53 protein-coding genes, 4 tRNA genes, 2 pseudogenes and 1 riboswitch (1 of these 60 cut by a window edge) are annotated in these 54,744 nt (G+C 72.7%); of the genes and pseudogenes, 19 read left to right on the top strand and 40 right to left on the bottom strand.

Annotated features, from left to right (window positions below; translation table 11 throughout):
- The 6 genes and pseudogenes from ACFYZS_RS13305 to ACFYZS_RS13280 all read left to right on the top strand — a co-directional run.
- A protein-coding gene (locus ACFYZS_RS13305; protein WP_389010647.1) for a hypothetical protein crosses the window boundary here: on the top strand, positions 1-1,285 show its 3' portion. It extends 281 nt beyond the left edge of the window; 1,285 of the gene's 1,566 nt are visible here — the last part of the coding sequence; the start codon falls outside the window, past its left edge; it ends in the stop codon at positions 1,283-1,285.
- Complete coding sequence (locus ACFYZS_RS13300) at positions 1,282-2,628, top strand: AAA domain-containing protein (protein WP_389010644.1); 1,347 nt, start codon at positions 1,282-1,284, stop codon at positions 2,626-2,628. The genes ACFYZS_RS13305 and ACFYZS_RS13300 overlap by 4 nt, the downstream gene beginning before the upstream one ends.
- 218 nt (positions 2,629-2,846) lie before the next feature.
- Complete coding sequence (locus tag ACFYZS_RS13295) at positions 2,847-3,230, top strand: hypothetical protein (protein ID WP_389010641.1); 384 nt, start codon at positions 2,847-2,849, stop codon at positions 3,228-3,230.
- Positions 3,231-3,379: 149 nt separating this feature from the next.
- Entirely contained in the window at positions 3,380-3,730 is a 351-nt protein-coding gene (locus tag ACFYZS_RS13290; RefSeq protein ID WP_389010638.1) for a hypothetical protein, read from the top strand.
- Positions 3,731-3,872: 142 nt separating this feature from the next.
- A pseudogene (locus ACFYZS_RS13285) lies at positions 3,873-4,452 on the top strand (hypothetical protein).
- Positions 4,443-4,516, top strand: a tRNA-Lys gene (locus ACFYZS_RS13280). Before ACFYZS_RS13285 ends, ACFYZS_RS13280 begins: the two are co-directional and overlap by 10 nt.
- Positions 4,517-4,575: 59 nt before the next feature.
- Here the strand turns inward: ACFYZS_RS13280 and ACFYZS_RS13275 are convergent.
- Entirely contained in the window at positions 4,576-5,811 is a 1,236-nt protein-coding gene (locus ACFYZS_RS13275; protein WP_389010635.1) for a M6 family metalloprotease domain-containing protein, read from the bottom strand.
- A gap of 347 nt (positions 5,812-6,158) precedes the next feature.
- Between ACFYZS_RS13275 and ACFYZS_RS13270 the strand changes: the two genes are divergently transcribed.
- The gene (locus tag ACFYZS_RS13270; protein WP_389010632.1) at positions 6,159-7,988 is read left to right on the top strand and encodes a putative bifunctional diguanylate cyclase/phosphodiesterase; all 1,830 of its coding nucleotides are present in this window, start codon (positions 6,159-6,161) and stop codon (positions 7,986-7,988) included.
- Positions 7,989-8,076: 88 nt separating this feature from the next.
- On the opposite strand, the gene ACFYZS_RS13265 is transcribed toward ACFYZS_RS13270, so the two are convergent.
- From ACFYZS_RS13265 to ACFYZS_RS13250, 4 genes are all read right to left on the bottom strand, one after another.
- Positions 8,077-8,337 carry a DUF397 domain-containing protein gene (locus ACFYZS_RS13265; protein ID WP_389010629.1) on the bottom strand — a complete coding sequence of 87 codons (261 nt, stop codon included), beginning with the start codon at positions 8,335-8,337 and terminating at the stop codon, positions 8,077-8,079.
- Positions 8,297-9,145, bottom strand: coding sequence for a helix-turn-helix transcriptional regulator (locus ACFYZS_RS13260; protein ID WP_389010626.1), 849 nt, complete (start codon positions 9,143-9,145; stop codon positions 8,297-8,299). The genes ACFYZS_RS13265 and ACFYZS_RS13260 overlap by 41 nt, the downstream gene beginning before the upstream one ends.
- Positions 9,146-9,304: 159 nt before the next feature.
- The gene (locus ACFYZS_RS13255) at positions 9,305-11,005 is read right to left on the bottom strand and encodes a glycosyl hydrolase family 18 protein (RefSeq protein WP_389010623.1); all 1,701 of its coding nucleotides are present in this window, start codon (positions 11,003-11,005) and stop codon (positions 9,305-9,307) included.
- Positions 11,006-11,259: 254 nt separating this feature from the next.
- Positions 11,260-12,402 carry an LLM class flavin-dependent oxidoreductase gene (locus ACFYZS_RS13250; RefSeq protein ID WP_389010620.1) on the bottom strand — a complete coding sequence of 381 codons (1,143 nt, stop codon included), beginning with the start codon at positions 12,400-12,402 and terminating at the stop codon, positions 11,260-11,262.
- Between the two features lie 229 nt (positions 12,403-12,631).
- Between ACFYZS_RS13250 and ACFYZS_RS13245 the strand changes: the two genes are divergently transcribed.
- On the top strand, positions 12,632-13,390 hold the full coding sequence (locus ACFYZS_RS13245) for an IclR family transcriptional regulator (protein WP_389010618.1): 759 nt from the start codon (positions 12,632-12,634) through the stop codon (positions 13,388-13,390).
- A 103-nt stretch (positions 13,391-13,493) separates the two neighbouring features.
- Here the strand turns inward: ACFYZS_RS13245 and ACFYZS_RS13240 are convergent.
- The 5 genes from ACFYZS_RS13240 to ACFYZS_RS13220 form a co-directional block, all read right to left on the bottom strand.
- A tRNA-Lys gene (locus tag ACFYZS_RS13240) sits at positions 13,494-13,567 on the bottom strand.
- A gap of 71 nt (positions 13,568-13,638) precedes the next feature.
- Positions 13,639-15,324 carry an AMP-binding protein gene (locus ACFYZS_RS13235; RefSeq protein WP_389010615.1) on the bottom strand — a complete coding sequence of 562 codons (1,686 nt, stop codon included), beginning with the start codon at positions 15,322-15,324 and terminating at the stop codon, positions 13,639-13,641.
- Positions 15,325-15,373: 49 nt separating this feature from the next.
- Entirely contained in the window at positions 15,374-15,979 is a 606-nt protein-coding gene (locus tag ACFYZS_RS13230; protein WP_389011645.1) for a lytic polysaccharide monooxygenase, read from the bottom strand.
- A 180-nt stretch (positions 15,980-16,159) separates the two neighbouring features.
- Complete coding sequence (locus ACFYZS_RS13225) at positions 16,160-18,436, bottom strand: SPFH domain-containing protein (RefSeq protein ID WP_389010612.1); 2,277 nt, start codon at positions 18,434-18,436, stop codon at positions 16,160-16,162.
- Between the two features lie 11 nt (positions 18,437-18,447).
- A complete protein-coding gene (locus ACFYZS_RS13220) occupies positions 18,448-19,890 on the bottom strand; it encodes a peptidoglycan-binding protein (RefSeq protein WP_389011642.1) in 1,443 nt (480 codons plus the stop codon).
- Between the two features lie 249 nt (positions 19,891-20,139).
- On the opposite strand from ACFYZS_RS13220, the gene ACFYZS_RS13215 reads away from it, so the two are divergent.
- Positions 20,140-20,213 (top strand) — tRNA-Lys (locus ACFYZS_RS13215).
- Between the two features lie 57 nt (positions 20,214-20,270).
- On the opposite strand, the gene ACFYZS_RS13210 is transcribed toward ACFYZS_RS13215, so the two are convergent.
- The 14 genes from ACFYZS_RS13210 to ACFYZS_RS13145 form a co-directional block, all read right to left on the bottom strand.
- Positions 20,271-20,945, bottom strand: a complete 675-nt coding sequence (locus ACFYZS_RS13210) for a class F sortase (RefSeq protein WP_389010609.1) — start codon at positions 20,943-20,945, stop codon at positions 20,271-20,273.
- Between the two features lie 10 nt (positions 20,946-20,955).
- Positions 20,956-21,618 carry a hypothetical protein gene (locus tag ACFYZS_RS13205; RefSeq protein ID WP_389010606.1) on the bottom strand — a complete coding sequence of 221 codons (663 nt, stop codon included), beginning with the start codon at positions 21,616-21,618 and terminating at the stop codon, positions 20,956-20,958.
- A 79-nt stretch (positions 21,619-21,697) separates the two neighbouring features.
- On the bottom strand, positions 21,698-22,477 hold the full coding sequence (locus ACFYZS_RS13200; RefSeq protein WP_389010603.1) for an HAD-IIA family hydrolase: 780 nt from the start codon (positions 22,475-22,477) through the stop codon (positions 21,698-21,700).
- A 141-nt stretch (positions 22,478-22,618) separates the two neighbouring features.
- A complete protein-coding gene (locus ACFYZS_RS13195; RefSeq protein WP_389010600.1) occupies positions 22,619-24,154 on the bottom strand; it encodes an alkaline phosphatase family protein in 1,536 nt (511 codons plus the stop codon).
- A gap of 144 nt (positions 24,155-24,298) precedes the next feature.
- Positions 24,299-25,381: a 2-aminoethylphosphonate ABC transporter substrate-binding protein gene (locus tag ACFYZS_RS13190; protein WP_389010598.1), complete on the bottom strand. Its 1,083-nt coding sequence runs from the start codon at positions 25,379-25,381 to the stop codon at positions 24,299-24,301.
- Between the two features lie 30 nt (positions 25,382-25,411).
- Entirely contained in the window at positions 25,412-26,209 is a 798-nt protein-coding gene (locus ACFYZS_RS13185; protein ID WP_389010595.1) for an ABC transporter permease, read from the bottom strand.
- Complete coding sequence (locus tag ACFYZS_RS13180; protein ID WP_389010592.1) at positions 26,196-27,167, bottom strand: 2-aminoethylphosphonate ABC transporter permease subunit; 972 nt, start codon at positions 27,165-27,167, stop codon at positions 26,196-26,198. Before ACFYZS_RS13180 ends, ACFYZS_RS13185 begins: the two co-directional genes overlap by 14 nt.
- Complete coding sequence (locus ACFYZS_RS13175; protein WP_389010589.1) at positions 27,160-28,209, bottom strand: ABC transporter ATP-binding protein; 1,050 nt, start codon at positions 28,207-28,209, stop codon at positions 27,160-27,162. The genes ACFYZS_RS13180 and ACFYZS_RS13175 overlap by 8 nt, the downstream gene beginning before the upstream one ends.
- On the bottom strand, positions 28,206-28,907 hold the full coding sequence (locus tag ACFYZS_RS13170) for a phosphonatase-like hydrolase (protein WP_389010586.1): 702 nt from the start codon (positions 28,905-28,907) through the stop codon (positions 28,206-28,208). Before ACFYZS_RS13170 ends, ACFYZS_RS13175 begins: the two co-directional genes overlap by 4 nt.
- Before the next feature lie 5 nt (positions 28,908-28,912).
- The gene (locus ACFYZS_RS13165) at positions 28,913-30,034 is read right to left on the bottom strand and encodes a TIGR03364 family FAD-dependent oxidoreductase (RefSeq protein WP_389010583.1); all 1,122 of its coding nucleotides are present in this window, start codon (positions 30,032-30,034) and stop codon (positions 28,913-28,915) included.
- Positions 30,035-30,181: 147 nt separating this feature from the next.
- A complete protein-coding gene (locus ACFYZS_RS13160) occupies positions 30,182-30,946 on the bottom strand; it encodes a GntR family transcriptional regulator (protein WP_389010580.1) in 765 nt (254 codons plus the stop codon).
- Between the two features lie 33 nt (positions 30,947-30,979).
- Complete coding sequence (locus ACFYZS_RS13155) at positions 30,980-31,774, bottom strand: hypothetical protein (protein WP_389010577.1); 795 nt, start codon at positions 31,772-31,774, stop codon at positions 30,980-30,982.
- Between the two features lie 164 nt (positions 31,775-31,938).
- Positions 31,939-32,598, bottom strand: coding sequence for a maleylpyruvate isomerase N-terminal domain-containing protein (locus ACFYZS_RS13150; RefSeq protein ID WP_389010574.1), 660 nt, complete (start codon positions 32,596-32,598; stop codon positions 31,939-31,941).
- A 43-nt stretch (positions 32,599-32,641) separates the two neighbouring features.
- The gene (locus ACFYZS_RS13145) at positions 32,642-33,787 is read right to left on the bottom strand and encodes an ROK family protein (RefSeq protein WP_389010572.1); all 1,146 of its coding nucleotides are present in this window, start codon (positions 33,785-33,787) and stop codon (positions 32,642-32,644) included.
- Here ACFYZS_RS13145 and ACFYZS_RS13140 point away from each other — a divergent pair.
- Positions 33,786-34,907, top strand: a complete 1,122-nt coding sequence (locus ACFYZS_RS13140; protein WP_389010569.1) for a Gfo/Idh/MocA family oxidoreductase — start codon at positions 33,786-33,788, stop codon at positions 34,905-34,907. The two genes, ACFYZS_RS13145 and ACFYZS_RS13140, sit on opposite strands and share 2 nt — an antisense overlap.
- Before the next feature lie 81 nt (positions 34,908-34,988).
- On the top strand, positions 34,989-36,251 hold the full coding sequence (locus ACFYZS_RS13135; RefSeq protein ID WP_389010567.1) for a hypothetical protein: 1,263 nt from the start codon (positions 34,989-34,991) through the stop codon (positions 36,249-36,251).
- 85 nt (positions 36,252-36,336) lie between these two features.
- Here ACFYZS_RS13135 and ACFYZS_RS13130 read toward each other — a convergent pair whose 3' ends face one another.
- The 4 genes from ACFYZS_RS13130 to ACFYZS_RS13115 form a co-directional block, all read right to left on the bottom strand.
- Positions 36,337-37,194: a fumarylacetoacetate hydrolase family protein gene (locus ACFYZS_RS13130; protein ID WP_389010565.1), complete on the bottom strand. Its 858-nt coding sequence runs from the start codon at positions 37,192-37,194 to the stop codon at positions 36,337-36,339.
- 122 nt (positions 37,195-37,316) lie between these two features.
- Positions 37,317-37,928 carry a YidC/Oxa1 family membrane protein insertase gene (locus tag ACFYZS_RS13125; RefSeq protein ID WP_389010563.1) on the bottom strand — a complete coding sequence of 204 codons (612 nt, stop codon included), beginning with the start codon at positions 37,926-37,928 and terminating at the stop codon, positions 37,317-37,319.
- Positions 37,929-38,034: 106 nt separating this feature from the next.
- Positions 38,035-38,349 carry a DUF6412 domain-containing protein gene (locus ACFYZS_RS13120; protein ID WP_389010561.1) on the bottom strand — a complete coding sequence of 105 codons (315 nt, stop codon included), beginning with the start codon at positions 38,347-38,349 and terminating at the stop codon, positions 38,035-38,037.
- A 54-nt stretch (positions 38,350-38,403) separates the two neighbouring features.
- Entirely contained in the window at positions 38,404-39,207 is an 804-nt protein-coding gene (locus tag ACFYZS_RS13115) for a class E sortase (protein WP_389010559.1), read from the bottom strand.
- Positions 39,208-39,262: 55 nt separating this feature from the next.
- Between ACFYZS_RS13115 and ACFYZS_RS13110 the strand changes: the two genes are divergently transcribed.
- Complete coding sequence (locus tag ACFYZS_RS13110; RefSeq protein WP_389010556.1) at positions 39,263-40,270, top strand: SEC-C domain-containing protein; 1,008 nt, start codon at positions 39,263-39,265, stop codon at positions 40,268-40,270.
- An 18-nt stretch (positions 40,271-40,288) separates the two neighbouring features.
- On the opposite strand, the gene ACFYZS_RS13105 is transcribed toward ACFYZS_RS13110, so the two are convergent.
- Genes ACFYZS_RS13105 through ACFYZS_RS13095 form a run of 3 tightly spaced genes read right to left on the bottom strand, consistent with a single transcriptional unit; the run spans position 40,289 to position 42,405 of the window.
- A complete protein-coding gene (locus ACFYZS_RS13105; protein ID WP_389010553.1) occupies positions 40,289-40,741 on the bottom strand; it encodes a very short patch repair endonuclease in 453 nt (150 codons plus the stop codon).
- A 10-nt stretch (positions 40,742-40,751) separates the two neighbouring features.
- Positions 40,752-41,831, bottom strand: a complete 1,080-nt coding sequence (locus ACFYZS_RS13100; protein WP_389010550.1) for a hypothetical protein — start codon at positions 41,829-41,831, stop codon at positions 40,752-40,754.
- Positions 41,832-41,868: 37 nt separating this feature from the next.
- Entirely contained in the window at positions 41,869-42,405 is a 537-nt protein-coding gene (locus tag ACFYZS_RS13095; protein ID WP_389010547.1) for a GNAT family N-acetyltransferase, read from the bottom strand.
- A gap of 164 nt (positions 42,406-42,569) precedes the next feature.
- On the opposite strand from ACFYZS_RS13095, the gene ACFYZS_RS13090 reads away from it, so the two are divergent.
- Both ACFYZS_RS13090 and ACFYZS_RS13085 read left to right on the top strand, forming a co-directional pair.
- On the top strand, positions 42,570-42,746 hold the full coding sequence (locus ACFYZS_RS13090) for a hypothetical protein (RefSeq protein ID WP_165937233.1): 177 nt from the start codon (positions 42,570-42,572) through the stop codon (positions 42,744-42,746).
- Positions 42,747-42,796: 50 nt separating this feature from the next.
- The gene (locus ACFYZS_RS13085) at positions 42,797-43,096 is read left to right on the top strand and encodes a hypothetical protein (protein WP_389010544.1); all 300 of its coding nucleotides are present in this window, start codon (positions 42,797-42,799) and stop codon (positions 43,094-43,096) included.
- A gap of 78 nt (positions 43,097-43,174) precedes the next feature.
- Here ACFYZS_RS13085 and ACFYZS_RS13080 read toward each other — a convergent pair whose 3' ends face one another.
- The 5 genes from ACFYZS_RS13080 to ACFYZS_RS13060 all read right to left on the bottom strand — a co-directional run bounded on the left by ACFYZS_RS13080 (position 43,175) and on the right by ACFYZS_RS13060 (position 48,210).
- Positions 43,175-44,599, bottom strand: a complete 1,425-nt coding sequence (locus ACFYZS_RS13080) for a DUF445 domain-containing protein (RefSeq protein WP_389010541.1) — start codon at positions 44,597-44,599, stop codon at positions 43,175-43,177.
- 75 nt (positions 44,600-44,674) lie between these two features.
- Positions 44,675-45,361 carry a DUF1707 domain-containing protein gene (locus ACFYZS_RS13075; protein WP_389010538.1) on the bottom strand — a complete coding sequence of 229 codons (687 nt, stop codon included), beginning with the start codon at positions 45,359-45,361 and terminating at the stop codon, positions 44,675-44,677.
- 74 nt (positions 45,362-45,435) lie between these two features.
- Positions 45,436-46,425 (bottom strand): ATP-binding cassette domain-containing protein, encoded by a 990-nt coding sequence (locus tag ACFYZS_RS13070; RefSeq protein ID WP_389010535.1) that lies wholly within the window; start codon positions 46,423-46,425, stop codon positions 45,436-45,438.
- Between the two features lie 2 nt (positions 46,426-46,427).
- On the bottom strand, positions 46,428-47,366 hold the full coding sequence (locus ACFYZS_RS13065) for an ABC transporter permease (protein WP_389010532.1): 939 nt from the start codon (positions 47,364-47,366) through the stop codon (positions 46,428-46,430).
- Positions 47,359-48,210, bottom strand: coding sequence for an ABC transporter permease (locus ACFYZS_RS13060; RefSeq protein WP_389010529.1), 852 nt, complete (start codon positions 48,208-48,210; stop codon positions 47,359-47,361). Before ACFYZS_RS13060 ends, ACFYZS_RS13065 begins: the two co-directional genes overlap by 8 nt.
- A gap of 176 nt (positions 48,211-48,386) precedes the next feature.
- On the opposite strand from ACFYZS_RS13060, the gene ACFYZS_RS13055 reads away from it, so the two are divergent.
- On the top strand, positions 48,387-50,825 hold the full coding sequence (locus ACFYZS_RS13055; protein ID WP_389010526.1) for a transglycosylase domain-containing protein: 2,439 nt from the start codon (positions 48,387-48,389) through the stop codon (positions 50,823-50,825).
- A 42-nt stretch (positions 50,826-50,867) separates the two neighbouring features.
- Here the strand turns inward: ACFYZS_RS13055 and ACFYZS_RS13050 are convergent, their stop codons facing one another.
- From ACFYZS_RS13050 to ACFYZS_RS13040, 3 genes are all read right to left on the bottom strand, one after another.
- Positions 50,868-51,188, bottom strand: coding sequence for a multidrug efflux SMR transporter (locus ACFYZS_RS13050; protein WP_048475570.1), 321 nt, complete (start codon positions 51,186-51,188; stop codon positions 50,868-50,870).
- A 31-nt stretch (positions 51,189-51,219) separates the two neighbouring features.
- Positions 51,220-51,298, bottom strand: a riboswitch (guanidine-III (ykkC-III) riboswitch).
- Positions 51,299-51,373: 75 nt separating this feature from the next.
- The gene (locus ACFYZS_RS13045; RefSeq protein ID WP_048475576.1) at positions 51,374-51,676 is read right to left on the bottom strand and encodes a co-chaperone GroES; all 303 of its coding nucleotides are present in this window, start codon (positions 51,674-51,676) and stop codon (positions 51,374-51,376) included.
- Between the two features lie 94 nt (positions 51,677-51,770).
- Complete coding sequence (locus ACFYZS_RS13040) at positions 51,771-52,088, bottom strand: DUF3618 domain-containing protein (protein ID WP_389010523.1); 318 nt, start codon at positions 52,086-52,088, stop codon at positions 51,771-51,773.
- A gap of 108 nt (positions 52,089-52,196) precedes the next feature.
- Here ACFYZS_RS13040 and bcp point away from each other — a divergent pair, with 108 nt between their 5' ends.
- From bcp to ACFYZS_RS13020, 4 genes and pseudogenes are all read left to right on the top strand, one after another.
- Positions 52,197-52,664: a thioredoxin-dependent thiol peroxidase gene (gene bcp / locus ACFYZS_RS13035; protein ID WP_389010520.1), complete on the top strand. Its 468-nt coding sequence runs from the start codon at positions 52,197-52,199 to the stop codon at positions 52,662-52,664.
- A 147-nt stretch (positions 52,665-52,811) separates the two neighbouring features.
- Positions 52,812-53,458 (top strand): annotated as a pseudogene (locus tag ACFYZS_RS13030) (HNH endonuclease signature motif containing protein).
- A gap of 53 nt (positions 53,459-53,511) precedes the next feature.
- A complete protein-coding gene (locus ACFYZS_RS13025; RefSeq protein WP_389010517.1) occupies positions 53,512-53,949 on the top strand; it encodes an HNH endonuclease in 438 nt (145 codons plus the stop codon).
- A gap of 49 nt (positions 53,950-53,998) precedes the next feature.
- Positions 53,999-54,082: transfer RNA gene (locus ACFYZS_RS13020), tRNA-Leu, on the top strand.
- A 55-nt stretch (positions 54,083-54,137) separates the two neighbouring features.
- Here the strand turns inward: ACFYZS_RS13020 and rdgB are convergent.
- A complete protein-coding gene (gene rdgB, locus ACFYZS_RS13015; RefSeq protein ID WP_389010514.1) occupies positions 54,138-54,743 on the bottom strand; it encodes an RdgB/HAM1 family non-canonical purine NTP pyrophosphatase in 606 nt (201 codons plus the stop codon).
- Between the last annotated feature and the right edge of the window lies 1 nt (position 54,744).

Here is a 54,744-nt window from a genome sequence, read left to right as displayed (position 1 = left end):
CGACGTCGAGTACGTGGAGCGGACCGAGACCGACCCGGACACCGGCGCGAAGAGCAAGGTCGCCGCCGAGCTCTGCCTGGACGCGCCGCAGCTGATCGTGCCGAGCCGGGCCGCCGTCGAGTACGTACGGCTGCTGGGGCGGTCGATGCGGTTCCGGCGGACGGCCGAGGAGGATCCGGAGAATCCGTATCCGGCGCCCACCCGGGTGCCGCTGCTGGGCCGCTGGTTCACGCACCTCGGCGAGCGCTCGCGGGTCCCGGGGGCCTCGATGCTGCTGTCGGCGACGGACCTGCTGGGGCGGCACTGGGCCACCGGCCAGAGCAATCTGGAGGACCAGCACCTGGGCGCGCTGCTGTCGTGGATAGCACCGCCGGAGGGGGAATCGGGCGCGGAGGCGGCCCTGCGGGCCGAACTGGGCCGCGACCGGGACGGGCAGCTGCTGGTGCCGCCTGCCGGACCGGCCACCGATCCGGCCTTCGACAACAAGCTGCTGGCCCCGGCGATGGCCCGCTACGACGCGGCGCGCGCCGGGGACGACCCGAAGGCGCTCGCCCGCGCCGAGGCGGCCGTCCGGGAGCTCGTCGCGGAGCAGATGCGGCCCACCTGGCGGGCCGTGTGGCAGTCGCTGGAGCTGCTGCGGGCGCTGCCGGCCGGGGAGCGGGCCGAGGAGCGCTGGACCCGCGACCGCTGGTCGTACACCGGCCACCGGGACCGGGTCCGGGCGGGCGAGCCCCCTCAGCCGCGCCGCGACGACGCGGTGACGGCCGCGCAGAAGCTGGCGACGCGGGAGACCGAGCAGGTGCGGCTCGACGCGCAGGAGGCGCTGGACGACCCCCTGGTGATGGCGGGCCGGCGGCTGTCGGGCGAGGCCTTCGCGGGCGAGGTCACCGAGGTCGTGATGGAGTGGACGGAGTCGAAGCGGCCGAGTCCGCGCCCGCTGGTGACGGTGGCCACCGAGGACCGTCCGCAGCTCGCGGAGGGCGGCGGCGGCAAGGTGTTCCGCTCGCTGGAGGGCCGCCCGCAGGCGGCGCAGTTCGTCCGCTTCGAGGAGGACGGGCGGCTCGTGCTGCGGCTGCTGGACAAGATGGGCCGGGGCAGGGAGCCGGAGCCGGGCTCGGTGCCGGAGAAGGGCGACCGGGTCTGCTGGACGCTGTTCGAGCACGACGCGCGCGGCGGCCCGAAGCTGCCGGACCCGGAGAACACCCCGTGGACGCACGGCGGCCCGCCGGGATCGGCGACCGCCGCTCCCCTGCCCGACGCCGTGACGGACGAGGACATCCTGTGAGCACCGCATCCGAGCAGCGATTCGACCCGGGGGCCGCGGCCGCCGAGGCGACCGCGGCCATCCTGCGCGACACCCTGCACGGGAGCGAGCGCGGCGTGGTCGTCGACTCCCCGCCCGGGGCCGGCAAGTCCACGCTGGTGGTGCGGGCCGCCCGGGAGCTGGCCGCCGCCGGGCGCCGGCTGATGGTGGTCGCGCAGACCAACGCACAGGTCGACGACCTGGTGCTGCGGCTCGCCGACAAGGACCCGGAGCTGAAGGTCGGCCGGCTGCACAGCAGCGAGGGCGACGCCTACGATCCGGCGCTGCGCGAGCTGCCCTCGGTCACCCTCTCGGCGAAGCCGAAGGACCTGGCGGAGCTGCCGATCACCATCTCGACGGCGGCGAAGTGGGCGTACGTGAAGGACGCCGAGCCCTGGGAGCACGCCATCGTCGACGAGGCGTACCAGATGCGCTCGGACGCGCTGCTGGCCGTGGCCGGGCTGTTCGACCGGGCGCTGTTCGTGGGCGATCCGGGGCAGCTGGACCCGTTCAGCGTGGTCGGCGCCGAGCAGTGGGCCGGACTGTCGTACGACCCTTCGGCGAGCGCCGTCAGCACCCTGCTCGCCCACAACCCGCAGCTGCCGCAGCACCGGCTGCCGGTGTCCTGGCGGCTCCCGGCGTCGGCCGCGCCGCTGGTCTCGCGGGCCTTCTACCCGTACACGCAGTTCCGCAGCGGTACGGGCCCGGGCGAGCGGCGGCTGTCGTACGGGGTGGCCGGCGACGGCTCGGGCCCGGACCGGGTGCTGGACGAGGCGGCCGAGTCGGGCTGGGGCCTGCTGGAGCTGCCCGCGCGGCACACGCCGCGGACCGACCCGGAAGCCGTACGGGCGGTGGCCCTGGTGGTCCGGCGGGCGCTGGACCGGGGCGCGGTGACGGCGGACGAGCAGTCCGAGGCCCCGGCCCCGCTGACCGCCGACCGGATCGCGGTCGGCACGGCGCACCGGGACCAGGCGGCGGCGGTCCGGGCCGCCCTGGCGGAGCTGGGCGTCGCCGGGGTCACGGTGGACACCGCGAACCGGCTCCAGGGGCGGGAGTACGACCTCACGGTGATCCTGCACCCGCTGTCGGGGCGCCCCGACGCGACGGCGTTCCACCTGGAGACGGGCCGCCTGTGCGTCCTGGCCTCGCGGCACCGGCACGCCTGCGTGGTGGTGGCCCGGGCGGGGATAGCGGAGCTGCTGGACGACCACCCCTCCACGGAGCCGGTCCAGTTGGGCGTGACCGTGAAGTTCCCGGACGGCTGGGAGGCCAACCACTCGGTCCTGGCCCACCTCGCCGAACACCGAGTGGCCTGGCGGCCCTGAGGCCCGCAGCGGCGACACGACCGCCGGACGGAGTCCGGCACGCCGCCGGAGGCGGCCGATGAACACAGCCCGGACGGCTGGGAGGCCAACCACCCGGTCCTGGCCCACCTCGCCGAACACCGAGTGGCCTGGCGGCCCTAGCCGTCCGGGAGCGGGGGCTCCGCGCGTACCCGCGCGCCGCCCGGGGGCGGCCGCCCGGCCCCGGCTAGCGTCAGGCCATGGCCTTCCTGGACGAGATCTACTACGTCGACCGCTCCGACGTCCTGCCCGATCGGCTCGACGACGCGAAGGCCGCGATGCGCGATCTGGCGGCCTTCGTCAACGTGGTCGAACCGCAGCTGCTCGCCTACCACTTCTACGTCGACGAGCCGACCGCCACCATGACCCTGGTGGCGGTCCACCCCGACGCGGCGTCGCTGGAGCTCCACATGGAGCTGGGCGGCCCGAAGTTCCGCGCCTTCGTGCCCCTGATCCGCATGCGCTCCATCGACGTGTACGGAAGCGTCGGGCCTTCCCTCCGGGACCGCCTGCGCGCCAAGGCCGCCCTCCTCGGCGGCGCCACCGTCACGGTCCACTCCCGGGTCGCCGGCTTCACGCGCTGACCGGCCTGCGCGCAGGGCCGCCCAGGACCGCGAACGACGGCGACGGGCCGCCGAAGAGCCCGCCACGACCGGGGAGCGGCGCTCTTGCGCGGCGTTGGACAATGGAGGGTGGCCCGGAAGGATCCCGAACGCGCAGCAGGAGGACACGCATGGCAGAGCCCGAGCGGACGACCGAGCGGAAGCTGCGGCCCGCGCCGCTGCTCTTCGAGCCCTCGGAAGCCGCCACGGACCCGGAGCACTTCTTCGACCTCGAGTCCATCGAGGACCCGCGGGAGCTGCTGGCCCGCGCCACCGAGCTGACGCTCGCCTTCCGGGCGGCGCAGGAGCGGGCGGTGGAGTTCCAGGCGCTGGCCGCCGCGCAGCTCGCCGATCCGCGCCGGTTCGACCGGCTGCCGCCGGCCGAGATCGCCGCGCAGGCGGACTGGACCGAGGACTACGCGCGCAAGATGATCGAGTTCGGCGAGTCCCTCCAGCGCGAAGCGGGCCCGGACACCCCGTGACCCGGCGCCGGGTGCGGCGGACATCACCTCGGGCGTCGCACCTGGCATATGCGGGGCGCAACATAGCCCACCATCCGCCGTCCTGTCCCGGTTTTCCGTAACTCCCGGATACCGGATCGCTACGCCCGGTAGACCGGTCCGCATGACGACGCTGACCCCGGCACCCGCCTGCCCCGCCCCGCACGCACGCACCGCCACCCACGTCACCCCCCAGGGCGCCGCCTGGCTCGCCTCCGCGTCGGCACATCCGCACAGCACCCTCGCGCGCTGGGAGGCCCGGGCCACCGCCCCCGCCGTGCTGCCCTGCGGGACCGCCTTCGACGTCGTCAACGTCCCCCTCGTCCTCGGCCGCCGCATGCTCGACCTGCTCTGGGCCGAGGGTCCCGGCTCCGGGCCCGTCGCCGTGCACCGCGGGCGGATGCTGCTGTTCACCGCCACCGGCACCGCGCACCGCCTCCCCGCGCTGCTCGCCTGGGAGGAGTGGGGCAGCTGCGTGCCGGCGCCGCTGTGCCACGGCCGCGGCGACGCCGTCACCGTGCCCCCGCTCGACGCCACGCCGGGCCCGTCCCGCTGGGTCGTCGCCCCCGACACCCGCTCCCCGTGGCTCCCCGGACCCGAGGCACTCCTGTGGGCGTACCTCCGCGCCGCCCGAGCTGCGGATATCGATTTTTCCTTCCGGCCATCTCCCTGCTAATGTCTTCCTCGTCAGCAAGCGCCGCTAGCTCAGTTGGTTAGAGCAGCTGACTCTTAATCAGCGGGTCCGGGGTTCGAGTCCCTGGCGGCGCACAGACGGAAGAAGGCCCCCACGCGAGTGGGGGCCTTCTTCGTGTTCCCGCGACGCGGCACTACGTCGTGATCTTGACCGTGTACGCACCCGACGGGGTCCGGTCCGCCACCTCGATCCTGATCCGCTCCCCCGGCACCGTGAACGCCTCCCCCACCTCCAGCGGCGCGTCCGCCAGCGGCGGGTACACCGAGCGGTCCCAGCAGGCCTCCGAGCCCGGATGCCCGTCCAGCACCTCGATCGGCCCGCCGCCCGACGCCGCCTCGTTGCGCACCCGGTAGACCAGGACCCCCTCCGTACAGGTGTCCCCGTCGTTGCCGGCGGAGCCCCGCGCCTCGACCGCGATCGCGCTGCCGGGGCCCGTACGGATCACCGCGAGCCGGGTCCCGCCCGTGGCGCCCGGCGCCGGCGCCTGGGCCAGCGGCAGCAGCGTGTGCAGCGAGGACCCGGACTGCACGCAGTCCACCTGCGAGGAGTCCAGCCAGCCGAGCTTCCACTTGTGCCAGGCGAACAGGTCCGGCGCCATCCCGAACTGGCTGCCCATGACGTCCCAGTCGCCGACGTACGTGTCCCAGTCGCCCTTGCCGTCGCTCGGCCGGTGGTAGAGGTCGGGCAGGTCGAAGACGTGCCCGGTCTCGTGCGCCAGTACGTTGCGGTCCGGGGGGTGCCGCTCGAAGACGGTCACGATCCGCCGCAGGTCCGTCCCGTCCGCCCGGATCGGCCGGTCGAAGTTGACGACCTTGGTGGCGTCCGAGTCCACTCCGGGCGCGTCGGGGTCGGCGACGAAGTACACGACGTCGTACTGCGAGAAGTCCACCTCCCGGTCGGCGGCCGCGACCGCGTCCCGCAGGTACGCCGCCCGGTCCTGGGCCGCCCAGTCGCGCTGTATCCCGTACGCCGTCGACGGCTTGGGCATCCGGATCCACTGCCCCTGCGGGTGCGGCTCCAGACGGAACCTCCCGTACGAGGCCCGCTCGAAGAAGTCGCTGGTCGCGGGGAAGTAGTCGCCGGCCAGCTGCTCCGTCGTGAGGGTGGTCCGGTGGTCGGGGAAGGAGAGGAAGACCATGACCGCGTGGAGGGTGCGCTCCGGCCTGGGGTAGGCGCGGTTCCAGGTGTCGAGGCCGAGGGAGTGGTGCGCCGAGGTGCGGGTCAGGGCGCACGGCCCGGCCCCCGGATCGGCGACCGCGGGACCCGCGACGAGCGACATGGCGGCGAGCGCCGTCAGGGAGGTGAGCGCGGCCGCCGTGCTTCTCATGCGGGAGCGTTCCACTCCCCCGGGTGTCTCCTGTCGCGGCACATCGACCTCCGGTGGTGGATTCGTACCATCTCGCTCCACCCTGAGGCGATTGTCTTACTAATGCCCTGTTCCGCTGCCCCACACGAGTGAGCACTACGGCAAGCCGGTGACCCGGGGGGGGTCACCCACATGCCTACAGAACGTCACGACCGATCACGGGAGATCAGCGAGGGGCTTTCCCTGCTCAGAGCTGCGCAGAAACGATCGCCCGGGATCCGGCGGGCGGGCCGTCAGCACGCCGAAGTCCCGTGCCCCGCACGGCGACGCCGCTGGATAGGGCCGTACGGTGCCTCTATGATCGGCACACTTTCCTGCACGGACACTCACGAGCACTGCGGGAGCCAACGGTGAGCGGAACCTCAGAGGGAACCGGTTCGGCGGCCGACAGCATCCGATCGGCCATTACGGAGCGTCACCAAGCAGTGCCGGCCATGCCGACAACGCCGACCCGCACCGAGTCCGAACTGCGCGATTACCGGGCCGCCTTCAACGCGGCCCACCTCGCGATGGCCGTCGTCGACCGCTCCGGGCACGTCGTCGCCGCCAACGCGGCGCTGGCCGGGCTGCTCGGCACCGAGCCGCACGCGCTCGTCGAGCAGCGCGCGGCCGATCTGGTCGACCTGGGCGCCGAGGCCCGGACCTGGCAGGCGTACCAGGAGGTGCTCCGCGGCCGGCAGGCCAGGCTGCGCTGCACCCGCCGGCTCAAACACCCCGACGGGCACTCGCTGTGGACCGAGGTCACCCTCGGGCCCGTGCCCGGCACCCGGGACGTGCTGCTGTCCGTCGCCGACATCAGCGACCGCCGCGACCTCCAGGCCCGGCTGCGCCACCTCCAGATGCACGATCCGGTGACCCGGCTGCCCAACCGGGCGCTCTTCTTCGAGCGGCTCTCCGCCGCCCTGGAGGCCTCCTCGTACGAGCAGGGCGGAACGGGCCGGATCGGCCTGTGCTACCTCGACCTGGACGGGTTCAAGGCCGTCAACGACACCCTGGGCCACCGGGTCGGCGACCGGCTGCTGACCGCCGTGGCGGCCCGGCTGACGCAGTGCGCCGACCAGTCCGGGTACGGGCGCACCGGCGGGCACCTCGTGGCGCGGCTCGGCGGCGACGAGTTCGCCCTGCTCGTCGAGGACTCCACCGGCACCGAACAGCTCGCCGACCTGGCGCGGAGCGTACTGGCCGCCGTGCAGGAGCCGTTCGACCTGGCCGGGCAGCGACTGTCGGTCTCGGCCTCGATCGGCGTGGTGGAGCGGGCCGCGGAGGGGACCTCGGCGACCGGGCTGATGCAGGCCGCGGACACGACCCTGTACTGGGCCAAGGCGGACGGCAAGGCCCGCTGGACGCTGTTCGACCCGGAGCGCAACGCGCACCGCATGACCCGCCAGGCGCTGACCTCGACCCTGCGGCCGGCCGTGGAGCGGGGCGAGTTCGCGCTCGAGTACCAGCCGCTCGTGGACCTGGAGAGCGGCGCGGTGCGCGGGGTGGAGGCGCTGGTGCGCTGGAACCACCCGCAGTTCGGCATGCTGACGCCGAATCGGTTCATCGGAATTGCCGAAGAGGACGGCTCCATCGTCCAGTTGGGGCGGTGGGTGCTGCGGACCGCCTGCCGGCAGGCCCGGCGCTGGCAGATCGAGCGGCCGAGCGACTCCCCCGTCTTCGTCTCCGTCAACGTGGCGGTCCGCCAGGTCTGGGACTCCGACCTGGTCGGGGACGTGGCGGGGATCCTGGCCGAGACCGGGCTCGCCCCGCAGCTGCTCCAGCTGGAGCTGACCGAGTCGGCGGTGATGGGCTCCGCCGGGCGGCCGCTCCAGGCCCTCCAGGCGCTGAGCGACATGGGGGTGCGGATCGCCATCGACGACTTCGGCACCGGGTACTCGAACCTGGCGTACCTGAGCCGGCTGCCGGTGTCCGTGCTGAAGCTGGACGGCTCCTTCGTACGGGGCTTCCGCTACGAGGAGGGCACCCACCCGAACCCGGCCGACGAGACCATCGTCGAGGCCCTGGTACAGCTCGCGCACCGGCTGGGGCTGACGGTCACGGCGGAGTGCGTGGAGACCGCCGGTCAGGCGGCCCGGCTGCGGCGCGTCGGCTGCGACACGGGCCAGGGCTGGCTGTACTCGCGCGCGGTGGCCCCGGAGCTGATCGCCGAGATGATCGGCACCCGCCCCGGGGCGTGACCCTGCGGGGCGGTGCGGGGGCCGCCGCTGCGCGGTGCCGTCTCCCCGCCCCGCCCTTTCTCCGTTTCCCGGGCTCCGCCCGGACCCGTCAGAGGCTGCGCACGAAGGCGGCGAAGGCCGCGGGGGCGACGGTGAAGGCGGGGCCTTCAGGGTCCTTGGAGTCCCGGACCGCGACGAGGCAGGGCTGCGCCGCTACCTCGATGCACTCACCGCCGGTGGGGCCGCTATACGAAGCCTTGCGCCAGGCGGCGGCGCCGAGGGGAGCGCACTCGACGCAGTCACCGCCGGTCCCGCCGCTGTAGCTGGACTTACGCCACAGCACGCCCGTCAGGTTCTGAATGGTCCCCATAACGTTCCTCTCGTACGCGGGCGATCAACGCGGCCGAGGCCTCCACGGAGAGCGCCGCTGCCTGCAGATGATCGTAGCGATGCGCACAGTCGCTGGCCGTTTCCGGATTTGCCGTCACGTGGGCCGACCCGTAGCTCTCGGCATAGACGACGTCCGGGTCTCCCGCAAACCGGAGAACGTTGAACGCCCCAACCGTGGCGGGGTGTTGTCCGACGCTGAACGGGAGGATCTGGATCCGCACCTCGCGCCGGTCTTGGAACTCCAGCAGGCGGCTCAGCTGCTCACGCATTATCTCGCGGCTGCCGAAGGGACGGTGCAGCACTGCCTCGTCCAGGACTACCCAGACGAGGGGCGGGCGCTCTCTGTCCAGGATGCGCTGACGCTCCAGCCTCGCGGCCACCGCCTCATCGAGCTTCTCCCCCCACCCTGCCTTGAGGACCGCCCGCGCGTACGCCTCCGTCTGAAGCAGTCCGTAGACCAGCTGCGGCTGGAACGACGAGATGTGCGTTGCCCTGGCTTCCATCTCCGCGTAGGCCTGGAACCAGCTCGGCAACTGGCTCCGCAGGACCAGCCCCACCAGACGTGAGAACACCCCGCCGGTCCCCAGCGCCGCATCCACCCGCTCCGAGAAGTCCCGGGTCGGTACCCGCTTACCGTTCTCGATCATGCCGATCAGGGAACCCGTGCAGAAGATGACTCCGCCCAGCTGCGCCTGCTTGAGGCCGGCTTCCTCTCTCAGCCGGCGGAGCTCGTAGCTGTAGTAGTCCAGCGGTGAGGCGCTGGGATCGATGTCGCGGGCCCGGACCATGAGATGGCACCCCCAAGCGGAAAACAAGCGTGTGGCCGAGCGTAGCGAGACCGCCACGCACCGGTGTCCGGAATCCGGCAACCATGTGACACACCTCCGCCCCGCACCGGGGGAACCGGGTACGGGGCGGGGTGTCGCTCGGCGCGGGGTGGGGGGAGATCAGCAGGCGCCGAGGTCCTTCCAGACACCCCACTCGCCCGTGGTGCCCGGGGTCTCGTTCTGCGTCCACCACTGGGCCTTGTACTTGCGGCCGTTGTAGGAGACTTCCTGGCCACCGGTGTAGACGGTGCCCGCGACGTACGCCGGGGTCGAGCCGCAGCCCGTGGTCGGCGGGGTGGTCGGCGGCGTCGTGGGCGGGGTGGTCGGCGGGGTCGTCGGGGGCGTGGTGGGCGGGGTCGTCGGGGGCTGCGTGGTGCCGCCGAGGGCGTCCGAGATCTGGTTCAGCAGCGTGGTGTTGTTGTCCAGGCCGAGCAGGGAGTACATCATCGCTCCGGCCAGGCCGCGCTGCTTGCCGTAGTCGACCCGGGCCTGGATGGACTTCTGGTTCAGGCCGGTGAAGAACTCGCCGTCCTTGTAGAAGTACGAGGCCTTGGCCTGGTCGTCCCAGAAGGTGGCCGACGGGTTGTCGACGATCCCGCCGAGCTCCTTGTAGTTGGCGATGCCGGCCTGCTGGCTGGTGGGCCGGGCGCCGGAGGCGCCGGTCGCGGGCTGGGCGAGGCCGCCCGCCGTGCCGGCGGGGACGCCCTTCCAGCCGCGGTAGTAGAACTCGTAGCCCAGCGTCAGCTTGTTGGCGGGGAAGCCGCCGGCGATGCCGTAGGCCGGCTTGCCGTCGATCCAGGAGTCGATGGCGTTGTCGATGCTGTACTTCTCGGTGCCCGGGGCGATCGGGTCGGTCGGGTCGTTGGTGCCGGAGTACAGCGGGGACTGGTGGTACGTCGGGCCGTCGCCGTCCCAGGCGCCGTGCATGTCGTACGTCATGATGTTCGCGTAGTCGAGGTACGCGCCGATCTTGTCCGTCTCGATGTACTTGATCTTGTCCTGGCCGGCCGGGAGCGCCGAGGTCAGCAGGTACTTCTTGCCGCCGTTGGCCGCGCCGTAGGCGTCGAGCTGCTCGCGGAACTCCTTGAGCAGGAGCGTGAAGTTCTGCTTGTCCTCGGGGGCGTAGTGGTTGCCCAGGTGGCCGCCGGAGGAGCCGGGGTACTCCCAGTCGATGTCGATGCCGTCGAAGATGCCGGCCGCGCTGCCCGCGCCGCCGTAGCCGCCCTCGACCGGCAGGTTGCCCTTGATGTACTGGTCGATGCAGGAGGAGACCAGCTTCTTGCGGGAGGCGTCGGTCTTCGCCGCGTCGCTGAAGTACTTCGAGTACGTCCAGCCGCCGATCGAAATGTTGATCTTCAGGTTCGGGTACTTGGCCTTCAACTGCTTGAACTGGTTGAAGACGCCCACGATCGGCTGGTCCCACTTGTCGGCGACGCCGCTGACGCTGTCGGCCGCGCTGAAGGACTTCTGGTAGTCGGCGTACGAGTCGCCCGCGCCGTCACCGGCGTTGGGGTTGTTGTCGTCGCCCGCCGCCTTGTTCGCCTCGAAACAGGTGAGGTTCGTGGGGTGGATGTTGCCGAACGAGTAGTTGATGACGTCCAGCTTGCCCGCTATGCCGCGGGTGTCGAGGTGCTTGGGGTAGAAGGCGTTCCCGTAGACGCTCCACTGGTCGTAGTACGCGATCTTGACGTTGCCGCCTGCGCCCGCGGTGGTGGCCGCGTCGGCGGCCTGCGCGGTGCCGAGCCCCGCGAAGCCAGCCAGCGCTCCGGCTGCCAGCGCGGCCGTGGCGGCGGCCGCGATGAGGGGTTTACGGATGTGCATGAACTGCCTCCGGGGGGTGGGAGGGGGAAGCGAGAGGTTCGGGTGGGAGAAGTGATAGCGATCACCCGAGGTCCGCGTCAATGGTTTGGACCAAAGAAGGACTAGACCACTCGCCGCACAAACGCCCTCGTCAGAGCCCTGCGGGCAAAGGAAAAACCGCTCGCCACCCCAGGTGACGAGCGGTTTAAGGGTGCCTTAGGACACCCTCCCGCAAGGTTTCGGCAACAAACCAGCCGAACTCCGTTCGCACGCGATCAATCAGCTGACGAGGCCTCCACCGGCATCCCGTACGCGTCCGCGACGAGTTCGTAGGAGCGCAACCGGGCCGCGCCGCCGTGGGCGTTGGCGGTGAGCATCAGCTCGTCCGCGCCCGTGCGCTTGGCCAGGTCGTCGAGCCCGGTGCGGACCTCGTCGGGGGTGCCGTGGACCACGTTGGCGAGCCAGCCGTCCACGAACTCCCGCTCCAGCGGGGAGAAGCCGTACGCCGCCGCCTCCTCGGGCGTCGGGATCAGACCGGGTCGGCCGCTGCGCAGCCGCAGCATGGACAGCGCGCCCGTGAGCACCTGGGCCCGGGCCTGCTCGTCGGTGTCGGCGGCGAGCGCCGAGACCCCGATCACGGCGTACGGGGCGTCCAGTACGGCCGAGGGGCGGAAGGTCTGCCGGTAGAGGTCCAGCGCGGGCAGGGTGCCGGCCGCCGAGAAGTGGTGGGCGTACGCGAAGGGCAGGCCGAGCTCGGCGGCGAGGCGGGCGCTGAACCCGGAGGAGCCGAGCAGCCACAGCGGCGGCCGCCCGGCGGGGCCCTGCACGGGACCCGGCACCGCGTGGACGCGGGCGTACGGGTGCCCGTCGGGGAAGTCGTCGTCGAGGAAGCGGGTGAGCTCCACCAGCTGCCGGGGGAACTCCTCGGCGGCCTCGTCGAGGCGGCCGGGCCCGCGCAGGGCGGCGGCCGTGCGGCCGTCGGTGCCGGGGGCGCGGCCGAGCCCGAGGTCGATCCGGCCCGGGGCGAGCGCCTCCAGGGTGCCGAACTGCTCGGCGATGGCGAGCGGCGCGTGGTTGGGCAGCATCACCCCGCCCGAGCCGAGCCGGATGCGGGAGGTGTGGGCGGCGAGGTGGGCCAGGATCACCGCCGGGGAGGAGCTGGCCACGCCGGGCATGGAGTGGTGCTCGGCGACCCAGTGGCGGTGGTAGCCGCGGGACTCGGCGAGGCGGGCGATGGCGACGCTCGTACGCAGGGAGTCGTGGGCGGTGCTGCCGCTGCCGACCGTGACGAGGTCGAGCACCGAGAGCGGGACCGGCGCGTGGCCGCGTATGGTGCCCCGGATCGGATCCGCACGGCCTCCGCGATCTTCGCGGCCGCCCCCGTCCACAGCCCGACCCGCGTCCCCGGTGTCACTCATAGTCGCTCCCGCCTCGCTCCGCCGTCCGTACGAAGAACTCGAACCATCGGCGGCGCGCGGGCATTCCCGACACTCTCGGGCAGTGGGCGTGACCTTGGCATATGCCAGCGGTGCAGACGGTGGCGGGGGGACGTGATTGAGCCATCAATCTCCCCAACAGGCGCTCCACATGGGCCTCTTGATGGCTATCGTGGTAAGGCAAGCGGTAACAACCTGCTAGGGGGAAACCGTGGCGCTGAAGCCCGAGCCGACCGCGCCGTTCCACTCGGTGCAGTACGCCCTGCGCGTACTCGAAACGATCGCCCGCCACACCGGCGGTGTGACCGACGTACAGATCGCGCGTGAGACCGGCCTGCCCGCGGTCCATCTCGCCCCCATGCTCCTCATGCTGCGCCGTGAGGGGTACGTCCTCCAGGTGTCGGACGGCGCCTACGCCATAGGCGACTCCCTGGTGCTGCTCGGCTCCGGCATAGACCGGCAGCAGGCCCTCCAGAACAAGCTGCAGGAGACCCTGGACCGGCTCCGGGACTCGGTGGGCGCGGCGGTCTACATCAGCCGGTACGTGGACGGCGAGGTGAAGATCACGCAGTTCGCGGACAGCCCCCGCACCCCGAAGGTGCACGAGTGGGTCGACTTCCGCTCCGCGGCGCACGCCAGTGCGGTCGGCAAGTGCCTGCTGACCCAGCTCGACCAGAACGGGCGGCGCGACCACCTCTCGCGGCACAAGATCGCCCGGCTCACGTCGAAGACGATCGTGAACGAGCGGATCCTCTTCTCCAAGCTGGACGCCCAGCCGGCCACGGTGCCGGTGCTGGACCTGCAGGAGTACGCGGTGGGCACCGTCTGCGCCGCGGTGCCGATCACCGCCGGGGCCTCGGTGGGCTGCCTGGCCCTGTCGATGCCGGTCGAGCACGCGCACCGGCTGCGGGCCGCCGCGGACGCGCTGAACCGGAAGGCCGCGCCCCTGCTGCTGTCGCTCACGCTCTGACCGTCCTCCGGACCTGCCGTCGGCGGCCGCGGGCTGCGCGAAAGAGCCCGGGAAAACACTTCGGGCGGTTCCCGGTGAAACCGGAAACCGCCCGAAGTACAGGTGCGCCGCCAGGGACTCGAACCCCGGACCCGCTGATTAAGAGTCAGCTGCTCTAACCAACTGAGCTAGCGGCGCCTGACAGAGAAAATACTACCTGGTCCTCAGGGGTGCTCAAAACCAATACCCGCGTACGCCGGGATCACCGGTCAGCGCTCCAGGAGCTCCGCGCGCCCCTGCGCCTCGTACGCCGCCAGCAGGCCGGCGAGGTCCGCCGGGCCCAGGGGCCGGTAGCCGGATCCGCCCGGCGGGGACCACCACACCGGGTCCGGGCAGCGGAAGCCGGAGCGGCGCAGAGCCGCCCGGTGGATCTTGTTGGTGGCCGTCGTCGGCATCGACTCCACGATCCGGACGTAGCGCGGGGACATCTTCGTGCCCAGGTCGGGCTGGGCGGCCAGGAACGCCGAGAAGGCCTCCGGCGAGAACCGCTCCCCCTCCTCCAGGGCGAGCGCCGCCATCACCTGGTCGCCCGCCACCTCGTCCGGCACCGCGTACACGGCGACCGCCGCCGCCGGGGACCAGCGCGCCAGGATGTTCTCGATCACCGCCGCGGCGAGGTTCTCGCTGTCGACCCGCAGCCGGTCGTCCGTACGGCCCGCGAAGTAGAGGAAGCCGTCCGCGTCGCGGAAGAACAGGTCACCCGTCCAATACCAGCCGTCGCGGGTCCGGGCCGCCTGCGCCTCGGGGTTGCGCCAGTAGCCCTCGAACAGGCTCCGGCCGCGGTTGACCAGCTCGCCGATGGCCGCGGAGCCGTTCAGGAGGCGGCCCCGCGCGTCCAGCACGGCCGGCGGGCACTGCGCACCCGTCTCCGGATCGATCACCGCCAGGTCGTCCCCGGCCCCGGCCCGGCCCAGCGCGCCCGGCGGGGTGTCCGGGGTGCGCTGCACGGAGGCGCCGCCCTCGGTGGCCCCGTACCCCTCCACCAGCCGGACCCCGAACCGCTCGGTGAAGCGGGCCGCGTCCACCGCGCCGGCCTCGGTGCCGAAGCCGAGGCGCAGGGAGTGCTCGCGGTCGTCGGGGCGGGGCTCGGTGGCGAGCAGGTACTGGACGGCCCGGCCGACGTAGGTGAAGTACGTCGCCCCGTACGCCCGGACGTCGGCCAGGAAGGCGGAGGCGGAGAAGCGGGGGCGCAGGGCCACGGCCGCGCCCCCGGCGAGGGCGGGCAGCCAGTCGGCGATGACCGCGTTGCCGTGGAAGAGCGGCATGCAGACGTAGTGGACGTCGTCGGGGGTGATCGAGAACTGCCGGACCAGCGAGTCCGCGGCGGCGGCCAGCCGGCCCTGGCTGCAGACGGCGGCCTTGGGGGCGCCGGTGGAGCCCGAGGTGAAGTAGAGGAGGAAGCGGGAGCCGGGGGCGGGGGCGGCCAGCACCGCCTCGCCCGGCTTCGCGGTGGCGTACGGGGCGAGCAGGGCGGCGTACTCCTCGGAGTCGGTCACGAGGATCCGTACGCCCGGCAGGTCGAGCCCGCGCAGCAGCGGCAGGTGGGCGCGCTCGGTGACCAGGATCCGGCAGTCGGTGTGCAGGATGTCGCGCGCCAGCTCGGGGCCGCGCCGGGTGGGGTTGATCCCGGCGACGGCGGCCCCGGCGAGGGCCGCCGCGCCGAGCCAGAACGGGAACTCGGGAGTGTTGTCGAGCAGCACCCCGATGTGCGGTTCGGCGCCCTGGTCCGCCGGCAGGAGGTCGACGAGCAGCGCGGCGCGCGCGGCGGCCTCCTGGGCGGTCCGGTGGCGGCTGAGGACGGCGGTGTGCGTGCTGCCGCCGTACATCAGCCCCGGCCGGTGGTCGCCCCATTGGCCCGCTATGAGCTCCGCGACGGTTTCGGGTGTCGTCCGCATGCCGCCGGAGAGTAGCTGACGTTCCGTCAGAATTGAATCGGGCCGGAGGTCAGAACTGGACGTCGGAGCAGGCGTAGAAGGCCATGGGGGTGTCGTTGACCGTCCAGACCGCCAGGATCATGTGCCGGCCGGTCTTGCCGCTCGGCATGGCGCCCTGGTGGACGGTGGTCATGGCGGGCCGGGCGCCGTTGTAGGCGACGGTGAGGAAGGGCTGGGGTTCGAGGTCGGCGCGGGTGAGGGCCCTGGTGCCGGTCCAGCCGTTCTTGGTGACGTAGTACTTGAAGTCGGTGGTGGAGTGGTTGGCGGTGAACTGCCACCGGAAGCCGTAGCTCTGCCCGCTGGTCACCTTGGTGGTGGGCCAGCTGCCGCCGCGCGGGTCGTCGAGCTGCGCGAACTCGCTGTGCCCGCCGGAACATATCTGGCCGTCGGCCGGACCGGCGGCCGGGAAGCCCTTGTAGCCCTCCACGCTCTGCGGCTCCCACTGGATCGGGCCGCAGTCGGGGACGGTCTTGTTGGCGCAGAGCTTCTGGCGACTGATGGGGGTGTCCGTGTAGCCGTGGCTGCTTGCGGTGGGGGCGGTGAGCAGGGCCAGGCCGGCGATGACGCCGAGTCCGAGCGTGGCGGCGCCGGCTCGTCTGGGCAGGTGAACGGGCATGCGGATGGGACGCATGATGCTCCTTGAACGTGGGGGGAGTCCGATGAGAGCGTGCGCACGCGTGGGGATTAGGTCTAGACCAAGTACCAGGCTATTGACGGGAGTTGGCCATGTCCAGACCAATGAGAGAACGGGTGGTCCGGCAGATACCGGCCACCCGTTCTCCGTCGACTGCGACCGCTACTCGGGACGCCCCGTGTAGAAGGCGACCGTGAGGTCCTTCACCAGGGCCTTGCGCTCGTAGTCGTCGAGCTCGACGAGCCCGCGCGAGGTCAGCCGGTGGACGGTGTCGTCGACCGCGTCCACGACCGAGGTCAGCACCGTGTCCCGGTGCTTGGCGTCGATCGCCGCGACCCGGCGCCGCCGCATGGCCTCGGCGACCTCGGGGGCGTACTCGATCCGGGTCGGCTGGGCCGAGTACACCTCGATCCCGACCGCCTCGGTCTCGGTCGCCAGCATCCGCGTCAGCGCGTCGCCGACGGCCTCGGAGTCGCGCAGCGTCGGCGCGTCCTCGTGGAAGGCGTCGGCGGGCAGCTGGGACAGGACCCTGGCCATGGCCGATTCGACCTGCTCGGCGAGGTATTCGGTGTGGTCCTCGACGGCGAGGGTGGCCCGGGCCGTGTCCTTGACCTGCCAGACGACCTGGACGACGACCCTCAGGGCGAGGCCGCCGGAGTCCACGGCGGGCATGGGCTCGCTGCGCCAGTGGCGCAGCCGGACGTCGACGCGGCGGCGGAGCAGGAGGGGGCTGACCCAGGTGAGGCCGGTACGGCGGACCGTGCCGCGGTAGCGGCCGAAGAGGGTGAGCACCCAGGCGTGGCCGGCCTTGGCACGGCCGAGTCCGCCGAGCGCGAGCAGCGCGACGATGCCGAGGAAGGCGAGCGGGGGCCAGTGGGTGGCGCGGAGCCCCTGGTAGGCGCGGGGCGTCGCGCCGAAGGCCGCCACGAAGGGGGCCGGGACGGCCCCGGCCCGCCAGAGCACCGCCAGGCAGCCGGTGAGCGCGAGCGCGCCGACGCCCACGCCGACCCAGCCGGGCAGCACGGGTCCCCGGTGCTCCCGCAGCCGCTCGTCCCCGCGCGGCACCCGCCGCCCGGGCTCGGGCCGCGCGGCGCGGGGCCGCGCGGCGGGAGCGGGAGCGGGAGCCTGCGCGGGGGTCGCCGCCGGCGCCCCGGCCGGGCGGGACTCCGCGGGGAACGGCAGGTGCAGGGGCACCTCGGTGACGGCGGCCCCGCGCACCGCCGCGGGCTGCGGCAGCTCCCCGGCGTCCCCCTCGGCCATCCCCCGGGCCACGGCCCGCGCGACGATGTCCCCGACGGCGGGCCCGGGCACCGCGCCGGAGCAGGACTCGGGCTCGTGCTTGTGCTCGGGCTCGGGCTCGTGCTCGGGCTCGTGCTCGGGCTCGGGCTCGGGCTCGTGCTCGGGCTCGGGCTCGGATGCGATGCCGTCGTGCGGCTGAGGTACGTACGGGACCGGCTCCGCGGGCCCGGAGGCGTGCGCGGCACGCGACCCGGCGCCGCGCTGCGGGGCGGCGGGCGGCCACGGCTCGCCGTACCGCCGCACGGGGTCGTCAGCCTCGGCGCCGGCAACGGGCCAGACCTGGCCGAGCCGGGGCCGGGGCCCGGCTTCCGAGTCGGCCGCGGGCTCCGCCCCGGCTCCGGCGTGCGCCTCGGGGACGCACGGCGGCTCCGTCCCGGGACCGGCCGCCGGGGGTGCGGGTTCGGCCCGCAGGCGGAGGGTGGGCACCCCCGAGGGGGAGTGCGCCGTCGGGGCCGGTACGCAGACCTGCGGGTCGGGCTCCAGACCGTACTCGGCACGTTCGCCCGCCCCGGCCAGCGCGTGCACCGGCTCGGGCTCGACCCGGATCCGGGCCGCCGGGACCTCGCTCCAGGCGCTCTCCACCGCCGGCCGCCCGTGCGGGAGGGCAACCGTCGCGACCGGAACCCCGGCGGCCGCCTGCGGGACCGGTTGCCCGGCGGCCACGACCGGAGCCACGTCCTCCGGGCTGCCCCCGGCCTCGCGGGAAGCCGGAGCCACCGCGCCGGGCACCCGGTCCGCCGGAACCTCGGACGGAGCCGCGGCCGGAACCTCGGACCCGGGGCCGTTCTGGGCCGCGTACGGCGCCGGGATCGCGGCCGCGGGCACGCTCTCGGCGGGAGCCGGGGCCACGGCCGCCGGCACGGGCACGGCCGCCGGCACGGCCGCCGGCACGGCCGCGGACACCGTCTCGGCGGGAGCCTCGGCGGGAGCCGGGACCACAGCCGCGGGCAAGGCCCCGGCCGGGGAGCCGGCCTGCTCGGGCGGGGAGTCGCTCCGCTCGGCCGGGGCCGCGGGCGGGGCAGGCCGGGGGTGGAGGGCAGGGGCGTACAGGTCGCCCGTGGCTCGCGGCGCCGGGGCTTGCGGGGGCGCGGGCGGGACCCGGAAGGTGCCCGTCGTCGAGGTGGTGCGCGTGGGATACATCGTTGCCTCCGTCATGCGAACAGCCGGCGCCAGGTTTCCGGGCCCGGGTAGCCGTCGGCCGCGGCTCCGCGCCACCCCTGGGCGCGTTGGAAGGCCTCGACACTGCGGCGGTCGGCCTCGCTCCAGCGGGGCCCCGGGCCGGACGTGTAGTTCTTGCCGAAGCCCTTCTTCACCAGCTGGCGGCCAAGGGCGGTGATGAACGGGTTCGAGGATCCGGGGCGGAACACCGACAGCCCCGGATATCCCGGCACCGCGGCAGGACGGCCGGGAACCCCGACCGGGCCGTGGGCCCCGCCCGGGCCCGGCGTCCCGGCATGCCCCGGCGCCGGTGCCGTACCCGGCGCGGGGACGGTGCCCGGTCTGGGGGGAGAGCCCGGGGCGCCCTCCACCGTCGGGCGGATGTCGTTGCCCTTGTGTTCGACCAGGAGCTGCCAGGTGTGCGCGCCCGGGACGCCGTCGGCGTCCGTGCCCGTCCAGCCCTGCGCGCTCTGGAAGGCCTGCGTGGCCAGCCGGTCGGCGTCGCTCCACGCCGTGCTCGCGCCCTTCGGGTAGAAGCGCCGCCCGCCCCGCTCGATCAGCATCCGGCCCAGCTGGGCGACGTGCTCGTTGTTCGCGCCCGGCCCGAACTGCGTGGCGCCGGGGAAGACCGTCGGGACGGCCGGCTTCGGGTCGGTCGACGCCGGGTCCTCGGCGAGGCCGGGCGTCACCCCGTTGAACCGGTACGGGATGTACTTCGTCGCGTTGTTCCAGTAGCCGTACGGCGTGGCCGCCTTCCGCGTGGTCGGGCGGGTCTGCTCGTACGCGGTGTAGTGCGTGCGCGTCTCGTCCACCCACCCGCCGAAGAGCACCACGTGCGAACCGTTGGTCGGGTCCGCGGGGTTGTGGAAGAGCAGCATGTCCCCCGGCAGCAGCTCCTCCTTCGTGATCTTGGTGGCGAATTTGTCGAGGCTGCCGGTCCACTCGTTCGTACCAAGGTTCCAGGCCATCGAGACGTAGCCGGAGCAGTCCTGCCGGTAGCCGTCGGACCAGTACGTGGACATGCTGTACGGGACCTTCGCGTCCAGCCACGTCTTCGCCCGCGTGATGATCGACGTCCGGTCGATCCGCTTGACGGCCGAGGGCGCACCGGGCGCACCCGCCGGCTTCGCCGGGGCCGGGCGGCCGTGCAGCGGGGACCGGCCGCCCTGCGGGGAGCCGCCGGGGGTGTCGAGGGAGACCGGCCCCGGGCCGGGGACCGGGTCGGCCGCCGCCAGGGCCGCCGAGCCGCCGCCGCCGAGCACCACGCCCGCCGCGGTGGCCAGCACCAGCGCCCGGCGGGCCCCGCGGGCGGCCGGGTGGCCGCCGTCCCGAAGCGGTATGGCCCGCGCGCGGGCGAGGGCGCGGCGGCGCTGCGCGCAGCCCGGGCAGACGCAGTCGCCCGCGGGCTCGTACTCCTCGAAGGCGGGCACCGGCATCGGCATCGCTGCCGGGTTCACCGGCGCAGGCACGTGCACATGCATCGGAGGCTGGATCGTCATGCGGTTCCGTCCACTCCCCTGCTCGTCGCTGGTCAGGCGGGCCCCGGACCTGTCGGGGCATCAGATTCGGCTCGGCCCAGACATATCGTGCACGATAAACCCCTCAAACATGGGTTAATCGGACAAGGTGGGCGCGGCTGGTCACGAGCACCGCTGGAGGTGGGGTAGAGTTTTCTCTGTCAGCAGGCGCCGCTAGCTCAGTTGGTTAGAGCAGCTGACTCTTAATCAGCGGGTCCGGGGTTCGAGTCCCTGGCGGCGCACAGACAAGAGGAAGCCCCTCGCAGCGAAAGCTGCGGGGGGCTTCTTCGTCGTGCGTCTCAGGCCGCCGTGCCGGGGCGGACCTCTCCCGTCAGATAGGCCGACACGACCACGTTCGCCGTGTACTCCTTGGCCGCCTTGTCGTAGGTGCCCCCGCAGGTCACGAGCCGCAGCTCCGCCCGGCCCTCGATCCGCGGGCCGTACGCCCGGTGCGCGTCGAAGCGCGCCCGCTCGTAGACCCGTACGTCCTCGATCGTGAACTCGGCGACCGATCCGTCCGTCCGGACCACCCGCACCGCGTCACCCGGCTTCGCCGAGCTCAAGCCGTAGAACACCGCCGGCTTCGACGCCGTGTCCACGTGCCCGACCAGCAGCGCGGCCCCGGCCTCGCCCGGTTTGGCCCCGCCGCCCCACCAGCCCACCGTGCCGGGGCGCTCGTACGGCGGCGGCTCGATCGCGCCCTGCGCGTCGAGGCCCCGGGAGATCACCGGCGCCCGGATGCCCATCGACGGTACGTCGACCCGCGCGGGCACGGACGCCGCCAGCGGGGTGTGCGCCGCGGGCAGCCCCGGGACCGGCAGCGCCGACCCGCCGGCCAGTGCGGACGACTGGCTCGGCGGGACGCCGGTGATCTCGCGGCCCCACAGCCACAGGCCGAGCACCAGCACGGACCACGCGGCGAAGGTCAGCAGCCGCCCGCCGCCGGAAGACCTCGGCTCCCCCGGGCCCGTCACCGCCCTGCCCTCACTCGCCGCTGCGGCGCCGGCGCAGGGTCAGCGCCCGGAACGCGACGGCGAGCGTGGCCGCGGCGGCCAGCACGGCGCCGATCACGGTGTGCGGGAGGCCGGGGCCCTCGCCGCCGTGGCTCTTCTTGGCCGCCGCGGCCTGGTCCTGCGCCGCCTGGGCCGCCCGCACCGCCCGGTCCGTCGCCGCCAGTTCGGCGGACATCCCGCCGCCGCCCGCGTGGACGGGCCAGACGGGCGTCTGGTGGGGGCTCGGCCGGTCGCGGTCCCGGTCCTTCTCGCGGTCGTCGCGGCGGCGGACCACCTCGACGGTGCCGCGGACCCGGTCCTCGCCCCCGTCGCACTTCACTTGGACGGGGTGCCAGCCGGGCTGGGCGTGCGAGCTGATCATCGCGTCACCCGAGAGCGACTTGTCCCCGTCGCGCCCGGAGGACAGGTGGACCTCCGACACGAACACCGCGGACTTGGCGGTCGCCCATTTGTCCTCACAGCCGTGGACGCGCAGCTTGACCTGCGCCCCCGGCTCGGCCTGGCGCGGATCGACCGAGACGCTGCCGCTTTTCTCCTCGCCGGCCGCCAGGGCGGCGGGCGAGGACACGGCGGTGAGCGCCGTCAGGGCGACGGCCACCCCGGTGACACGGAGAGCGATCAGAGCAGTGCGCATGGTGAACCTCCTCAACAAGGAGGTTCACGCGCGGCGCACCGCTCCGCATCCGGAGCGCCGCGCGCTTGACCCGTTCGGATCAGACGAGATCGACCAGGTCGGCGATCGAGTCGACGGTCCTGGTCGGCCGGTACGGGAACTTCTCGGTGTCCGCGGCGGAGGTCAGTCCGGTCAGCACGAGGAAGGTCTGCATCCCGGCCTCCAGCCCGGCCAGGACGTCGGTGTCCATCCGGTCGCCGATCATCGCGCTGCTCTCGGAGTGCGCGCCGATGGCGTTCAGCCCGGTCCGCATCATCAGCGGGTTGGGCTTGCCGGCGAAGTACGGCTGCTTGCCGGTCGCCTTGGTGATCAGCGCGGCGACGGCGCCGGTGGCGGGCAGCGGGCCCTCGGTGGAGGGGCCGGTCTCGTCCGGGTTGGTGCAGATGAAGCGGGCGCCGGCGTTGATCAGGCGGACCGCCTTCGTCATCGCCTCGAAGCTGTAGGTGCGGGTCTCGCCGAGGACCACGTAGTCGGGCTCGTGGTCGGTCAGGATGTAGCCGATGTCGTGCAGGGCCGTGGTCAGTCCGGCCTCGCCGATGACGTACGCGGTGCCGCCCGGGCGCTGGTCGTCGAGGAACTTGGCGGTGGCGAGCGCCGAGGTCCAGATGTTCTCGACGGGGACGTGCAGGCCCATGCGGGAGAGGCGGGCCTGGAGGTCGCGCGGGGTGTAGATGGAGTTGTTGGTCAGGACCAGGAAGGGCTTGCCGGAGTCGCGCAGCCGCTTGATGAAGGCATCGGCGCCGGGGATCGGGGTGCCTTCGTGGATCAGGACCCCGTCCATGTCGGTGAGCCAGGATTCGATCGGCTTGCGCTCTGCCACTGGACTGTTCTCCGCTCTCGGTGGCCGTACCTCTGACCTGTGACCGCCGGCCTTCGGCCTGTGGTCTCTACCACCCTATCGGGGCCGGGCAGTGGACGCCTTGGGCGTCCACTGCCCGGACCCCGCCCCGGTTCGCGGGGATCAGCCGAGCTTGACGTTGTCCACGGTCCAGTACCAGTTGTTGGTGCCGGCGTAGCGGAAGCGGACCTGCACGTCGGTGGCGCCGGCCGGGACCTGGAGGGTCAGGGACTCCGCCTTGGCGACCGCGTCGGCGGTGTAGCTCTTGACGAGCGCGGGGGCGCCGCCGTTGTAGGAGACCAGGACCTGGGCGGTCTGGCCGGCCTCGTGGTGGTAGTGGGTCTGGAAGGTCAGGTTCTTCGTGGTGCCGCCGGTCACGGCCCACTTGGGGGTGATCAGGGTGGAGTCGTAGGAGCCGGTGTGGGACTTGTCGTCCCACTCGTCGGAGTCGGCCACGGCGAACACGTCACGGGAGCGGACGTTCAGCTCGCGCCACTGGTCGCGCTGGGACTGGCTCCAGAACTCGTCGGTCGCGAAGGCCCAGCCGGCCCACTCGGTGACACCGCCGGTGCCCATCTTGGAGTTGTCGATCGACCAGCCGGCCGGCGGGGTATGCGTGAAGCCCTTCACGCCCGCCGGGATGCCCGTCTCGTCCACGCGGGTCTGGAGGTTCGGCCGCAGGGTGTCGAACGGGTCGTTGTCGTCGGGGGCGTTCAGCGGGATGCCGTCGATCGCCGGGCCGGGGTCGACGCCGACCTGCGCCATCGCGGTGGCCGCCACGTCGACGAGCTTGACGTCGCTGCGGACCGAACCGGGCGGGATGCCGGCGCCCTTGGCGATGACGAAGGTGCCGCGCTCCTGGATGGTGGAGCCGCCGTGGCCGCCCGCGTCGGTGTGCCCGTGGTCGGTGGTGACCAGGATGTTCCAGTTCTCCTGGGCGTACGTGGGCCGGTTCTGCACGGCGGTGAGCAGCTGGCCGACCATCACGTCGACGCGGCCGATCGCGTCGAGGTACTGCTGGCTGGCGGCGCCGTACGAGTGCCCGGCGCCGTCGACCTGGCCGAAGTACACGAACGCGGCGTCCGGGTTCTGGCCCTGCAGTTCGGCGGAGGCCGCGGCGGCGATCTTCGGGTCCTCGGTGCCGTAGCCGTCTCGGTCGCCCTTGAGGCTGAGGCGCTTGTCGACCTTGGCGGAGAAGATCGGGCCGCCCGCGTCGGTGGAGGTGATGGGCTCCCAGTCGGCGGCGGCGTAGGTGTTGAGCGACGGCTTGGCGTTCTCGATGCGGGTCAGGAAGTCGGGGTAGGCCGTGTAGTTCTTGCCGGTGAAGGTGTTGTCCTTCACGCCGTGCTTGTCGGGCCAGACGCCGGTGGCGATGGTGGACCAGCCGGGGCCCGAGGAGGTGGCGGCCATCGGGTTCGCGTAGAGGGTGCTCTTCGCGGTCAGGCCCTGGGCCATCAGGCCTTGCAGGTTGGGGGCGTTGGCGGCCTTGACGCGGTCCAGGACCGTGCCGTCGATGCCGATGACGAGGACCTTGTCGGTGACCGTCGCAGCGGCGGTGGCCGTCTCGGCGGTGGCGGTGTGGGCGCCGAGGGCGGTGGCGAGCAGGGCCGTGGCGGTGGCGGTCACGGCGAGGGCGCGTCCTGACAGGACAGTGGGCACGTACTCCTCCGGGAGTAATCGTGGGGAAGGCGCGGTGGGCTTGCGTGCGGACGTGCGCGGGTCCGGACCGAAGGTGCGGTCTTCGGTCCAGACCCGTTATGCAAGCGTCACTTTCCCGGTCGTGGATGACCGGGAGGCGACCAATCAGCTTCCGGTTGCCGACTTCCACGCGTCGACGTAGCTCGCCAGGTTCTTGTCGATGTCCGCCCAGTCCGGCTCGAAGATCTCGACGCCGGTCAGCAGCTTGGTGAGCTCGACGGCGTTGGCGTCGGTCGGCTTGACGTCGGTGCGCGCCGGGAAGCCGCCGCCGACCTCGCTGACCAGCTTCTGGGCCTCCTCGCCGAGCATGAAGTCGAGGAGCTTCTTGCCGTTCTCGGTGTGCGGGGCCTTGTCCACCAGGCCGGCCGCGTACGGCAGGGCGAAGGTGGTCGGCTTGCCGCCGTCCTTGGCCGGGAACCAGATGCCCAGGTTCGGCATGGACTTGGACTGCGCGAAGTTCATCTGGACGTCGCCGTTGGCGACGAGCAGCTCGCCCTTGTCGGTCTTCGGCGCGAGCTTGCTGGTGGAGGAGGACGGGCCGACGTTGTTGGCCTGGAGCTTCTTCAGGTACTCCAGCGCCGGCTCCTTGCCGCCGAAGTCGTGCATCGCCTTGACGAGGACGGCGGTGCCGTCGCCCGCGACGCCCGGGGTGGAGTACTGGAGCTTGCCCTTGTACTTGGCGTCCAGCAGCTCTTCCCAGGTCTTGGGCGCCTCGGGGAGCTCCTTCTTGCTGTGGATGAAGCCGAAGTAGTTGTTGACGACCGAGGTCCACTTGCCGTCGGCGGCCTTGTTGGCGCCGTTGACCTTGTCGGAACCCTGCGGCTTGTAGGACTGGAGCAGGCCCTTGCCGTCCGCCTGCTGGATGAACGGCGGGAGGGTGACGATCACGTCGGCCTGGGTGTTGGTCTTCTCGCGGACGGCGCGCTGCACCATCTCGCCCGAGCCGCCCTCGACGTACTTGACCTGGATGCCGGTCATCTTCGTGAACTCGGCGAAGACCTTGTCGTACCAGCCGTCGCCCTTCTCGCTCTTGAGGCCGTCGGCGCTGTAGACGGTGACGATCTTCTCGCCGCCGCCCTTGGAGTCGGCGGAGGTGGTCGAGCCGCCGCAGGCGGTGAGGGCGGCGGCGAGGGCCAGGCTGCCGGTGACGGCGGCGGTGAGGCGAAGGGACGCGCGGTTTCTGGACATGGAGGAGAACTTCCTTACGGGGAAAGGGAGTCAGCGGTACGTGGCTCTGGTGCGGATGCGGGAGACGGCCAGGAGCACCAGCAGGGTGGTGGCCATCAGGACCACCGCGACGGCGGATCCGCCGAAGAGCGAACCGCGGTCGGTGGCCGTGAAGATCCGGACGGGGAGGGGCATCCAGTCCGGCGGGTAGAGCATCATCGTGGCGCTCAGCTCGCCCATGGACAGGGCGAAGCAGAGTCCGGCCGCCGCCGTCAGCGACGGCAGCAGGAGGGGGAGCTTGACCCGCCACAGCACGTACGCGGGACGGGCGCCCAGGGAGGCCGCCGCCTGTTCGTACGCGGGGTCGAGACGAATGATGGCGGCCGAAACCGACTGGTAGGCGAACGCCGTGACAAGAATCGTGTGCGCCAGGATCACGATTGAGCTGGTGCCGTTGAGCAGCAGCGGGGGCTTGCTGAACGCGACCAGGACGGCGAGGCCCACGACCACGGACGGCACGGCGACGGGCAGCATGAACAGCGCGTCCAGGGACCGCTTCCCGCGCCGCTTCAGCCGGGCGGCGGCCAGCGCGGCCCAGGTCCCGACGGTGAGCGCGAGCAGGCTCGCGACGAGGGCGGTCACCAGCGAGGTGGTCAGCGCCTGGAGGGATTCGCCCTGCACGGCGGAGGCGTAGTTCTCGGCCGTCGGACCGGAGGGGAAGGCCCCCGACCAGTGGGTGGAGAACGACGCGGTCACCACGACGAGCAGGGGCAGGGCGAACAGGGGCAGGAAGAGGAGGCCGAACAGGCTCCAGGCGGCCCAGCGTCCGGTCTTGCTATGCACCAGCACGCTTGCTCACCACCCGGTAGAGGCCGAACAGGCCGACGGAAATCGCGATGTTGACGACGGCGACCACGCAGGCGGCCGAGTAGTCGGATTCGAGGATCGCCTTGCCGTAGACCAGCATCGGGAGCGTCGTGACGTCCTTGGCCCCGGTGAACAGCACGATCCCGAACTCGTTGAGGCACATGACCAGGACCAGGCTGCCGCCGGCGGCGAGCGCCGGGAGGGCCTCGGGCAGGATCACCCGCCGGATGATCCGGGCGGGCTTCGCGCCGAGCGAGGAGGCCACCTCCAGCTGGGCGGTGTCCAGCTGGGAGAAGGCGGCGAGCAGCGGGCGCATCACGAAGGGCGTGAAGTACGTGATCTCCGCGAGCAGCACGCCCCACGGGGTGGTGAGGAAGTGGAACGGTCCCTCGGCGGCGCCGCTCACGTCCGTCCAGAGCCCGTTGGCCATGCCGACCGTGCCGTAGATGAAGAGGAGGGCGAGGGTGATGAGGAAGGAGGGGAAGGAGAGGAAGACGTCGATGAACTTCGAGACGGCCTTGGCCCCGGGGAAGGGGACGAAGGCGATGATCAGCGCGAGCACGAAGCCGAGGACGAGGCAGCCGACGGTGGCTCCGGCGGCCAGCCACACCGTGGTCCCGAGCGCCTCGCGGAAGGAGTGCGAGCGAAAGACGGAGGCGTACGCGTCGAAGGCCCCGCCGCCGTTCTCGGGGCTGAAGGACTGCTGGACGACCAGGGCGAGCGGGTAGAGGAAGACCAGCGCGAGCGCGGCCACGGGCGGCAGGGACCACAGCCAGCCGGGCACGGTACGGGTCCCCTGCGGAGCGCGGGAGCCGGACGGGTTGGCGCCGGGCCCGGGGGCGGCGCCGGGCCCGGGGGCGGCGCCGGGCCCGGGGGCGGCGGCGCGCGCCGTGGTGCCGTTGCGCGGGCGGCGGCCGGAGAGCGCGGGCGCTTCAGCCATCCGACACCCCAGCGGCCAGCAGCACCGCGTCCCGCGGCTCGAAGTGCAGGGTGACGTGGTCGCCCAGTGCCGGGGTCTCGCGCAGCTCCGGCAGGTCCGCCTTGATCCGGTGGCCCTCGACCTCCACGTACAGCCGGTGCGTGGAGCCGCGCCACTGGACCTCGGTGATCGTCCCGCTGAGCGCGTTGGGGCCGGCGCCGAGGCCGAGCAGGTGCGGCCGTACGCACAGGGTCGCGTGCGCTCCGGGAACGGCGCGCCCGCGGTCGAGCTCCAGGGCCCGCCCCGCGAAGAGCGCCCCCGACTCGGCGACGGTCACCGGCAGCAGGTTCGCGTTGCCGACGAACGAGGCGGTGAACTCGGTGCGCGGCGCCCGGTACAGCTCCTGCGGGGTGCCGCAGTCCTGGAGCCGCGCCTTGTCCATGACCGCGATCCGGTCGGCGAGCGTCAGCGCTTCCACCTGGTCGTGCGTGACGTAGAGAATCGATACGTCGGGCAGTTCGCGGTGCAGTCTGGCCAGTTCGGCGAGCATCCCGGAGCGCAGCTGGGCATCGAGCGCCGACAGCGGCTCGTCGAGCAGGAGCACCCCGGGCCGGATCGCCAGCGCGCGGGCGATCGCGACGCGCTGCTGCTGCCCGCCGGAGAGCTCGCGCGGGTAGCGCTTGGCGTAGGCCGCCATGCCGGTCATCTCCAGCGCCTCGGCCACGCGCCCGGGTATCTCGGCCTTGGCGGCCTTCTGCGCCTTGAGGCCGAAGGCCACGTTGTCCTCGACCCGCATGTGCGGGAAGAGCGCGTACTGCTGGACGACCATGCCGATGCCGCGCTTGTGCGGCGGGAGCGCGGTGACGTCCCGGCCGCCGATCAGCACCCGGCCCGCGGCCGGCCGTACGAAGCCGGCGACCGCGCGCAGCGCCGTGGTCTTGCCCGAGCCGGAGGGGCCGAGCAGCGCCATGACCTCGCCCGGCTCGACGGTCAGGTCGAGGCGGTCCAGCACGGTGTTGCCGCCGTACTCGACGCTGACCCCCTCGAAGCGGATGCCGCTCACGCCGACTCCAGCAGGGCCGCGGGCAGGTCGGCGATCGACTCCAGGACGCGGGTCGCGCCGTGACCGGTGAGCGCCGCGCGGTCGTGGGCTCCGGTGAGGACGCCCGCCACGGTCCCGGCGCCGGAGCGGCGGCCGCAGAGCATGTCGTACGCGGTGTCGCCCGCGACCACGACGTCCCGTACGTCGTCGACGGCGCCGGTGCGCAGGAACGCGGCCAGCACCATGTCCGGGTAGGGGCGGCCGCGGCCGCCCGCGTCGGCGGGGCAGAGCGTGAGGTCGGCCAGGCCCTGCCAGCCGAGGGCGTCGAGGATGGCGTCCTGGGTGACGCGGGCGAAGCCGGTGGTCAGGACGACGGTGCGGCCGTCGGCGCGGAGCTTCTCGATGGTCTGGCGGGCGCCGGGGATCGGGGCGATGAGCCCGCCGTCGACGAGTTCGCCGTACGCCTCCTCGAAGGCGGAGTTGGCGCGCTGGGCCATCTCCTCCGTGCCGAAGAGGTGGCGGAAGACGGAGATCTTCGACTCGCCCATGGTGTCGCGGACGTACTGGAGCTTGGCCTCGTGGTCGGCGGTGCCCGGCTCGACGCCGATCCGCTCGGCCGCGAGCTCGAAGGCGCGCTCGACGAGGCCGCCGTCGGCGACGGTGGTGCCGGCCATGTCGAGGACGACGAGGTTGCGGCGGTCGGTGCTGCTGTTGCTCATGTTCGTCACCAGCCCAGTTCGTTCGCGGTGGTCTCGGCTATGGCGGGCGAGCAGGTCATCCCGCGGCCGCCGGGTCCGGTCACCAGCCAGACGCCGTCGGCCACCTGCTGGCGGTGGACGACGCGGCTGGTGTCGGTGCACTGCGCGTACACGCCCGCCCAGCGGTGCCGGATCTTCGGCAGCGGGCGGCCCAGGAAGGACTCGACGACCCCGGTGAGGTACTCGTACGGGTCTTCGAGGGTGTCGAACGCGAAGGGGTGCTCGTACTCGTGGGTGTCGCCGATGGTCAGTCCGCCGTCCTGGCGCTGGACCATCAGCAGCTGCATCTTGTGCGCGGCGGCGACCGGCGCCTGTGCCTGCTCGGCGTTGAGGAGGTCGAGGGCCTCACTCTTGTACGCGGGGTAGTAGCGGAAGCTGTCGGCGTCCGCGATGGAGGTGGTGAGCGGCTCGCCGAGCGGGGCGGTCTGCATCATCTGGAGCCGGACGCGGCGCACGGGCAGGTCGGGGACCAGCTCGCGGACCATGCCGGAGAGCCAGGCGCCGGTGGCGAGGACGACGGCGTCGCCCTGGTGGACGTCACCGTGGTCGTCGCGGACGGCGCCGTCGCCGACGACCTCGCGCACCTCCCGTCCGGGCAGGAAGGTGTAGCGGCCGCTCGCCTTGAGGGCCTCGCGCAGGTGGAGCTGGGCGGTGCGCGGCTCGACGGCCGCGTCCCGCTCGCACCACAGGGCGGCCTCGAAGGTGCCGCGCAGGGCGGGGTTGATCTCCCGGGCCTCCGCGGCGGTGACCAGTTTGTAGCCCCGGGCCGCGGCGTCGGGGCGGGCGGCGGCCGCCTCGGCGACCGCGTACTCGCGGGCGTTGCGTACCGGGGTGAGGGAGCCGATCGCACGGAAGCCCAGGCCGGGCACCTCCGCGCCGATCCGCTCCCAGAGCTCGCGGGCCCGCAGGGCGGTCTCCAGCTCCTCGCCCCCGGCCCGCCCACTGACCCAGATCTGGCCGAAATTGCGCAGCGACGCGCCGCGGGCCTCGGCCTCTCGCTCGATCTGGACGACCTCGTGGCCGCGTTCGACTGCTTGCCAGGCGTGCATGGTGCCGACCACGCCGCCTCCGACGACTATGACTCTCACGTGCCCCACGGTGTCCGCGCCCCGTGGACCCGGGGGATCGCGACGGCAACGGGACGGTGAACAGCCCTCGACGCTTGGACTAGACCCGTTATCTTTCTGTGATCTCCATACGTCCTTTTTCGTCGCCTTGCGCCGGTCCGCTCGGGACTATTCGGGCCGCAGGTGGGTCGTGAAGCTGAACCGGTCACCACGGTAGAGAGAACGGACCCGCTCCAGCGGACGCCCGTCCTGGTCCCGCGAGAAGCGGTGGATGAGCAGCATCGGAAGGGCCGGCGGGGTGCCGATCAGCAGGGCTTCCCGGGGGGTGGCGAGGACGGTCTCCAGCTTCTCGTCGGCGTCCCCGAAGGAGATCCCGAGCCGGTCGCGGAGGTATCCGTAGAAGGAGGAGTCCGGCTGGAACTCGCTGTCGAGGCGGGGCGCCCGCGCCACCCGGACGTAGGTGCTCTCCAGGCCGACCCGCTCGTCGTCGGCGAGCAGCACGCGCTCCAGGTGCCAGACGGGCTCGCCGGGCTCGGCGCCGATGCCGGTGGCCAGCTCGGGCGGGCAGGGGAAGCGCTCCAGGCCGATGAGGTTACGGCCGGGGCGGCGGCCCTGGCGGCGTACGCCCTCGGTGTAGCTCGCGAGCGAGAGGGGCTGTTCGAGCTTCGGGCCGGCGACGACGGTGCCGCGGCCGGAGCGGCGCAGCCGGCCCTCCAGGAGCAGCTCGCGCAGGGCCTGCCGCACGGTCTCGCGGGACACCTCGTACCGCTCGGCGAGATCCCGCTCGGTGGGCAGCAGGCCGCCCTCGCCGAGGTCCTCGAGGAGGTCCGCGATGAGGGCCTTGACGGCGTAGTACTTGGGGATGCGGCCGTGCTCCGGGATGCCGGAGCGGACGGGCGAGCCGGGGCGGTGGTGCAGGTTCTGTTCTTCCACCCTGGGACTGTACGCGGGGCGGGTGTACGGAGATCAGCGCGCCGGGGTACCGGGGGTGCGGGGGGTGTCGGCGGCCGGGGCGTCGGTACGGGTGCGCAGGCGCCGGGCGGCCAGCAGGAGGCCGGCGCCGGCGACGAGGGAGGCGGCCCCGCCGATGCCGTACAGCCGGTTGCGGGGGCCGGTGTGCGCGAGGGACCCGGCGTCGCCCCTCTCGCCCTCGGGGCCCTCGATGGAGAACCGGTAGCCGCCGGCCTCGCCGACCCAGTCGCCGTCGTCGGCCTTGCGCTGCACGAGCGCGGCATCGGCGAGGACCTCGCCCGCGGGGGTGCCGGGGGCGAACGCCAGGCCGACCTTGACGGTCAGGGAGCCGCCGGCCCGGACGGTGAAGCCGGAGAAGGCCTCGCCCCCGTCGAAGACGGCGATGATCTCGTCCCGGTCGCTGCGCTCCAGGCTGACGGGGAGGGTTCCGCCCGGGGCCTCGAAGTCCATCCGGAAGTGGGCGGGGAGCAGGGCGCGGGCCTTGTCCGTGAACACCACGACGGGGTGGATGGCGGTGCACTCGGAGTTGGTGGTGTTGGTGAGGTCCAGGAACCAGGTCTGCGGTCCGCCGCCGGTCCGGTACACGGCCGGGCCGCCGCGGATCCGCGCGCCGATGGGGAAGGCGCTGCTCTTCCCGTCGCCGCAGGTGGCCTCGATCCGGGACGGCAGCGCGGGCGCGGGGCGGGCACCGCCGCCGTTGCCGACGTCCGCGCTCGCGTACGGGGCGCAGAGGGCGACGGCGGTCAGGACGGGGACGGCGGAGAGGGCAAGGGCTTTGCGCAGTCGCATGGAAGACCTTCGCTTCGCTGCTCGCCGGACGGGGGGCTGGTGGGGTGGACCGTTCCGATGGTCGGACGAGGCGACAATCACCCCGGCCTCCCGGCACCCTCCCACGCCCCCATACCCCCCTCCTCCCGCCACGCCTGCCGGCTCGCGCCTTACGCCTGATCGGATCAGCCGAGGACGAAGGGCAGCCGCGCGCCCAACGCGCCCAGCTCCGCCCGCTCCGCGGCGGTCGGTGCCCGTCGGCCGGTGCCGACCAGGAGCGCGTCGCGATCGGTGAACGTCGCGGGGAAGGCGGCGCCGGCGATCTGCTCCAGCAGCGCGCGGGACCGGGCCAGGCCTTCCGGGGGCGGCGGGGGCGCGCCGTCCGGGAGGTGCGCGACGAGGTCGAGGTGGTGGAGCGTCCACTCCAGGACGTAGGCGGTGAGGTAGTCCTCCACGGTGAGGACCTTGTCCTGGGTCAGCACCCGCATGCGGGGGTCGGCGAGCTCGGCGGCGCGGCCGGCGGCGGAGCCGACGTCGTCGAGGTGGAACCTGAGCAGCCCCGGGTCCCCGTAGGCGGCGGCCAGCCGCACGATCAGGGCGTCGAGCGGATCCTCGCCGTCGGGCGGCCGGTCGGCGACGTTCCAATAGCTCGCGGCGTCGGCGGTCGGCTCGCCGGCGGCGGGGGTCACCAGGGTGATCAGCACGTCCTGCGCATCGATGACGAGATGACACAGGAGGTCCCGGACGAGCCAGCCCCGGCAGCCGGATTCCCGCCCGAAGTCGGCATCCGCAACCCCGTCGGCGGCCGCCCGCAAGGCCCCCCAAGAACGCGAAAAGAGCTCCATACGAGCAACGTAGCCCCTGCCGGCCGGGCGCCCGGCGGAGCGCTCAGCCCACGCGGCCGAAGAGCGGGGCCAGGGCCAGTTCCGCCGCCCCCTCCGCGACGCCGTCCTCGGACGCGGCGACCTGGGGAACCGGGCCGCCCAGGGTGCGGGCCTCCAGGACGCGGCGGACGCCCGTCGTGAAGACCTCCGGCGCGGAGTCCACCACCCGTCCCCCCAGCCACACCCGGTCCACGTCCAGGAGCGCGACCACGTTCGCGGCGCCCTCGCCCAGGATCCGCGCCGCCTCCGGGAGGTCCCCGCGGGCCACCGCGTCCAGGCACAGCACCTCCGCGCACCCGCGCCCCCCGCACCGGCAGGGCGGACCGTCCAGCATCAGGACCTGGTGCCCGAACTCCCCCGCCGCGGAACGCTCCCCGCGGAAGACCTCACCGCGCAGCCGCAGCCCGGCCCCCAGGCCGGTGCCGAGGTGCAGGTACAGGGAGGTTCCGACGGCCCGGCGACCGGGGACCGCGACCCCCGCGTTGGTGTCCTTGTCCAGCAGGACCGGCGGGGCGTCGGGCCCGAGCCGGTCCGCCACCGCCTGCCGCAGCGGGAACCCCTCCCACTCGGGGTATCCCGTCACCCGGCCCAGTACGCCCTCCCGCCAGTCGAGCGGTCCCGGCGTGGCGATGCCCACGCCCAGCAGGGACCTCGCGCCCGCGTTCCCGCACAGCCGGTCCACGACCCGCGCCACCTCGTCCGCGACGGCGTCCGGTCCGGCCGCGAAGTCCAGGGGGCCGCGGAACCGCTCGACGACCGTGCCGAGCATGTCCACCCGTACCGCCCGCAGTTCGTCGCGGTCGGCGTGCACCCCGACGGCGTGCCGGGCGCCGGCGGCCAGCTGGAGCAGCGTCCGCGGCTTGCCCCCGGTGGACGGGCCGCGGCCGGCATCGGCGACGAGCCCCTCCGCGCGCAGCCGTCCCGTGATCTTGCTGACGGCCTGCGGGGTGAGGCGCGTGAGGGCGGCGAGTTCGGTGCGGCCGAGACCCTCGAGACCCGCCTCGCGGAGCAGGGCGAGTACGAGCGCGTCGTTGTGGCCCCGCAGCGCCGGTAGGTTCGCGCCGCTTCCGTTGCTTCCGCTACGCCAGTCCACCTCCCCATTGTCCACCCTCCTTGCACTTAAGCAACACTGTTGCCAAAGTGGAGGCATGAACGCCTCCCCTTCCGCTGCCCCCACGCGGTCGAACTCCGCCCTCCGCGTCGGCCTCGTCGGCTACGGACTCGCCGGTTCCGTCTTCCACGCGCCGCTCGTCTCGGCCACCGACGGGCTCGTCCTCGACACGGTCGTCACCTCCGACCCCGGCCGCCAGGCCCAGGCGCGCGAGGCGTACCCCGACGTCCGGATCGTCGGCACGGCGCAGGAGCTCTGGGAGCTCACCCCCGCACTCGACCTGGTCGTCATCGCCTCCCCCAACAGGACCCACGTCCCGCTCGCGACCGCCGCGCTGCGGGCCGGCGTCCCGGTCGTCGTGGACAAGCCGCTCGCCGCCACCGCCGCCGAGGCCCGCGAGCTCGCCGCCCTCGCCGACACGACCGGCACCTTCCTGTCCGTGTTCCAGAACCGCCGCTGGGACAACGACTTCCTCACCCTGCGCCGCCTCATCGCCGACGGCGAGCTCGGCGAGATCCAGCGCTTCGAGTCCCGTTTCGAGCGCTGGCGCCCGCAGCTCAAGGGCGGCTGGCGCGAGTCCGGCGCCCCGGAGGAGATCGGCGGCCTGCTGTACGACCTCGGCAGCCACGTCGTCGACCAGGCGCTGGTGCTGTTCGGCCCGGCCGTGCGCGTGTACGCGGAGACCGACGTGCGCCGCCCCGGCGCCGAGGCGGACGACGACACCTTCATCGCGGTCACGCACGCGAACGGGGTCCGCTCCCACTTCTACGTCAGCGCGACCACCGCGCAGCTCGGCCCGCGCCTGCGCGTCCTGGGCTCCCGCGCGGGCTACGTGAAGTACGGGCTCGACCCGCAGGAGGCGGCCCTGCGCGAGGGGCAGCGGCCGGGCGTCGGGGACACCCCGTGGGGCGAGGAGCCCGAGCACCTGTGGGGGCGGGTGGGCTCCGGCGAGTCCCCGCTGACCGGCGGCGGCGCCCCGGTGCGGACCCTTCCGGGGGACTACCCGGCGTACTACGCGGCGGTGGAGGCGGCCCTGCGCGAGGGCGGCCCGGCGCCGGTCACCGCCCACGAGGCGGCGCGGTGCCTGGAGGTGCTGGAGGCGGCTCGGATCTCGTCCCGGGACGGGGTGACCGTGGAGCTGGGGGCTGCCCTGTCCTGAAAATGGACAGTTTGGGGGTCATACGCGATCTATCCTGCACAGGTTGTAGATCATCACATGTGTGAAGAACGGAACCTGTCTGTGAAGCTGCCCCGGATCGCATCGGCCGTCGCCACCGCCGCGATGGCCCCGGCCGTCCTGCTCGCGTCTCCGGCCTTCGCCGCCGACACCCCGGCGCCGGCCGCCCCGACCGTGCCGGACCGGGCCGCGGACGAGCCGGCGGGCACGGCGGCCGGCCGGCCGGCGGCGAACCCGGAGGGCGGGACGGCGGAGAAGGCTCCGGAGAAGGCGGCGGAGAAGAAGGCGGAGCAGCCGGCCGAGGACCCCCTGACCGCGAAGGACCGGGCCGCGGTCCAGGCGATCCTGGCGGACCCGGCGAGCGGGCCGGGCGTGCGCGAGGCGGCCGAGAAGGCGCTGCGGGGATCGGCCGCGGACCTGCGGAAGTTCCTCGACGTGGAGTGGGCCCGGGAGCAGCTCACCGACGACCGCGTACGGGTCTCGCAGCTCATCAGCGCCGGCGGCCGGGCCGTGCAGAAGGCCGGCAAGGCCGCCCTGAAGGCGGACACGCAGGCCGCGCTGACCGAGTTCCTCCGGCACGGACAGCACACCGCCCGCTACGAGGACGACCTGGTCGAGATCGCCCGGATGCTGGGCGGCGCGGGCCGCGGCATCACCGAGGCGGCCAACCGGCTGCTGGACGGCGGGACGCCCGAGGAGGTCCGCGAGTTCGTCGCGAACGGGCAGCACAGGATCCGCGCGGTGGACGACCGGGTGGCGCTGTTCGCGATGCTCGACGGCGCCGGCCCGGGCCTGAAGGAGGGCATCATCGACCTCCTGAAGGGGAACCCGACCCCGGCGCAGCTGCGCACCTTCGTGACGACGACGCAGCACGAGCTGCGCGACGACGACAACATGGTCCTGATCTGGGCGATGCTGAACAAGGCCGGCCCGGAGCTGAAGAAGGCCGCGATCACCGCGATCAACGGCACGCCTGCGGACCGCGCCGAGTTCCTGAAGACCGGGCAGTTCACGGCCCGCGACAAGGACAAGGCCGCGGCCGACGCCCAGACCGGCAAGCCGGACGCGGACAAGGACGGCACCGCCCGGAAGACCGGTGCGACCGGCACCGGGACGGCCAACGGCACCGGCACCGGGACCGGCACCGGCACCGGCACGCAGTCGGTCGGCAGCACCCGGGTGACCGCGGCGGGCGGCTCCGGCGGCGCGCTCGCCGCCACGGGCACCCAGACCGCCCTGATCGCGGGCGGCGGCGCCGCCGCGCTCGGCGCGGGCGCCGGCCTGCTCTTCGCCAACCGCCGCCGCCGCACGTCCAGGAAGGACTGACCTGCGGGAACGTACGCACGCACGCATGCGGAAGGGGCGGAACCGCGGACAGCGGCTCCGCCCCTTGCACGTGGACGCGTACCGGCTACGCGCCCTTGAACTCCTGGCGCTGGCGGCCGAGGCCCTCGATCTCCAGCTCCACGACGTCACCGGCCCGCAGGTACGGCTTCGGCTCCGGCTGGCCCATGGCCACGCCCGCCGGGGTGCCGGTGACGATGACATCACCCGGGTACAGGGTCATGAACTGGCTGAGGTACCGCACGACCTCGCCGACCGGGAAGATCTGGTCGGCGGTGTTGCCGTCCTGCTTGAGCTCGCCGTTGACCCAGAGCTTCACGTCCAGGACCTGCGGGTCCGCGACCTCGTCCGCGGTGAGCAGCCACGGGCCCAGCGGGGTGAAGGTCTCGCAGTTCTTGCCCTTGTCCCAGGTGCCGCCGCGCTCGATCTGGAACTCGCGCTCCGATACGTCGTTGACCAGCGTGTATCCGCCCACGTGGGCCAGGCCCTCGGCGGCGGAGGACAGGTAGCGCGCGGTGCTGCCGATGACGACGCCCAGCTCCGCCTCCCAGTCGGTCTTCACGCTGCCGCGCGGGATCAGCACGGTGTCGTCCGGGCCGACCACGGTGTCCGCGGCCTTGAGGAAGAGGATGGGCTCGGCCGGCGGCTCCGCGCCGATCTCGGCGGCGTGCCCGAAGTAGTTCAGCCCGATGCCCACGATCTTGCCGATCCGGCCGACCGGCGCACCGATCCGCAGGCCCTCCGCGTCCAGGACCGGAAGCTCGCCGGACTCCGCCGCTTCCCGTACCCGGGACAGCACGGAGTCGTCGGCGAGCAGGGCGCCGTCCACATCCGTGATCAGGCCGGACAGGTCGCGCAGGACCCCGTCCTGGTCGAGCAGCGCGGGGCGCTCGGCCCCGGCCGGTCCGACACGCAGCAGCTTCATGGGCATTCTCCCGTGGTCGTGGGTGGTCGGCCCATGGGCGAGCCCGGGGCCTGCCGATGGGTTGCGGCCATCGGAGAATTGGTTGATCCTCCAAGATGCCCGGCCAATCCGCAAGACCCTGTTCACAGACTGGAACGCCGGCGGTGCTGGAGCCAGGCCCGCTCCGCCACCGACCACGCCGTGGTGGTCACCAGGTACAGCCCGGCGGCCAGCGGCACGAGGGCCGCCGTGATCAGCGTCCCGAACGACAGCAGCGGCAGTACGCCGCCCAGCTTGCGCAGCGCCGCCTGCTGCTCGGCGCTCACGTTGGCGACGGGAACCGGAACGGGCGCCTCGGCCGCGGCCCGCCGCCCCCGTGCCGCGCTCCACGCGGCGACCGCCGCGATGGCCGCGAACAGCCCCAGGAACACCAGCCCCTGCGCCCCGAGGAAGCCGCCCGCCCCGAGGGCATCGCTCCAATGCGCCCCGAGCGGCGCGGCGAACAGCCGGTGGTCCAGCAGCTCGCCGGAGGAGGAGAAGGCCCGGTACATGAGGAAGAACACCGGCAGCTGGAGCAGTACCGGCAGCAGGCCGGCGATCGGGGTCGCGCCGCGGAACGCGGCCCGGTTCAGCGGGTGCAGGGCGAGCCGTACGAGCACGGTGAACAGCACGATCGCGGCGGCGGTCGCGGACTCGGCCAGTACGGGCTCCAGGAGCCTGCCCAGCTCTTCAACAAGGCGGGTGAAAACGGACACGCGGGCCCTCCGAGGGGTCTCGTCAACGTCGAAAGAGGTGCTTTTTCGGCGCGACGACCACGAGGGGCACGACGACGAACAGAAGGAGTGAAGGGAAAGGGTGCCCCTACGCGGCCGTCAGGACGAGACGACCGGGCGCCCTGGGGCGCGACCGGCCCGAGGCATCGGGATCGCGCTGCGGCAGGAACGCCGTGCGCTGCTCGCGATCACGTATCGCGGTGCGTATGCGGTGGGGCGGCACGGGTCGCACGAGCCGGGCGGCCAGCGCGGCAGCGCCCACGGCGACGGTGGCGGCGAGGCCGACCAGGACCGCGCCCAACCCGCCCTCCCCGGCGAACAGCCCGAGGAGCCCGAGGACCCCGACGACTCCGGCGAACAGGAGCAGGGACACCAGCAGCCGCCGATGATCAAGCCGAGCCATGCCGAGCCCCCCTCCCGGGATCCGATCCGTACCCACCACAACCAAGAACGCGGTCTAGCTCCGCAGGGTTCCCCAGACCACGAGCCGATATCTGGAGGTGTACTCGGGCGTGCACGTGGTGAGCGTGATGTACGCGCCGGGCTCGGAGTACCCGTACTCCGGCCGGACCGTACTGCGCGGCACGGGCGCGATCACCCCGGTGTCCCGCTCGCCGGTCTCCCCCAGGGTCTTGCCCACCACGTACGTGTACCGCTGTCCCCGCACCTCGACGATCAGCTCGTCCCCGGCGCGCAGCCGGTTGATGTACCGGAACGGCTCGCCGTGGGTGTTGCGGTGCCCGGCGAGCGCGAAGTTCCCCCGGGCCCCGGGCTGCGCGGTCCCGGGGTAGTGCCCGGCGTACCCCTTGTCCAGCACGGCCCGCTTGTCGACGCCCTGCGCGATGGGCACGACGATCCCGAGCCGCGGAATCCGCAGGACCCCGTACGCGGACTCCCGCGGCGGCGCGGGCGTCGACGCCGGCGTCCGCGGCGGTGCCCCGGACGCGGGAACGGAGGGGGCCGCGGAAAGGGGCGCGGAGGGCCCCGGAGCCACAGCGGGACCGGAATCACCGGAATCACCGGGATCAAGAGCGGAAGGACGCGCAGGAAGGGCCCACTCCTTCTCCAGCTCCCGGACCTGCTCCCGGGCGGCGGCGAGGGCCTGCCGGTTGGTCCACCACACCTGGTGCACCACCAGCAACAACACCACCACGCCCACGGTGACGGCCAGTTCGGCGGCCGCCCACAGCGCCCCGGCGAGACCGGCTCGCGGCCCGCGCCGGCCACCCCCTTGCACCACCACACGCATGTGATCCCGCACGGGCCGCACCTTAAGACCTCCCCCGTCAACAGACCAGGGCAGTACGGTGTGAACCATGCGCCCTGACACGCCTGCCGAGCACATCGCCGAAGCCGAGCGCCTCATCCGCACGGCGACCCGTTACCCCGAGGACCAGGAGCCCCTGCTCCTCCAGGCCGCGGCCCACCTCGAACTGGGTGACGCCCGGGACCGCGCCAGCGCGCTGTACGACCAGCTCCTCGCCTCCTCACCCGCCGATCCGCACCTGATCAAGGCGCTCCAGGCGGCGAACCTGTGGGAGTACGGCCACGAGCCCGAGGCCCGCGCCCTCATCCAGGGCATCCGCGCGGCGGCGCCCGCGGACCCGGCCCCCTGGGAGGTCATCGCGGAAACCCTTGAGGCGCACGACGAGTTGACCGCCTCCGAGGAGTGCTTCACCGAGGCCGCCGGCCTCCTCATCACGGAGAACGCCCCGCTCACCCAGGCCACCACGGCCCTCCTGACGGGCCGGCACCGGGTCCGCCGCCTCCTCGGACTCCCGCACGACGAATGGGACATGGTCGCCGACACCCGCCACATCGGCCCGATCCCGCTGGACGAGCTCCACGACCCCAAGCGCATCTGGGCCCTCGGCTCCGACGACCCGGCCGAACTGCGCGCCGAGATCGCCCGCCTCCGCGCCGAGCTGGGCGACCGCCGCGCCGCCCTCTCCCGCCCGTTCCCGGTGGCGATCCTGCACTGGCCGGCCCGCGAACTGGCCGAACTCCTCACCTCGTACCCGACCCTGGCGGCGGAATACCCCTCGCACGAGGCGCACCTCACGCACATCGAGTCGTCCCTGCGCGCCCTGGCGGCCTCGGGCACGACCAACCTCGGCATCGTGACGGCGAGCGTCCCCTCGTACGAGGCCTTCGCGGCATCGGAGAAGACCTCCCCGGCCTCCCCCTCGCTCCTCCCGGAGTACGCGACGACCCTGGCCGCCCGAGGCAAGGCCACCCCCTGGCCCCCCACCCCCAACACCCCCTGCTGGTGCACCTCGGGCAAGCCCTACGCGGAGTGCCACGGCGACCCGCAGACTCCCTGACCACCGCCCCGCGCACGCTCAACCCGCGCTGGTGCCCCGCTTCTTGACATCCGGCTCCAGGCGGCGCGCGCGGACGATCCCGTCGACGCGCGCCGCCGCTTCCTGCACCGTCTCGTGCTCCCAGACGCGGACCGACAGCCAGCCGGAGTCCGCGAGTCGCCGGTCCGTGTCGTGGTCGCGGGCGCGGTTGCCCTCGATCTTCGCGCGCCAGAACTCCGCGTTGCGGCGCGGCCATGTCGCGTGCTCCGGGCATCCGTGCCAAAAGCAGCCGTCCACGAAGACCGCCACGCGCGCCGGGCCGAAGACGATGTCGGCCTCGCGTCGCACGCCCTTCACCGGACGGCGGTGCACCCGGTAGCGCAGTCCCGCCGCGTGCAGCGCACTGCGCAAGGCGATCTCGATGCCGGTGTTCTTGCTCCTCTGCCGGCTCATGCGCGCACGTACTTCGGGAGTGCTCTCCAGGGGTTCCACCCCCTCATTGTCACGCCATGGGAAGTTCCAGTTGGACGTGGCCGCGGGCTTGGGCCGTGGGTGGGGTGGGGCGGGAGCGGGTGAGGGTCAGGAGGGTGCGGAGGGCCTGGACGACCTCCGCGGGGGTGTCGCGGATCATCGACGGGGTCGCGCTGACCACCAGGACGCCGTGGGACTCCAGGCGCAGGCGGCGGTGGAGGGTGGCGTGCCAGGCGTCGCGGGTGTAGTGGTACTCCGCCGAGTCGATCTCCAGGGCCACGCCCTCGTCGGGCCAGTACGCGTCCGGGCTGGCCAGGAAGGCGCCGTCCGGGGTGTAGAGGCGGGCGTTCCACAGCGGGGTCGGGAGGTCCGTCGCCGTCAGGGTGTCCCGGGCCAGGGCCTCGGCGATCGAGCGGACCCCTACGACGAGTTCCGCCGCGGCGGCGCGGATCGCCGGGCGGGTGAGGAGGCGGGCCGCGCGGAGCTCGGCGTGCAGGTCCTGCGGGTGGCACCAGCCGGCCTGGACGACATGGGCCAGCGTCGAGCGGATGCGGTCGGGGTCTTCGGCCCGGGCGGCGAAGTCGGCCGCCGCGCGCACGGGGCGGGTGCTCGGGATGCCGGAAACGGCGATGGTGCGCGGCCAGCGGGCGGTGGCCTGCGGGCGGACCTCCGGGGTGCCGGTGAGCCGGCGCGGGGCGCGGATCAGGACGTCGGCGGGGGTGTGCGGGGCGTCGCGGATGCCGAGGATGGCCAGGGCCGCGCCGCCGGTGAGCACGGCCGTCTCCCCGGACAGCGGGTCCGCGGTCGGCTCGGCGGCGTACAGGACGGCGGCGAGGGCGCGTTGGCGGTGGTCCGGGGGCCCGGTCTGGAGGAGGTAGACCCGGGGCAGCAGGCGCTGCCAGGGCCCGCCCGGGCGGGTGCGGGAGGTGATGGTGCCCTCCGGGATCCCGGAGGCGGCGAGCTGGTGGCGGGTGGCCAGGTTGAGTTGCCTGCGGGCCGTCCGCGCCGCCGCCCGGTTCGGTCCGCGGTTCGGTCCCCGGTCCGGTCCTCGGTTCGGTCCCCGGTTCTGTTCCCGGTGCGTCGGCCGCTTCGGCTGAGGTGTGGTGATCATGCCGGCGGTATGCCCGGCCTGATCCGCACAACACCCCCTAGCGGCCCGGGTGGTCCGGGGAGAGGAAGACGATCACGCCCGTCTGGGTGCCCGGGCGGGCCGTGACCTCGTGCCAGCCCAGGCGGCGGTACGTGGCCACCGTGTCGGTGGCCAGGCGGGAGGTCAGCAGCCAGGCCCGGCGGTCCGGGGCGTCGGCGGTGATCTCCGTCAGCAGGGCGCGGCCGGTGCCGTGGCCGCGCGCGTACGGGCGTACGGCGAGTTCGTCTATCTCCAGCGCACCCGTCAGGAGTTCCCGCACCCGCGCCGGGCCGAGCTGCGCCGCGACCTGTGCGTACCCGCGGTCCTTGGGGAAGGCCGCCGGGGTGAGCCAGCCCGTGGCGAAGCCGTCGATGCCGGCCGCGGACTGGGCGAGGGCCGTACGGAAACCGCGGCGCCGGCTGTCGGCCTGGAGCCGGACCCCGAATTGGCGAATGGTTTCTGCGTCCTCGTTCCACGGCGGGGCGGAGAAGACGTCGACATAGGCGTCGACCAGTTCGTCCGCGAGGTCGAGGACGGCCTGTCCGTAGCAGATCACGATGTCCGAGCTCCTCTTTCTTCCCGTTTTACCGTTTGGGGTGGGAGAGCCAATTTATGCCGGTCGGGTTCCCCCGGGCACGTTTCGCACGGATCCGGCGAGTGTGCGACAAATCCCCTCCCCGTCCTCCGTGTCGGGGACCGCGCGGCCGCGTTGAGCAGCCCGTGGACAGACTGATTCGGGCGGCCGGCCGGTGCGTGCTCGCCTTCCTCCTCGTCCTGGGAGTGGTGGCGCTGCTGCCGCGCGCCGTCAAGGACGCCGTACCGGACGGTGTGATCGGCGGGGCGGTGCTCGTCCTGGGGGCGCTGGGCGCCCGCCGGGTGGTCAAGCCCCCGCGTTAGCCTCGTGGCAGTACCAGTCGGATCAGATGAACGTGATGGAGGAGTTGGGCATGGCGCGCGTACCGAGTTCCGCAGTGGCGGCCGTCGGACTGGTCGGCGGGTACGCCGTCGCCCGGTGGACCAAGAAGCGTCCGCTGGGCGGTGTCGTGCTCGGCGCCGCCGGGCTGGCCGCCGGCCGGGAATGGCACCGCAGCGGCGGCGCCCCCGCGGCGGCCGGGCTCGGGGCGCTGTACCTCGCCGGCTTCGCGGGCGCGCACCCGCTGGCCAAGAAGGTCGGGGCCTGGCCGGCCGTCCTGGGGGCCGCGGCGGTCGTGGCGACCGCCTCCTGGGTCGTCGCCGACCGCGGCTGACGCCGCCGCCCGTACGCCCCGGGCCGGGGTCGTACGCCGGGCCCCGGCCCATCCGCCGGGGCCTACGCCCCGATGCCCCTACGCCCCCAGCGCCTGCGACACGGCATAGATCAGCAGTCCGGCCAGGGCTCCGACCACCGTGCCGTTGATGCGGATGAACTGGAGGTCCCGGCCGATGTGGGCCTCGATCTTCCGCGATGTGTGCTCGGCGTCCCACCCGGCCACCGTGTCCGTGATCAGCGAGGTGATCTCGGTCCGGTAGGTGGTCACCACATACACCACCGCGCCCTCGATCCAGCCCTCCACCTTGTCCTGGAGCCGGCCGTCCGTGGCCAGCCGCGCCCCCAGCGACAGCAGCGAGGACCGGACCCGCAGCCGCAGCTCGCTGTGCTCGTCCTCCGCCGCCGAGATGATCATCGCCCTGATCGCGGTCCAGGCGGAGGCGATCACGTCCTGCACCTCCCCGCGCTGGAGGATCTCGGACTTCAGGCGCTCCACCCGGGCCCGGGTGTCCGTGTCCGACTGGAGGTCGGCCGCGAAGTCCGTCAGGAACCGGTCCACCGCCCCGCGCGCCGGGTGCTCCGGCATGTCCCGCATCTCGGTCAGGAAGCGGAGCAGCTCCTTGTACACGCGCTCGCCGACCTTGCGGTCCACGAACCTCGGGGTCCAGCCGGGCGCCCCGCCCTGGACCGCGCCCATCACCGACTCCCCGTGCGTCACGAGCCAGTCGTGGGCCTTGACGCAGACGAGGTCGACGACGCGGCGGTGCCCGCCGTCCGCGACGACCCTCTCCAGGGTCTTGCCGATCCCGGGCGCGATCTCGGCGGTCTCCGCCCGCCGCGTGATGGCCTCCCCCACGACCGCCTGTACGTCGGAATCGCGCAGTACGGTCAGGGCCCCGCGCAGCGCGGTGGCCAGCTCGGCCGTGACCCGGTCGGCGTGCGCGGGCTCGGCCAGCCAGGAGCCGAGCCGGGCGCCGATGCCGAGGGCGTGCAGGCGGGCGCGGACCACGTCCGGGGAGAGGAAGTTCTCGCCGACGAACTCCCCGAGGGAGACGCCGAGCTGGTCCTTCTTGGTCGGGATGATCGCGGTGTGCGGGATGGGCAGGCCGAGCGGCCGCCGGAACAGCGCGGTGACGGCGAACCAGTCCGCGAGCGCGCCGACCATGCCGGCCTCGGCGGCGGCCCGGACGTAGCCCGCCCAGCCGCCGGCCCCGGCGTGCTCCGCCCAGGTGGTCAGTACGTAGATCAGCGCGACCAGGATCAGCAGGCCGGTCGCGGTGGTCTTCATGCGGCGCACGCCGCGGCGGCGCTCCTCGTCGGCCTCGTTGAACACGAAGCCGCCGGTACCGAGGGGAGTGCTCCTCCCCGTACCGGTACCCGTGCCCGTACCTGAGCCCGTACCTGAGCCCGTATCTCTACCCGTGCCTGTGCCCGTGCCTGCGGCCTTGGTGCGGTGGTCCACGTGTCCCTCCCTTCCCCCGGGCGCCGGTTTTGTCTGCATAGCATCCGACTCCCGGGACCCCTCAGGAGTTCCCGGCACGCCGACCCGACCCACCGGACACCCCCCAGGGGACGCCTAGAGCTCCTTGCGGAGCTTCGGGCCACCGCCCAGGGGCTTCGGCCGCTTCGGGGGTTTGACCTTGACCTCCACCCCGCCCCAGAAGGCCAGGCCCGTCACGACCACCCGCGGGGCGCCCGGGGCCACCGGGCCCGGGGTGTCGCGCTGGTCGAAGGCGCCCATGAAGCCGAAGCCCCGTACGTCGACCTCCACGCCCGGCGGGACCGTGATCTGGATGCCGCCCATGATCGCGATGCAGTTGATCACCACCTCCCGCTCCGCGAAGTTCGCCTCGCGCAGGTCGAGGTCGCCGCTGCCCCAGAAGGCCACCGCGTCCAGCCGCGGCGGCACCGTCCAGGTGCCCTTGCGCTGGAACGAGGACATCACCGCGACCGCCGCCGAGGACGACGCCGGCACGCCGCCGCCCCCGATCCGCGAGGCCCACGAGCCGTCGGCCGGCACCGGAGCCGGCGCCGCGGCCGCGAGCGGCATCGGGTGGCCGCCCGGCGCCGGCAGATCGCGGGTCAGCGGTTCGAGTTCCGCGTACGTCTTCGACGTGTACGCGGCCTCCAGCCGCTCCTCGAACTCCTCCATGTCGATCCGGCCCTCGGCGACGGCGTCCCGCAGACGCTCCACCACCCGGTCACGGTCGGCGTCCGACGCCCTCAGCTCCGGCAACGGCTTCTCCGGCCGCTCGTCAGTCATGGGGAACAGCCTATGTAGTCATACGGAAGAGTTGTATGGCCCAACCCTGGTACCAGCCCCCGCACATCCCTGATTTATCCCTGGCCCCGCTCGTACATCCTCGCGATCACGTCCTCGATGTCCGGCTCCCGCACCGACAGGTCCAGCAGCGGATACCGCGCCGCCACCTCCGCCACCAGCGGCGCCGCCGAGGCCCCCGCCGGGAACGCCAGCCACTGCCGCGGCCCGTCCACCTTCACCACCCGCGCCCCCGCCACGCTGAGCTCGGGAAGCTCCCGCTCCAGGTCCACCACCAGCGTCCGCTCGCCGCCGCCCTCCCCCATCGAGTGCAGACCGGCCAGCGCCCCGTCGTACATCAGCCGCCCGTGGTCGATCACCATCACCCGCTCGCACAGCTGCTCGATGTCCTGGAGGTCGTGCGTCGTGAGCAGCACCGTCGTGCCGAGCTCCGCGTTCAGCTGCCGCAGGAAGCCCCGTACCTTCGCCTTGCTCACCACGTCGAGCCCGATCGTCGGCTCGTCCAGGTACAGCACGTCGGGATCGTGCAGCAGCGCCGCCGCGATGTCCCCGCGCATCCGCTGCCCCAGTGACAGCTGCCGTACCGGTACGTCCAGCAGCTCGGCCAGGTCGAGCCGGTCCACGCACCGCTCCAGGTTCTCCTCGAACCTGGCCCGCGGGATCCGGTACATCCGCCGCATCAGCCCGTACGAGTCCTTCAGCGGCAGGTCCCACCACAGCGTGGTCCGCTGCCCGAACACCACCCCGATCCGGTGCGCCAGCCGCATCCGCTCCCGCGCCGGGTCGATGCCCGCGACCCGCAGCCGGCCGCCGCTCGGCGTGAGGATGCCGGTCAGCATCTTGATCGTCGTCGACTTCCCGGCGCCGTTGGGCCCGATGTAGCCGACCACCTCCCCCCGCGCCACCTCGAAGCTGATCCCGTCGACGGCCCTGACCTGCCGTTTCTCCCGGCGCACCAGACCCGCCCGGCGCCGTACGTCGAAGACCTTCTCGACGCCGTCCAGCTCGATCAGCACGTTCCCGCCCATCCCGTCCACGCCGCCCATCCTCAGCTCCCCGTACTCCGGTACGAACGAAGTCCCGCGCGCCAAGCCAGCGACGCGGGTACGAACACCACCGCCGCCACCAGCGGGCTCACGAACGCCACCCACCCCGGCAGCCCCAGCGGATACGGCCGCCCCAGCACGTACAGGGCGGGCAGCCAGTTCACGAAGGCCAGCGGCACGATGAACGTGACCGCGCGCAACAGGTCCTTCGCGAACACCGTCGGCGGGTACTGGAGCATCGTGTTCCCGCCGTACGTGAAGGAGTTCTGCACCTCCGCCGCGTCCCCGGCGACGAACTGGAACGCCGCCCCGGCCACCATCACCGCCCCGAAGAGCGCCGCCCCGGCCAGCACCATCGAGGGCACCAGCAGCACCTTCCCGGCCGTCCACTCCACGTCCAGCTCCGAGACCGCCCAGACCAGCACCGCCAGCCCCTGCCCGATCCGCCCCACCCGGCGCAGCGCGAAGCGGTCGGCCGCGACCTGCGCGAGCACCGGGACCGGTCGCACCAGCATGGTGTCGAGCGAACCGTCGCGGATCCGGACGCCGATCCGGTCCGTATTGCCGAGGAGCAGGTCCGCCAGGCCCAGGGAGGCCGAGGAGGACCCGTACAGCAGGGCGATCTCGGGCAGCGTGAAGCCGCCGAGCGCGTCCACGTGCGAGAACATGATCCAGATGGCGACGAAGTCGAGCAGCGTGATCGCCGCGTTCCCGAGGGTGGAGAGGAAGAACGAGGTCCGGTACGCCATCGTCGACCGGACCCACATCGCCACGATCAGCCCGTAGCCGCGCAGCCCCTCCACGGCCCGGTTGCGAACCGGTACGTCCACCGGCCCCCCGGACCGCGCCGGGACAACGGCCGCCTCGACCGCCGCGACGGCCCCCACCGCTTCCGTCGCTTCCGCCGCCCCCACCGCCTGCACCGCTTCCGCCTCAGCCACCCTGGACGACCACCTTCCGCGTCGCGGCCGACTGCAACAGCCGCCCCGCGCCCAGCAGTACGAGCACCCACAGCGCCTGGAAGCCCAGCGCCCGCACCGCACCCCCGGCACCGGTGTGCTTGCCCATCAGCACGTCCAGCGGCACCTGCAGCATCGCGGCCCACGGCAGCACGCGGACCAACTCGCCGAAACCGCCCGGGAACACCGTCAGCGGCAGCAGCATCCCGGAGAAGAAGATCTGCACCACGACGGCCATCATGTTGATCCCGGACCCGTCCATCAGCCAGAACGCGGCCAGCCCCAGCAGGTACCGCAGCCCGAAACTGACGATCAGCCCGAGCGTCACGGACACCAGGAACAGCAGCCAGCGCAGCGGATCGGCGGGCAGCGCCAACGGGAAGGCCAACGCCCCCGCGAGCAGCGGAACCACTCCGCGCCCGAGCAACTGGAAGCCGGCCCTCCCCATGTCGGCGGCGAGCCACCACATCTGCAGGTCGGCCGGGCGGTACAGGTCGACGGCGATGTCACCCGTACGGATGCGCTCCTGCATCTCCTCCTGGAAGCCGCCGCCGATGAGCGCGCCAGCGGCGAGCAGCGACTGGCTCACCCAGACGAACGTCAGGGCCTCGGCCTGGTCGTAACCGCCCAGGCCGGGCCGCTCGTCCCACAACGCGACATAGGTGTAAGCGAGGATGAAGCCGAAGACGGTGTTGGTGAACACCCCTGCCGCCGTCGCCGTCCCGTAGGTGGCGTAGCGCCGGAATCCGCCGGCCGCCACGGCCGGATAGAGCCGTGCTCCGCGGGCCGTTGCGCGGCCCGCCGCGCGAGCCGTTGCCTGGTGCACCGTATCCCTCCCTTTTTCCCGGTCGTTCCTACGTCGGCCAAAGCGCGCGAGCTTAGTGCGGAGGGGCGATCCACGCGACCGGTTTACGCCCGTCCAACCCGGAACGAGCGGCCGATCGGGTAGACAGCATGGGGTACAGACGTGGATATTTCGTACGGCGTCGAGGAGTTCTGGCGATGAGCGACCAGTCACCACCACCGGGCTGGACGCCTCGCGACCCGGACACCCCCGCGGGGCCCCCGTCGGCACGGCAGCCGCAGCAGCCCCGGCCGCCACAACAGCCGCAACAGCCGGCCGGCGAGAAGCAGGCCCGCCGAGCCGCCAAGAAGGCCGAGCGCAAACGGAAGCGGACCGGCTGGCGCCGCCTCGTCCCCACCTGGCGCATGGTCCTGGCCACCGTCGTGCTGCTCGGCCTGCTGATCGTCGGCGCGTTCGTCGCCGGCTACCTGCTGGTCCACATCCCGCCCGCCAACGCCGCCGCGACCGCCCAGTCCAACCTCTACCTGTACGCCGACGGCTCCCAGCTCGCCCGCGACGGCGAGGTCAACCGCGTCAACGTCCCGCTCTCGCAGATCCCCCGCACCGTCCAGGAGGCCGTACTGGCCGCGGAGGACCGGGACTTCTACTCCGAACGGGCCGTCGACCCCAAGGCGATGGTCCGCGCCGCCTGGAACACGGCGACCGGCAAGGGCACCCAGTCCGGCTCCACCATCACCCAGCAGTACGTCAAGAACTACTACCTCGGCCAGGAACAGACCATCAAGCGCAAGGTCAAGGAGTTCTTCATCGCGATCAAACTCGGTCGCGAGAAGTCGAAGGACTACATCCTGGAGGGCTACCTCAACACCAGCTACTTCGGCCGCAACGCGTACGGCATCCAGGCCGCCGCCCAGGCCTATTACGGCAAGGACGTCGACAAACTCACCACCGCCGAGGGCGCGTACCTCGCCACCCTCCTCAACTCCCCCAGCGCCTTCGACGTCGTCGCCCACCCCCAGAGCCGCGACCGCGCGCTCGCCCGCTGGAACTACGTGCTCGACGGCATGGTCAAGAAGCAGTGGCTGCCGGCGGCCGAGCGGGCCGCCATCCGCTTCCCCGAACCCGGCAAGGTCCGCCCGGCCGCGGGGCTCTCCGGCCAGCGCGGCTATCTCGTCGAGGCCGTGAAGGACTACATCGTCGACCACAAGATCCTGGACGAGAAGACCCTCGCCGAGGGCGGCTACCGCATCACCACCACCATCGACAAGAGCCGCGAGAACGCGTTCGTCGAGGCCGTCGACGAGAAGATGGTCAGCAAGCTCGACCCGGAGAAGCGCAAGGCCGACCGCGTCGTCCGGGCCGGCGGGGTCTCCATCGACCCGGCCACCGGCAAGGTCGTCGCCATGTACGGGGGCATCGACTACACCAAGCAGTACGTCAACAACGCGACCCGGCACGACTACCAGGTGGCCTCCACCTTCAAACCGTTCGTGTTCGCCTCCGCCGTCGAGAACGACTCCCACACCCAGGACGGCCGCCTGATCACCCCCAACACCGTCTACAACGGCGACAACAAGCGCCGCGTGGTCGGGACCCGGACCCCGTACGCCCCCGAGAACGAGGGGCAGATCTCGTACGGGAACATCAGCGTCAACACCGCCACCGACCTCTCCGTCAACGCCGTCTTCGCGCAGATGGTCGTCGACGTCGGCACCGCGAAGGTCAAGAAGACCGCCATCGACCTCGGCATCCCAGAGAACACCCCGAACTTCGACGCCGGTCCGGCCATGGCGCTGGGCACCATGCAGGCCAGCGTCCTGGACATGACGCAGGCCTACGCGACCCTCGCCGACCACGGCCGCCACACCCCCTACACCCTCGTCGAGAAGATCGAGAAGGGCGACGACGAGGTCCACCTGCCCGACCGCACCCCGAGGCAGGCCGTCAGCCGCGAAGCCGCCGACACCACCACGTCCATGCTCGTCAGCGTCGTGGACAACGGCACCGGTACGGCCGCCCTCGCCGCCGGGCACCCGGCCGCGGGCAAGACGGGCACCGGCGAACTGGACCGCTCCGCCTGGTTCGCGGCGTACACCCCGGACCTGGTCACGGTCGTCTCGATGATGGGCCAGGACCCCGACACGGGCGCGCTGGAGTCCCTGTACGGGGCCCTCGGCGAGGCCCGGATCGGGGGCGGCGGGTACCCGGCGCGGATCTGGGCGCAGTACACGAAGTCGGCCCTGGAGAACAGCGACCCCCTGGACTTCGACCTCGACCTCCAGCCGGGCGCGGCCCCGCCCCCGCCGCCCTTCGTCCCCGGCAGCCCGGAGCCGTCGGAGGAGGAGAACACCCCGCAGTCCCCGGCCCCGCCGAGCCGGCCGAACCGCCCGGGCCGGCCGACGCCGCCCACCGGCGGCCAGGACCAGGGCGGCCGCAGCCAGGGCCAGGACCAGGGGCAGACCACCGAGGGCCAGACCCCGGAGGGCGACACCACGGGGGGCCAGAGCGACGCGGGCACCTCGACCGGAACGAGCACGGGGGCGACCGGCGGCACCACGACGGGCTCGACGGCCGGCGCCCTGGGCGGCGTGACGGGCGGCCTGCGCGGCCGCCCGCCCTCGAACTACCTGGAGTAGCCGGCCGCACCCCCCGGCGTGAGCCGGCCCCGGAAGCGGGGGTCAGTGACCGGAGGTCGCCTTCAGCCCCACCACGGCGACCAGCAGCAGGCAGATGAAGAAGATCCGGGCGGCGGTGACGGGCTCACCCAGCACCGCCATGCCGAGCACCGCGGCGCCGGCGGCGCCGATGCCCACCCATACGCCGTACGCGGTACCGATGGGCAGCGTCTTGGCGGCGTACGAGAGCAGCACCATGCTGGCGATGATCCCGGCACCGGTGAACACACTGGGCCAGAGCCGGGTGAAGCCCTCCGTGAACTTCATACCGATCGACCAGCCGACTTCGAGCAGACCGGCGACGAGAAGCAGAACCCAGGCCATGACGGGCACCTCCGGAAACGAGAGCGAACGGGGTGCGTCGTCTTGTCGTCCAGCAACAGCTACCCGGTACGGCGCGTCTCGTCGGGGGTTCCCCACCACCGTAGCAAAGCCCGTGCGAAAGGGCCGGTGACACCGGTCACCGGCCCTTCGACGCTCGATGCTCGACGCTGCCGCGCGACGCCCGTTTACAGATAGAGCCCGGTGGAGTCCTTGGACCCCTCCAGCCGCTCCGCGGCCACGGCGTGCAGGTCCCGCTCGCGCATCAGCACGTACGTCGCGCCCCGCACCTCGACCTCGGCCCGGTCCTCGGGGTCGTAGAGCACCCGGTCGCCCGGCTCCACACTGCGCACGTTCTGCCCGACCGCGACCACCTCGGCCCAGGCCAGCCGCTTGCCCACGGCAGCGGTCGCGGGGATGAGGATGCCGCCGCCCGAGCGCCGCTCGCCCTCGGGCGAGTCGGACTTCACGAGCACGCGGTCGTGCAGCATGCGGATGGGCAGCTTGTCGTGGGTGGTGGTCTTGGTGTCGTCGCTCACGCCACGAACCTACCCGCCCGCGCCCGGCCCGTACGCCGCAGGGTCATCAGCGCTTGCGCCGTGCCGAGACCACGAGCAGGCCGATCACACCGGCCGCGAGCAGCGCGACGGGCGCGATCCGCTCGAAGCGCGGGGCGCCGTCCTCGTGGCGCAGGCCATCCCGTACGTCCGTCAGGATGCGGTTCACGGCGACGACGGCCCGCCCGGCGGTGTGGTCCACGGTCGAGGCGACCCTGGCCTTCGCGTCCCCGATGATCGTCTTCGGATGCACGCGCACGCCGATCTCGTCGAGCGTCTCGGCGAGCTGCTCGCGGCGGCGGACGATGTCCGCCTCGATCTGTGCGGGGGTCCTGGCTTCGGGCACCGCGCTGCCTCCGTCGTCGTCGGGTCGAGTAGGGGGCGTAGCCCACCATGAACAGTCTGTCAGCTTAGTCTCGGACCGTACCGATCCCCTCCCGAGGAGACTGTTGACATGAGCGAGCGACTCCAGCCGGGCGACACCGCCCCCGCCTTCACCCTGCCCGACGCGGACGGCAACGAGGTCTCGCTCGCCGACCACGAGGGCCGAAAGGTGATCGTGTACTTCTACCCGGCGGCGCTGACGCCGGGCTGCACGAAGCAGGCCTGCGATTTCACGGACAACCTGTCGGTATTGGCCGAGGCCGGCTACGACGTGATCGGCGTGTCCCCGGACAAGCCGGAGAAGCTGGCGAAGTTCCGCGAGAAGGAGCACCTCAAGGTCACCCTGGTCGGCGACCCGGAGAAGCAGGTCCTCGAGGCCTACGGCGCGTACGGCGAGAAGAAGCTGTATGGCAAGACGGTGACGGGCGTCATCCGCTCCACGGTGATCGTCGACGAGGAGGGCAAGGTCGAACGCGCCCTCTACAACGTCAAGGCCACGGGCCACGTAGCCAAGATCATCAAGGACCTGGGCATCTGACGGCACCCGCCTTCCCCGGCAGCGGCCCGCACCCACCCGGTGCGGGCCGCTCCGCTTTTCGCACGAAATGACCGGTAACCATCGACGCAACCCCCCGTTACTCCGTACGAGAGCCGCACACGCGGCCGGGAACGGAGGGGTGGGCGGATGCCGACGAGCCGATACACGAGGAAACGCCTCACGGAGGCGGCGCGCACGTCGCGGACACTGAGCGAGGCGGTGGAGAAGGTGGGGGCGGACCCACGGGGCGGATCCCGGGAATACGTGCGCGTCCGCATGCGGAAGCTGGGGGTCGACACATCGCACTTCGAGCGGGAGGGGGTGAAGTGGACCAAGGAGGTCCTTGAGACGGCTGTGGCCGCTTCCAGCAACATGTACGAGGTGCTCCACCGACTCGGCCTGGAAGCCGTGGGCGGACACCACGCTCACATCAGCCGCAAGGTGAAGGCATTCGGCATCAACACCTCACACTTCACCGGCCCGACGCGGACGGAGCGCATGCGGGACAACGGACGCCGCCGCACAGCCCAGGAGATCCTCTGCGAGGACGCCTCGCCACAGGCCACGAGAACGCCCAACTCCCGGCTGCGGCGCGCCCTCCTGGAGAGCGGGGCCCACGAGTGCTGCGCCTTCTGCGGCATCGAGGCGGCCTGGCTGGGCGAGCCGCTCGCCTTGGAGGTCGACCACTCGACGGCAACTGGCGGAACAACCGGCGAGAGAACCTGCGGTTCCTCTGCCCCAACTGCCACTCCACGACTGATACATACCGCGGCCGAGGCAAGGTGCGACGATGACCCCCGCCGTTGGCCGGTCGCCCCGGCCGACGGCGGAGGAGCTTCGGCACGCCGTGGACGCTTCGCGCTCACTCTCCGAGTCCCTTCGCCTCCTCGGCCGACCGGACAACCATCATCAGCGCGCACGCCTGAAGGCATGGATCACGGACGAGGGCATCAGCACCGCCCACTTCCTGGGGCAAGCCCACCAGCGCGGCAAGCCATCGCCCACCGCCAAGACGCCGGACGAGATACTCGTCCGGCACGACACGCAGCGGAGAACCGGCACCAAGACGCTGCGTCGCGCGCTGCACGAGATCGGCGTCCCGGAGTGCTGCGACCGGTGCGGAACCCCTCCCGTGTGGCAAGGGCGCCCCATGACCTTGGAGATCGACCACGTCAACGGCGACTGGAGCGACGACCGCCGGGAGAACCTCAGGCTGCTGTGCCCCAACTGCCATGCGATCAGCAGCACATGGTGCCGAGGAGGCCGCCGCCGGTCGAGTTCCTGATCTTGCGCATTTTCGTACAGCCGCCTGCCGCTATCATGGCAGGCGGCTAGCGGCGGTGGCGCAACGGCGACGCAGCAGACTTAGGATCTGTGGCCCGTGAAACGGCTTGAGGGTTCGAATCCCTTCCGCCGCACAGCAACGGCCTGCGAATCGAAAGATCGATTCGCAGGCCATTTTTGTACCCGCCCTCAGCCCACCAGGGCGCGGATGAAGGGGAGCAGGGCGCGGAAGGCCTGGCCGCGGTGGGAGATGGCGTTCTTTTCCGCCGGGGTGAGTTCCGCGCAGGTGCGGGTGTCGCCCTCGACCTGGAGGATCGGGTCGTAGCCGAAGCCGCCGGTGCCTGCCGGGGTGTGGCGCAGGGTGCCCATGAGGCGGCCTTCGACGACGCGTTCGGTGCCGTCCGGGAGGGCGAGAGCCGCCGCGCACGCGAAGTGGGCTCCACGGTGCTCGTCGGCGATGTCCCCGAGCTGGGCCAGCAGCAGGTCCAGGTTGGCCCGGTCGTCGCCGTGCTTGCCCGCCCACCGCGCCGAGAAGATGCCGGGTGCGCCGTTCAGGACGTCCACGCAGAGGCCCGAGTCGTCGGCGATCGCCGGCAGGCCGGTGGCCTGGGCCAGGGCGTGGGCCTTGAGGAGGGCGTTCTCGGCGAAGGAGATGCCGGTCTCCTTGACGTCGGGGATCTGCGGGTACGCGTCCGCGCCGACCAGCTCGTGCGGCAGGCCGGCGTCGGACAGGATGGCGTGGAGCTCGGCGATTTTGCCCGCGTTGCGGGTGGCGAGGATCAGGCGGCTGGTCATG

Source organism: Streptomyces sp. NPDC001903 (genome assembly GCF_042891345.1).
Lineage (GTDB): Bacteria > Actinomycetota > Actinomycetes > Streptomycetales > Streptomycetaceae > Streptomyces.
This window is presented reverse-complemented; position numbering and strand designations above follow the sequence as displayed.

Excerpts from the sequence above, each read along its gene's own strand:
- ACFYZS_RS13180 (WP_389010592.1), bottom strand. The coding sequence starts at position 27,167 with ATGGCTGAAGCGCCCGCGCTCTCCGGCCGCCGCCCGCGCAACGGCACC.
- ACFYZS_RS13205 (WP_389010606.1), bottom strand. The coding sequence starts at position 21,618 with ATGCGCACTGCTCTGATCGCTCTCCGTGTCACCGGGGTGGCCGTCGCC.
- rdgB (WP_389010514.1), bottom strand. The coding sequence starts at position 54,743 with ATGACCAGCCGCCTGATCCTCGCCACCCGCAACGCGGGCAAAATCGCC.
- ACFYZS_RS13235 (WP_389010615.1), bottom strand. The coding sequence starts at position 15,324 with ATGCGGACGACACCCGAAACCGTCGCGGAGCTCATAGCGGGCCAATGG.
- ACFYZS_RS13080 (WP_389010541.1), bottom strand. The coding sequence starts at position 44,599 with ATGCAGACAAAACCGGCGCCCGGGGGAAGGGAGGGACACGTGGACCAC.
- ACFYZS_RS13110 (WP_389010556.1), top strand. The coding sequence starts at position 39,263 with ATGCGCCCTGACACGCCTGCCGAGCACATCGCCGAAGCCGAGCGCCTC.
- ACFYZS_RS13250 (WP_389010620.1), bottom strand. The coding sequence starts at position 12,402 with ATGAGTGACACCGGGGACGCGGGTCGGGCTGTGGACGGGGGCGGCCGC.
- ACFYZS_RS13120 (WP_389010561.1), bottom strand. The coding sequence starts at position 38,349 with ATGGCTCGGCTTGATCATCGGCGGCTGCTGGTGTCCCTGCTCCTGTTC.
- ACFYZS_RS13150 (WP_389010574.1), bottom strand. The coding sequence starts at position 32,598 with ATGGAGCTCTTTTCGCGTTCTTGGGGGGCCTTGCGGGCGGCCGCCGAC.
- ACFYZS_RS13140 (WP_389010569.1), top strand. The coding sequence starts at position 33,786 with ATGAACGCCTCCCCTTCCGCTGCCCCCACGCGGTCGAACTCCGCCCTC.
- ACFYZS_RS13225 (WP_389010612.1), bottom strand. The coding sequence starts at position 18,436 with ATGTATCCCACGCGCACCACCTCGACGACGGGCACCTTCCGGGTCCCG.
- ACFYZS_RS13260 (WP_389010626.1), bottom strand. The coding sequence starts at position 9,145 with ATGGTCCGGGCCCGCGACATCGATCCCAGCGCCTCACCGCTGGACTAC.
- bcp (WP_389010520.1), top strand. The coding sequence starts at position 52,197 with ATGAGCGAGCGACTCCAGCCGGGCGACACCGCCCCCGCCTTCACCCTG.
- ACFYZS_RS13220 (WP_389011642.1), bottom strand. The coding sequence starts at position 19,890 with ATGCCGGTGCCCGCCTTCGAGGAGTACGAGCCCGCGGGCGACTGCGTC.
- ACFYZS_RS13050 (WP_048475570.1), bottom strand. The coding sequence starts at position 51,188 with ATGGCCTGGGTTCTGCTTCTCGTCGCCGGTCTGCTCGAAGTCGGCTGG.
- ACFYZS_RS13255 (WP_389010623.1), bottom strand. The coding sequence starts at position 11,005 with ATGCACATCCGTAAACCCCTCATCGCGGCCGCCGCCACGGCCGCGCTG.
- ACFYZS_RS13085 (WP_389010544.1), top strand. The coding sequence starts at position 42,797 with ATGGCGCGCGTACCGAGTTCCGCAGTGGCGGCCGTCGGACTGGTCGGC.
- ACFYZS_RS13075 (WP_389010538.1), bottom strand. The coding sequence starts at position 45,361 with ATGACTGACGAGCGGCCGGAGAAGCCGTTGCCGGAGCTGAGGGCGTCG.
- ACFYZS_RS13070 (WP_389010535.1), bottom strand. The coding sequence starts at position 46,425 with ATGGGCGGCGTGGACGGGATGGGCGGGAACGTGCTGATCGAGCTGGAC.
- ACFYZS_RS13145 (WP_389010572.1), bottom strand. The coding sequence starts at position 33,787 with ATGCCTCCACTTTGGCAACAGTGTTGCTTAAGTGCAAGGAGGGTGGAC.
- ACFYZS_RS13290 (WP_389010638.1), top strand. The coding sequence starts at position 3,380 with ATGGCAGAGCCCGAGCGGACGACCGAGCGGAAGCTGCGGCCCGCGCCG.
- ACFYZS_RS13295 (WP_389010641.1), top strand. The coding sequence starts at position 2,847 with ATGGCCTTCCTGGACGAGATCTACTACGTCGACCGCTCCGACGTCCTG.
- ACFYZS_RS13055 (WP_389010526.1), top strand. The coding sequence starts at position 48,387 with ATGAGCGACCAGTCACCACCACCGGGCTGGACGCCTCGCGACCCGGAC.
- ACFYZS_RS13130 (WP_389010565.1), bottom strand. The coding sequence starts at position 37,194 with ATGAAGCTGCTGCGTGTCGGACCGGCCGGGGCCGAGCGCCCCGCGCTG.
- ACFYZS_RS13230 (WP_389011645.1), bottom strand. The coding sequence starts at position 15,979 with ATGCCCGTTCACCTGCCCAGACGAGCCGGCGCCGCCACGCTCGGACTC.
- ACFYZS_RS13155 (WP_389010577.1), bottom strand. The coding sequence starts at position 31,774 with ATGCGACTGCGCAAAGCCCTTGCCCTCTCCGCCGTCCCCGTCCTGACC.
- ACFYZS_RS13045 (WP_048475576.1), bottom strand. The coding sequence starts at position 51,676 with ATGCTGCACGACCGCGTGCTCGTGAAGTCCGACTCGCCCGAGGGCGAG.
- ACFYZS_RS13190 (WP_389010598.1), bottom strand. The coding sequence starts at position 25,381 with ATGTCCAGAAACCGCGCGTCCCTTCGCCTCACCGCCGCCGTCACCGGC.
- ACFYZS_RS13170 (WP_389010586.1), bottom strand. The coding sequence starts at position 28,907 with ATGAGCAACAGCAGCACCGACCGCCGCAACCTCGTCGTCCTCGACATG.
- ACFYZS_RS13265 (WP_389010629.1), bottom strand. The coding sequence starts at position 8,337 with ATGGGGACCATTCAGAACCTGACGGGCGTGCTGTGGCGTAAGTCCAGC.
- ACFYZS_RS13100 (WP_389010550.1), bottom strand. The coding sequence starts at position 41,831 with ATGATCACCACACCTCAGCCGAAGCGGCCGACGCACCGGGAACAGAAC.